At 36.3% G+C, this 57,671-nt stretch carries 50 protein-coding genes, 1 tRNA gene and 3 pseudogenes (2 of these 54 only partly in view); 28 read left to right on the forward strand and 26 right to left on the reverse strand.

Annotated elements, in window-relative coordinates:
- The 3 genes and pseudogenes from M2306_RS13600 to M2306_RS13610 form a co-directional block, all read right to left on the reverse strand.
- Window positions 1-374: the 5' end (the start) of an aspartate-semialdehyde dehydrogenase gene (locus tag M2306_RS13600; protein WP_115092235.1), read on the reverse strand. Its footprint begins 616 nt before the window's first position; the window shows 374 of its 990 coding nt (coding positions 1-374); it begins with the start codon at window positions 372-374; the stop codon falls past the left edge of the window.
- A 37-nt stretch (window positions 375-411) separates the two neighbouring features.
- Window positions 412-2,113 (reverse strand): annotated as a pseudogene (recJ, locus tag M2306_RS13605) (single-stranded-DNA-specific exonuclease RecJ).
- On the reverse strand, window positions 2,113-2,538 hold the full coding sequence (locus M2306_RS13610) for an OsmC family protein (protein ID WP_002989130.1): 426 nt from the start codon (window positions 2,536-2,538) through the stop codon (window positions 2,113-2,115). The pseudogene recJ and the gene M2306_RS13610 overlap by 1 nt, the downstream one beginning before the upstream one ends.
- A gap of 163 nt (window positions 2,539-2,701) precedes the next feature.
- On the opposite strand from M2306_RS13610, the gene M2306_RS13615 reads away from it, so the two are divergent.
- A complete protein-coding gene (locus tag M2306_RS13615) occupies window positions 2,702-2,917 on the forward strand; it encodes a hypothetical protein (RefSeq protein ID WP_259187580.1) in 216 nt (71 codons plus the stop codon).
- An 18-nt stretch (window positions 2,918-2,935) separates the two neighbouring features.
- Here M2306_RS13615 and rsmI read toward each other — a convergent pair whose 3' ends face one another.
- Window positions 2,936-3,607 carry a 16S rRNA (cytidine(1402)-2'-O)-methyltransferase gene (gene rsmI, locus M2306_RS13620; protein ID WP_115092233.1) on the reverse strand — a complete coding sequence of 224 codons (672 nt, stop codon included), beginning with the start codon at window positions 3,605-3,607 and terminating at the stop codon, window positions 2,936-2,938.
- 4 nt (window positions 3,608-3,611) lie between these two features.
- Window positions 3,612-4,892, reverse strand: a complete 1,281-nt coding sequence (locus M2306_RS13625; protein ID WP_498882887.1) for a DUF8457 domain-containing protein — start codon at window positions 4,890-4,892, stop codon at window positions 3,612-3,614.
- 85 nt (window positions 4,893-4,977) lie between these two features.
- Between M2306_RS13625 and M2306_RS13630 the strand changes: the two genes are divergently transcribed.
- The 3 genes from M2306_RS13630 to M2306_RS13640 all read left to right on the forward strand — a co-directional run bounded on the left by M2306_RS13630 (window position 4,978) and on the right by M2306_RS13640 (window position 7,123).
- Window positions 4,978-5,589: a thymidine kinase gene (locus M2306_RS13630; protein ID WP_002989122.1), complete on the forward strand. Its 612-nt coding sequence runs from the start codon at window positions 4,978-4,980 to the stop codon at window positions 5,587-5,589.
- 20 nt (window positions 5,590-5,609) lie between these two features.
- Entirely contained in the window at window positions 5,610-6,845 is a 1,236-nt protein-coding gene (locus tag M2306_RS13635) for an MFS transporter (RefSeq protein ID WP_115092231.1), read from the forward strand.
- A gap of 204 nt (window positions 6,846-7,049) precedes the next feature.
- Window positions 7,050-7,123, forward strand: a tRNA-Met gene (locus M2306_RS13640).
- Between the two features lie 193 nt (window positions 7,124-7,316).
- Here the strand turns inward: M2306_RS13640 and M2306_RS13645 are convergent.
- Entirely contained in the window at window positions 7,317-10,193 is a 2,877-nt protein-coding gene (locus M2306_RS13645) for a tetratricopeptide repeat protein (RefSeq protein ID WP_259187578.1), read from the reverse strand.
- Window positions 10,194-10,810: 617 nt separating this feature from the next.
- Here M2306_RS13645 and M2306_RS13650 point away from each other — a divergent pair.
- Window positions 10,811-11,218 carry a hypothetical protein gene (locus M2306_RS13650; RefSeq protein ID WP_259187577.1) on the forward strand — a complete coding sequence of 136 codons (408 nt, stop codon included), beginning with the start codon at window positions 10,811-10,813 and terminating at the stop codon, window positions 11,216-11,218.
- A gap of 129 nt (window positions 11,219-11,347) precedes the next feature.
- A complete protein-coding gene (locus M2306_RS13655; protein ID WP_115092229.1) occupies window positions 11,348-11,614 on the forward strand; it encodes a hypothetical protein in 267 nt (88 codons plus the stop codon).
- A 268-nt stretch (window positions 11,615-11,882) separates the two neighbouring features.
- On the opposite strand, the gene M2306_RS13660 is transcribed toward M2306_RS13655, so the two are convergent.
- From M2306_RS13660 to M2306_RS13670, 3 genes are read right to left on the reverse strand one after another with little or no spacing between them, the layout of a single operon-like run.
- Window positions 11,883-12,836 (reverse strand): tetratricopeptide repeat protein, encoded by a 954-nt coding sequence (locus tag M2306_RS13660; protein ID WP_259187576.1) that lies wholly within the window; start codon window positions 12,834-12,836, stop codon window positions 11,883-11,885.
- Window positions 12,837-12,859: 23 nt separating this feature from the next.
- Window positions 12,860-13,621 (reverse strand): hypothetical protein, encoded by a 762-nt coding sequence (locus M2306_RS13665; RefSeq protein WP_259187575.1) that lies wholly within the window; start codon window positions 13,619-13,621, stop codon window positions 12,860-12,862.
- Between the two features lie 25 nt (window positions 13,622-13,646).
- Complete coding sequence (locus M2306_RS13670; protein WP_259187574.1) at window positions 13,647-14,144, reverse strand: DUF6265 family protein; 498 nt, start codon at window positions 14,142-14,144, stop codon at window positions 13,647-13,649.
- 151 nt (window positions 14,145-14,295) lie between these two features.
- Here M2306_RS13670 and M2306_RS13675 point away from each other — a divergent pair, with 151 nt between their 5' ends.
- Window positions 14,296-14,712 (forward strand): hypothetical protein, encoded by a 417-nt coding sequence (locus M2306_RS13675; RefSeq protein ID WP_259187573.1) that lies wholly within the window; start codon window positions 14,296-14,298, stop codon window positions 14,710-14,712.
- 80 nt (window positions 14,713-14,792) lie between these two features.
- Here the strand turns inward: M2306_RS13675 and M2306_RS13680 are convergent, their stop codons facing one another.
- The 6 genes from M2306_RS13680 to M2306_RS13705 all read right to left on the reverse strand — a co-directional run bounded on the left by M2306_RS13680 (window position 14,793) and on the right by M2306_RS13705 (window position 28,745).
- Window positions 14,793-16,766, reverse strand: a complete 1,974-nt coding sequence (locus M2306_RS13680) for an OmpA family protein (protein ID WP_259187572.1) — start codon at window positions 16,764-16,766, stop codon at window positions 14,793-14,795.
- Between the two features lie 17 nt (window positions 16,767-16,783).
- A complete protein-coding gene (locus M2306_RS13685; RefSeq protein WP_259187571.1) occupies window positions 16,784-17,716 on the reverse strand; it encodes a PorP/SprF family type IX secretion system membrane protein in 933 nt (310 codons plus the stop codon).
- A gap of 8 nt (window positions 17,717-17,724) precedes the next feature.
- Window positions 17,725-19,014, reverse strand: a complete 1,290-nt coding sequence (locus M2306_RS13690; RefSeq protein ID WP_259187570.1) for a T9SS type B sorting domain-containing protein — start codon at window positions 19,012-19,014, stop codon at window positions 17,725-17,727.
- Between the two features lie 6 nt (window positions 19,015-19,020).
- Complete coding sequence (locus M2306_RS13695) at window positions 19,021-19,626, reverse strand: phage tail-like protein (RefSeq protein ID WP_002989082.1); 606 nt, start codon at window positions 19,624-19,626, stop codon at window positions 19,021-19,023.
- Between the two features lie 82 nt (window positions 19,627-19,708).
- A complete protein-coding gene (locus M2306_RS13700) occupies window positions 19,709-22,984 on the reverse strand; it encodes a phage tail-like protein (RefSeq protein ID WP_259187569.1) in 3,276 nt (1,091 codons plus the stop codon).
- A gap of 31 nt (window positions 22,985-23,015) precedes the next feature.
- Entirely contained in the window at window positions 23,016-28,745 is a 5,730-nt protein-coding gene (locus tag M2306_RS13705) for a DUF11 domain-containing protein (protein WP_259187568.1), read from the reverse strand.
- Window positions 28,746-29,912: 1,167 nt separating this feature from the next.
- Here M2306_RS13705 and M2306_RS13710 point away from each other — a divergent pair.
- The 4 genes and pseudogenes from M2306_RS13710 (at window position 29,913) to M2306_RS13725 (ending at window position 32,839) form a co-directional block, all read left to right on the forward strand.
- Window positions 29,913-30,675, forward strand: a pseudogene (locus M2306_RS13710) (enoyl-CoA hydratase/isomerase family protein).
- A gap of 69 nt (window positions 30,676-30,744) precedes the next feature.
- The gene (locus tag M2306_RS13715; protein WP_259187566.1) at window positions 30,745-31,527 is read left to right on the forward strand and encodes a hypothetical protein; all 783 of its coding nucleotides are present in this window, start codon (window positions 30,745-30,747) and stop codon (window positions 31,525-31,527) included.
- 82 nt (window positions 31,528-31,609) lie between these two features.
- A complete protein-coding gene (locus tag M2306_RS13720) occupies window positions 31,610-32,062 on the forward strand; it encodes a 6-pyruvoyl trahydropterin synthase family protein (RefSeq protein ID WP_002989073.1) in 453 nt (150 codons plus the stop codon).
- Between the two features lie 6 nt (window positions 32,063-32,068).
- Window positions 32,069-32,839, forward strand: a complete 771-nt coding sequence (locus tag M2306_RS13725; RefSeq protein ID WP_115092218.1) for a UDP-2,3-diacylglucosamine diphosphatase — start codon at window positions 32,069-32,071, stop codon at window positions 32,837-32,839.
- A 134-nt stretch (window positions 32,840-32,973) separates the two neighbouring features.
- Here M2306_RS13725 and M2306_RS13730 read toward each other — a convergent pair whose 3' ends face one another.
- Genes M2306_RS13730 through M2306_RS13740 form a run of 3 tightly spaced genes read right to left on the reverse strand, consistent with a single transcriptional unit; the run spans window position 32,974 to window position 35,210 of the window.
- The gene (locus tag M2306_RS13730; RefSeq protein WP_498882888.1) at window positions 32,974-33,762 is read right to left on the reverse strand and encodes an HTTM domain-containing protein; all 789 of its coding nucleotides are present in this window, start codon (window positions 33,760-33,762) and stop codon (window positions 32,974-32,976) included.
- Window positions 33,746-34,285, reverse strand: coding sequence for an HTTM domain-containing protein (locus tag M2306_RS13735; protein ID WP_498882890.1), 540 nt, complete (start codon window positions 34,283-34,285; stop codon window positions 33,746-33,748). The genes M2306_RS13730 and M2306_RS13735 overlap by 17 nt, the downstream gene beginning before the upstream one ends.
- Complete coding sequence (locus M2306_RS13740) at window positions 34,257-35,210, reverse strand: bifunctional riboflavin kinase/FAD synthetase (protein WP_259187564.1); 954 nt, start codon at window positions 35,208-35,210, stop codon at window positions 34,257-34,259. The genes M2306_RS13735 and M2306_RS13740 overlap by 29 nt, the downstream gene beginning before the upstream one ends.
- 142 nt (window positions 35,211-35,352) lie before the next feature.
- On the opposite strand from M2306_RS13740, the gene M2306_RS13745 reads away from it, so the two are divergent.
- Window positions 35,353-36,165 carry an endonuclease/exonuclease/phosphatase family protein gene (locus M2306_RS13745; RefSeq protein WP_115092215.1) on the forward strand — a complete coding sequence of 271 codons (813 nt, stop codon included), beginning with the start codon at window positions 35,353-35,355 and terminating at the stop codon, window positions 36,163-36,165.
- A gap of 61 nt (window positions 36,166-36,226) precedes the next feature.
- Here the strand turns inward: M2306_RS13745 and M2306_RS13750 are convergent, their stop codons facing one another.
- The 4 genes from M2306_RS13750 to rimP all read right to left on the reverse strand — a co-directional run bounded on the left by M2306_RS13750 (window position 36,227) and on the right by rimP (window position 41,788).
- Window positions 36,227-36,898 carry a zinc metallopeptidase gene (locus M2306_RS13750; RefSeq protein WP_181816770.1) on the reverse strand — a complete coding sequence of 224 codons (672 nt, stop codon included), beginning with the start codon at window positions 36,896-36,898 and terminating at the stop codon, window positions 36,227-36,229.
- Between the two features lie 130 nt (window positions 36,899-37,028).
- Complete coding sequence (infB, locus tag M2306_RS13755; protein WP_259187563.1) at window positions 37,029-40,019, reverse strand: translation initiation factor IF-2; 2,991 nt, start codon at window positions 40,017-40,019, stop codon at window positions 37,029-37,031.
- A gap of 51 nt (window positions 40,020-40,070) precedes the next feature.
- On the reverse strand, window positions 40,071-41,309 hold the full coding sequence (nusA, locus tag M2306_RS13760; protein ID WP_002989060.1) for a transcription termination factor NusA: 1,239 nt from the start codon (window positions 41,307-41,309) through the stop codon (window positions 40,071-40,073).
- Between the two features lie 11 nt (window positions 41,310-41,320).
- Window positions 41,321-41,788 carry a ribosome assembly cofactor RimP gene (gene rimP, locus M2306_RS13765; protein WP_002989059.1) on the reverse strand — a complete coding sequence of 156 codons (468 nt, stop codon included), beginning with the start codon at window positions 41,786-41,788 and terminating at the stop codon, window positions 41,321-41,323.
- 179 nt (window positions 41,789-41,967) lie between these two features.
- On the opposite strand from rimP, the gene M2306_RS13770 reads away from it, so the two are divergent.
- Window positions 41,968-42,795 carry a universal stress protein gene (locus tag M2306_RS13770; protein ID WP_115092212.1) on the forward strand — a complete coding sequence of 276 codons (828 nt, stop codon included), beginning with the start codon at window positions 41,968-41,970 and terminating at the stop codon, window positions 42,793-42,795.
- A 377-nt stretch (window positions 42,796-43,172) separates the two neighbouring features.
- Here the strand turns inward: M2306_RS13770 and M2306_RS13775 are convergent, their stop codons facing one another.
- The 4 genes from M2306_RS13775 to M2306_RS13790 form a co-directional block, all read right to left on the reverse strand.
- Window positions 43,173-44,000: a mechanosensitive ion channel family protein gene (locus M2306_RS13775; RefSeq protein ID WP_115092211.1), complete on the reverse strand. Its 828-nt coding sequence runs from the start codon at window positions 43,998-44,000 to the stop codon at window positions 43,173-43,175.
- Complete coding sequence (locus M2306_RS13780) at window positions 43,981-44,211, reverse strand: hypothetical protein (protein ID WP_115092210.1); 231 nt, start codon at window positions 44,209-44,211, stop codon at window positions 43,981-43,983. Before M2306_RS13780 ends, M2306_RS13775 begins: the two co-directional genes overlap by 20 nt.
- Window positions 44,211-44,795 carry an RNA polymerase sigma factor gene (locus tag M2306_RS13785; protein WP_259187562.1) on the reverse strand — a complete coding sequence of 195 codons (585 nt, stop codon included), beginning with the start codon at window positions 44,793-44,795 and terminating at the stop codon, window positions 44,211-44,213. The genes M2306_RS13780 and M2306_RS13785 overlap by 1 nt, the downstream gene beginning before the upstream one ends.
- Before the next feature lie 66 nt (window positions 44,796-44,861).
- Window positions 44,862-45,455, reverse strand: coding sequence for a riboflavin synthase (locus M2306_RS13790; RefSeq protein ID WP_259187561.1), 594 nt, complete (start codon window positions 45,453-45,455; stop codon window positions 44,862-44,864).
- Window positions 45,456-45,512: 57 nt separating this feature from the next.
- On the opposite strand from M2306_RS13790, the gene pdxA reads away from it, so the two are divergent.
- The 15 genes and pseudogenes from pdxA to nuoH all read left to right on the forward strand — a co-directional run.
- The gene (pdxA, locus tag M2306_RS13795) at window positions 45,513-46,583 is read left to right on the forward strand and encodes a 4-hydroxythreonine-4-phosphate dehydrogenase PdxA (RefSeq protein WP_115092207.1); all 1,071 of its coding nucleotides are present in this window, start codon (window positions 45,513-45,515) and stop codon (window positions 46,581-46,583) included.
- A 50-nt stretch (window positions 46,584-46,633) separates the two neighbouring features.
- Window positions 46,634-47,206, forward strand: coding sequence for a YceD family protein (locus tag M2306_RS13800; protein WP_181816747.1), 573 nt, complete (start codon window positions 46,634-46,636; stop codon window positions 47,204-47,206).
- A 9-nt stretch (window positions 47,207-47,215) separates the two neighbouring features.
- Complete coding sequence (rpmF, locus tag M2306_RS13805; RefSeq protein ID WP_002989043.1) at window positions 47,216-47,413, forward strand: 50S ribosomal protein L32; 198 nt, start codon at window positions 47,216-47,218, stop codon at window positions 47,411-47,413.
- Window positions 47,414-47,574: 161 nt separating this feature from the next.
- Complete coding sequence (locus M2306_RS13810; RefSeq protein WP_002989038.1) at window positions 47,575-48,570, forward strand: beta-ketoacyl-ACP synthase III; 996 nt, start codon at window positions 47,575-47,577, stop codon at window positions 48,568-48,570.
- A gap of 35 nt (window positions 48,571-48,605) precedes the next feature.
- A pseudogene (accB, locus tag M2306_RS13815) lies at window positions 48,606-49,090 on the forward strand (acetyl-CoA carboxylase biotin carboxyl carrier protein).
- A gap of 67 nt (window positions 49,091-49,157) precedes the next feature.
- Complete coding sequence (gene accC / locus M2306_RS13820) at window positions 49,158-50,510, forward strand: acetyl-CoA carboxylase biotin carboxylase subunit (protein ID WP_060875513.1); 1,353 nt, start codon at window positions 49,158-49,160, stop codon at window positions 50,508-50,510.
- 206 nt (window positions 50,511-50,716) lie between these two features.
- Window positions 50,717-50,917, forward strand: a complete 201-nt coding sequence (locus M2306_RS13825) for a cold-shock protein (protein ID WP_115092205.1) — start codon at window positions 50,717-50,719, stop codon at window positions 50,915-50,917.
- Window positions 50,918-51,126: 209 nt separating this feature from the next.
- Window positions 51,127-51,492, forward strand: a complete 366-nt coding sequence (locus tag M2306_RS13830) for an NADH-quinone oxidoreductase subunit A (protein WP_002989025.1) — start codon at window positions 51,127-51,129, stop codon at window positions 51,490-51,492.
- A 12-nt stretch (window positions 51,493-51,504) separates the two neighbouring features.
- Window positions 51,505-52,059, forward strand: a complete 555-nt coding sequence (locus tag M2306_RS13835) for an NADH-quinone oxidoreductase subunit B (protein WP_002989023.1) — start codon at window positions 51,505-51,507, stop codon at window positions 52,057-52,059.
- 2 nt (window positions 52,060-52,061) lie between these two features.
- On the forward strand, window positions 52,062-52,583 hold the full coding sequence (locus M2306_RS13840; RefSeq protein ID WP_115092204.1) for an NADH-quinone oxidoreductase subunit C: 522 nt from the start codon (window positions 52,062-52,064) through the stop codon (window positions 52,581-52,583).
- A 22-nt stretch (window positions 52,584-52,605) separates the two neighbouring features.
- A complete protein-coding gene (locus M2306_RS13845; protein ID WP_259187558.1) occupies window positions 52,606-53,841 on the forward strand; it encodes an NADH-quinone oxidoreductase subunit D in 1,236 nt (411 codons plus the stop codon).
- Window positions 53,842-53,844: 3 nt separating this feature from the next.
- Complete coding sequence (locus M2306_RS13850; protein WP_002989017.1) at window positions 53,845-54,375, forward strand: NADH-quinone oxidoreductase subunit NuoE family protein; 531 nt, start codon at window positions 53,845-53,847, stop codon at window positions 54,373-54,375.
- Window positions 54,376-54,379: 4 nt separating this feature from the next.
- Window positions 54,380-55,738: an NADH-quinone oxidoreductase subunit NuoF gene (gene nuoF / locus M2306_RS13855; protein WP_115092203.1), complete on the forward strand. Its 1,359-nt coding sequence runs from the start codon at window positions 54,380-54,382 to the stop codon at window positions 55,736-55,738.
- Between the two features lie 30 nt (window positions 55,739-55,768).
- Window positions 55,769-56,794: an NADH-quinone oxidoreductase subunit G gene (locus M2306_RS13860; RefSeq protein WP_002989013.1), complete on the forward strand. Its 1,026-nt coding sequence runs from the start codon at window positions 55,769-55,771 to the stop codon at window positions 56,792-56,794.
- A gap of 11 nt (window positions 56,795-56,805) precedes the next feature.
- Window positions 56,806-57,671: the 5' portion of an NADH-quinone oxidoreductase subunit NuoH gene (gene nuoH / locus M2306_RS13865; RefSeq protein ID WP_002989011.1), read on the forward strand. 166 nt of this gene lie beyond the right edge of the window; 866 of the gene's 1,032 nt are visible here — the first part of the coding sequence; the start codon lies at window positions 56,806-56,808; its stop codon lies beyond the right edge, outside the window.

The raw sequence follows: 57,671 nt of genomic DNA on the forward strand, positions 1-57,671 counted from the left end.
TTGGGATTAGCAATGATTTTATCTTCTTTTGTTAAGCTAGAAGCATTAATTTCAGGCACTACTAATTTCTTCGTAGGGTCCATTCTCCAAGCTGATGAATTATCAATCACTGTTGTTCCCACAGCTGCAAATTGAGGAGCCCATTCTAAAGAAATAGATCCACCAGCAGAGAACAACGCAATTTCTGGTTTCATCTTTACAGCTTCGGCCATTGATTGTATTGTATACTTCTTCCCCTTAAACTCTATTTCATTCCCTACTGACTTCTCAGAAGCCACAGGTATTAATTCTGTTACTGGAAAATTGCGTTCTGCTAACACTTTTAGCATAATCTCTCCTACCATTCCGGTAGCGCCTACTACTGCTACTTTCATTTTAAATAATAAAAATTATAGTTATTCTATTTTGTTTTTACACTAATTGCATATCCTTAATTTGCAACTGATTGCTAATCTCACCCTTCCATTCATTTTCTTCGATGGAATACACTAAATCGAAAAACGCGCGATTCTGAATCTCGTCTAAGTACTTCCCAAAAGAAAAACCTATAGCACTAAATCCTTTATCTAGATGTCCGCGCTGTCTAACGTACATCTTCAGGTGGTCTTGATTGGCTCCCAATCCTCTTGCATAGCCTGTATCATACACGTTTTTGGTCAGAAATACAGGACTCATATTCTCTGGTCCAAACGGTTCAAATTGCTTCAAGACACGACAGAACTTCGGTGTGATTTCAGCGAAATTCAATATTGCATCAATTTCAACTTCGGGTATTAGATCGCGTTCTTGAATTGTATCAGCCACTATGGCTTCAAATTTTGCTTTGAAGTTGAGGTAGTTTTCTTTCTTACACGTCATTCCTGCTGCATACATATGTCCTCCAAATTGAATCAATTCATCAGAACACGCTTCTAAAGCAGCGTATAAATCGAAATTCTTAACTGAACGTGCGGAAGCTGCTAATACATCACCGCTTGCTGTAAATACGACCGTTGGTCGGTAATACGTTTCAATTAAACGAGAAGCGACGATACCAATTACTCCTTTATGCCACGATTGATGGAAAACCACCGTTGATTTGTTGTTAATCTCGCGATTTTCTATAATCTGATCTTTGGCTTCTTCTGTTATATTTTGATCTAATACTTTTCTTTCCTCATTAAAGGCAATGATCATTTCAGCAGTTTCTTCTGCTTCTCTCATCGAGAAACGCGTCAGTAAATCTACTGCATAATTGCCGTGTTGTATTCTTTCCTGCTGCATTTATTTTCGGTGCAACTTTGAATACGATATCGCTTACCGTATAACTGCTTTGCTTGTATAGATTCAGCAATGCTTTTATTCCGGGTCTTGGGTTGCTATTTAAAACTTCTAATCCGAAGTAAGCTAGGATTCTATTTTCTCCTGTGATGGGTACAATATCCGCTCCAATTGCCGTAACGACAAGATCGAGATAAGGCATTAAATCTTCTATAGTTTGATTTCGATTTGCTGCTAAAGCTTGCACCAATTTAAAACCAACACCACAACCACATAATTCATCATAGGGATAAGAACAATCGCTTCGCTTAGGATCGAGTACCGCTACTGCATCGGGAATTTTATTTCCTGGCAAATGGTGATCCCCAATGACAAAATCCACTCCTTTTTGCTTGGCATATTCAACATGTTCAACGGATTTAATTCCACAGTCCAATGCAATGATTAATTTGATGTCATTATCGGCTGCATAATCAATCCCTTGATAGGATACCCCATATCCTTCTTTATAGCGGTCTGGAATATAGCGATCCACTTGTGGATAATACGATTGCAGATACGAATAGACCAAAGCTACCGCTGTGGTTCCATCTACATCATAATCGCCAAAAACCATTATATTTTCTTTTCTATCAATCGCTTCTTCAATTCGTTTAACTGCCTTATCCATATCTTTCATTAGATAAGGATCATGCAATTCATCCAAAGAAGGACGAAAGAAACTCTTTGCTTGTTCGTAGGTTGTGATTCCGCGGTCAACGAGTAGTTGCGCTAAAACGGGATCAATTCCCAATACTTGAACTAGATGATTAACACTTTCTTGATCTTTTACCTCTTTTAAAGTCCACCGCATTATTGTTGTTTATGGTAATGAATATTCGTTTCAACTTTCGCAAATTGCGTAAACATATGCATTACACCACAATATTTTTCTACAGATAAATCAACTGCTTTTTTCAATTTTGCTTCATCAAGATTATCTCCATAAAAGTGATAATCGACAATTACGGTATGGTAAACCGCTGGATCTTCATCGGTCAATAATCCTTCTGTTTCGATTTTAAAATCGGCAACATCCAATCTCATTTTTTTGATTAAAGAGGCAACGTCTAATCCTGAACATCCTGCCAAAGCAGATAACATCAAGGCTTTAGGTCTAAAACCTTTATTATCTCCTCCATTTTCTGGGCCAGCATCAATTCGCATGGTTCCTCCACTTGGATTCGTTGATTCAAATTGCATATTCTCTAACCAAGTAGTTGTAACTTTATGTGACATGATATATTCTCGTTTTTATCAAATGTATCAAAAAAAAACAAGGATTAATCCTTTTAAAACGTTAATAATTAACACATCTAAAATCGTTTTTTTTTTAAAATTTCCTTACTAAATGTACTTTTTGAAACTTTTTTATCAAAAACAAAGATTCATAGTATGCTATATGCAAATTCTCTTTAATTTAAAGGTTTTAAAAAAACAAGGACAAAAAGAAAAGATGATAAAACCTAAAATAGGAATAATTTTCGCCGGTGATCAAGAACTAGACGAACTTGACCTCCACTGTGATAAAGCTTCTCAACTTGCAGTTGATCTTACCTTATTATTACTTCAAGAAATTTCAAGACAATCCCAAAATATAAAAGGAGCTGTGTTTTGATACACAACTCCTTTTTTTTTATTTCTTTCCTGCTACTACCACAACAATTTCTCCTTTAGGCGGTTTCTCTTCGAAGTGTTTAAGCACTTCTACAACAGTTCCTCTCACGGTTTCTTCGTGTAATTTAGACAGTTCTCTCGAAACTGAAATCACGCGATCTTCACCAAAATAGGTTTGAAATTCTCCTAATGTTTTGACTAATTTATGTGGTGAAACGTAGATAATCATTGTTCTCGTTTCTTCGGCTAATTGTAGATAGCGGGTTTGACGTCCTTTTTTATCTGGCAAAAAACCTTCAAATACGAATTTATCATTCGGCAGACCACTATTCACCAAAGCAGGTACAAAGGCAGTTGCCCCTGGCAAACACTCGACTTCAATTTGATTTTCGATACAAGCTCTTGTCAATAAAAAACCTGGATCAGATATAGCAGGTGTTCCTGCATCAGAGATCAAGGCGAATGTTTCTCCTGTTTGCATGCGTCGCACTAAACTTTCTACGGTTTTGTGTTCGTTGTGCATGTGGTGACTCATCATCGGTGTATTTACCTCAAAATGTTTCAACAGCTTGCCGCTGTTTCTTGTATCTTCTGCTAAAATATAATCGACTTCTTTCAACACCTTAAGGGCGCGAAAAGTCATATCTTCTAAGTTGCCAATCGGTGTTGGTACAACATATAATTTTCCCATAATCTTATTCGAAACGCTTTTCAATTAACGTCATAAAACGCTCAGCATATTCTTCTTTACCTTCCCAATTATTGTATTCTGGTTTCACCAAGTGCTCCACAAAACTTCTTGCTTCATCGTATGTACTCACGGTATTCAACTGCGACAATACGCGATTGAAGTCTTCTGAACTATTAGCAAACAAGTGTTTCTCAAAAGCAATGCGATCATTTAATCCCACTACAATTGTACCGCGATAGATGTCATTGATTGATTTTTTTACAATACGAGGTTCTCTCACCGATACTTGATCTAAATTGAACAACATATTTTGTTGATTTTCAACCTTGTCTTCTTTCTCTTCTTCCTTTTCCTCTTGTTGTATTGTTTGCTCTTCTTTTTGTTGAGCGAAAAAGTTATCTGTCGATTGGTTTTCTTCAACTGAAGTTGTTTGTTCTCCTACTCGTTCAAACATACTGTCATCTACGAGAATCGTATCTTCCTTTGCTAAGTCTTCTACTCGAATAAACTCAATTTCTCCGAAATCAAATCCTTCAAACGGATTATCTTCTCTTTGATCTCCAGTTAAAGGTGCAAATACTTCTTCTTCCGTTTTTTCCTCTTGGAATTCAAACGTTTGTTCGTTTTCAGTTGTTTCAGCGACCACTTGATCTGCTAATTCCTCTTCCTCCAACACTTCAGTCGTATCCTCTTCCGTCCATTCTTCCTCTTCTTCTTCTAGCTCCTCGTCTTGTTCCTCCTCAGTTTCTTCCTCAATCTCTTCTTCTACAAGAGCAGCAAATTCGGCTGCTTCTGCCTCCTCGTCTTGCTCTTCTTCCATTTCGTTGGCTAATTCATCTTCCTCTTCTTGTTCAAATTCAAGGCTTTTTTCTTCTTCATCTTCATCTTCTTCGATTTCTTCTTCAACCAAAGTAGGTGCATCAAAATCTACCACAGTTTCTTTCTCTGCTTCTACAACGATTGGATAATCTTCCATGATGAGATCTGCAGGAATTTGAGATCGTGTATCCTCTTCTTCTGGAGCAGCTATCATCGCAATTTCTTGCTCGCTTGTTTCGGCTTGTTTCACCGCACTTAATTTTGCTACTAACTGATCTTCAGCTATGTCGTTTACAAGTCCTAATGCTAGGTTATCTTGGTAAAATTTTAAAATTTGAAGCTTCTCATACAGTTCTTTGGCTTCAACATATAACTTATCCACATCAGTATCCTTCATCTGTAAAACGCGATGAACGATGCTCAACAACTCTCCCTCTAAGACTTTCTTCATAACTTTTAATTTCATTAGTAAATTATACAAGCTTTTTTTGATAAATTTGTCCTTCACAAAGTAACAAAAAAACTACTGGTTTCGACCTGAAAATTACAAAATGTTTCTAGAAATTCCTGTTAATCACAAAGAACAGTTTGGTTGGATCGAAGTAATCTGTGGATCAATGTTTTCTGGAAAAACAGAAGAACTGATTCGTCGACTAAAAAGAGCCCAATTTGCCAAACAAAAAGTTGAAATTTTTAAACCTGCTGTAGATACGCGATATCACGATGAGTATGTCGTATCTCACGATTCTAATGAAATCCGTTCTACTCCAGTACCCACGGCAGATAGCATTCGACTTTTAGCTAGTGGTTGCGATGTAGTTGGTATTGATGAGGCGCAATTCTTTGATGATGAAATTGTCAATGTTTGCAATGAATTAGCCAATTCGGGTATTCGTGTTATCGTTGCTGGTTTAGATATGGACTTCAAAGGAAATCCTTTTGGTCCCATGCCTGCCCTGATGGCGACTGCCGAATATGTCACCAAAGTACACGCAGTATGTACACGCACGGGAAACTTGGCACATTATAGCTACAGAAAGGCTGCTAGTGATGCTATTGTTATGCTTGGCGAAACAGAAGAATATGAACCGCTGAGTAGAGCTGCGTATTATAACGCAATGCGAGAAGCTGAAAAACTCAAAAAAGAAAAACCCAAACCCTGATTATATAGATTAAACACGTCATGAAAAAAATATACCAAATTTATCTAGACTCTTATCGAGGATTATCCTCTGCATCTTGGATGTTAGCCATCGTTATGTTAATCAATAGAGCTGGATCGATGGTATTTCCTTTCTTAGGTGTTTACATGACCAAAGAGCTTCATTTTACAGATGAGCAAACGGGCTATGTTTTAGCTTGTTATGGACTTGGTTCAATGACTGGCTCGATGTTAGGTGGGTGGATTACGGACAAAATCGGTAACTACAAATTACAGTATTTGAGCTTACTTGGAAGTATTCCGATGTTTATTTTACTGCCTCACTTTACCTCTGTCATCAGTTTGGCTTTGATGATATTCTTTCAAAGTACTATCAGTGAAATGTTTCGTCCTGCCAACTCTGTTGCTATTACAAAATACGCTCGACCTGAAAATATTACGCGTGCTTTTTCCTTAAACCGCATGGCGGTGAATCTTGGATTTTCCATTGGTCCTGCTATGGGAGGAATGTTAGCCGCAATTTCTTACGCCTTATTGTTTTACATCAATGCAGGTGCAGCTTTCTTCGCGGCAGTTGTATTCATCTACTTCTTTAAAGGGCGTAAAGAAAACCCTAAACCGACAGTATCCGTTGAAGAGGATCAAGATATTACTTTAGGTGCTTCGGGTACCAAACGCAAATCTCCTTATAAAGATGGACTATTCTTGTTTTACAGTTTCTTCTGTACGTTATATTCCATTGCCTTTTTACAGCTTTTTAGCACCTTACCTATTTTCTATGAGAAAGTGGGAGGCTTGAATGAGTTTGAGATTGGAATTGTCTTAGGGTATAGTGGTTTGTTGATTTTCTTGACTGAGATGCTATTGGTACACATGGCAGAACGCCATTTAACCACGCAGAAAACGATTTTCTATGGGGCTTTAATTGCTCCTCTAGCTTTTGGTGTTTTCTTGTTGGATCACAGCTTGTTTACCATTTTCCTTTCTATTACGCTTTTAAGTGCTTCAGAAATGCTTATTTTCCCGTATACCTCAACTGTTACTGCAATGCGTGCGGATGATTCAAGTAAAGGGGCTTATATGGGAGTAAATGGACTAACATTTGCTGTTGGATTCATTATTGCTCCTATTTTAGGAACGAAGATTGCAGCTAATTTTGGTTACAATACCTTGTGGATTGTGATGGGATCGATCTTTTTACTTTCTGCTTTTGGATTAAATTATACAGTCGGAAAAATGGTGAAACCGAAAGTATAAGCGTTCCCTTGTTATTTCTTACTTTTTCACGGAAAGAAATAAAATATCGTTAGTTATTGATTACAAATGGGATAGCGAAAAAGGAATAAAAATTAAATGTTAAAATTTAAAACTCTAAATAAAATCGAGCTTTTACGCCTTGCATTATATATATTTTGTTCTATATTTGCACTCACATTTACAAAATAATGCAGTCCAATATATGGCGAGGTAGCTCAGTTGGTTAGAGCGCAGGATTCATAACCCTGAGGTCACGGGTTCAACTCCCGTCTTCGCTACAAGGTAAAAAAAGACTTAATCGAAAGATTAGGTCTTTTTTTTGTTTTATCGTGAACGGCTGGTTGATTTCAATCATTCCGAATCAGGTATAAAAAAGTTGAGAGCGAAACAAAAAAGTTAGCGCTCCCGTCTATTAAGTGTACTTGCGCGATTGATATTTTAAAATCTGACGCCTATAACAGGTACTACTCTTTATTTCTTTACCGAAGAAGGAGGAAAGCCAACGTGTTTTTTAAATACTTTACTAAAATAAACGGGATCTTCAAATCCTACTGCCCATGAAGTTTCTGCTACACTTGCCCCCTCTTTTAACAATTGAATCGCTTTTTCAAAACGAAGCGCGCGTATAAAATCAGCAGGTGTTTTTCCCGTTATGGTTTTCAATTTTCGAGTAAGTTGACTCACAGATAGAAATACTGTTTCTGCCAAGTTATTTACACCAAACTGCACATTCGAAACGTTTTGTTGAACGGCTAATTCTAAATCGTCAATAAATTTTCTTTCTTTCTTGTTTAATTCAGGGGTTGTCTCCTCCGACGGTAGACTATTCCCTTTAAATTTTTCGCGAAGTAATGCTTTAAACTTCAGCATATTTCTTACCCGAAGCTTTAATTCTGCCAAAGAAAAAGGCTTAGCAAGATAATCATCTGCTCCTGTTTCCAAGCCCAACAGTATATCTTTCTGCTCCGTTTTTGCAGTTAATAATATAATTGGAATATGGGAAGTTGCTATGTTATTTTTCAATATCTCGCATAATTGAAACCCATTCGTATCAGGCATCATTACATCGCTAATGATTAAATCAGGTACTAATTCCTCTGCCAATTTTAGTCCTTCACTTCCATTTGAGGCTTCTACATACTGGTATTCTTTCCCAAGATTTTGCGTTATAAAATGACGCAATTCAGGTTGATCTTCCACGACAAGTACTAGTGGAAGCGCTGTGTCTTGTTGTTCTTTATGCTCAATCGGGCTTTCCTCTTTCACGGGAAAAGCGATATTTTGTTCAGTAAACGCTAGGTTTGTATTATTTTCTGTTGTTGCGCTGTCAATCCAAAAAGTAAACGTACAGCCACCATCAGCTGGAGATTCTACCTTGATATCCCCTCCATGTAGTACAGCGAGCTCTTTTACTAAAGCTAATCCAATACCGAAACCAGCATAGGCCCTCTTTCCGGGATCATCCACTTGGTAAAATCGATCAAAAATTTTAGGTAGGTCTTCTGCCTCTATTCCTTTACCTGTATCAGTAACCGTGACCAACAGTTTAGCATCCTGATAATCTATTTTAACCGCTACACTTCCTCCAGAAGGAGTATATTTAATAGCATTAGACAGTAAGTTCGTAATAATCACAGTTAATGCTTCGGAAGAATAGATAAACGGATTTTCTGCCAATTCTACTTTTACGCGTTCGGTTTGGTTTAATTTTAATTCAATATCGTGTTGTTCTGCATAGGAATGAAAAGATTGCACCAGCATACTTGCTTCGTTCAATACATCTCCTCTTTTATAGTGAAGTTTATAGGCTCCACTTTCCATTTTAGATAAATCAAGCAATTGATTAATTAAAGTAAGCAGCCTTTTTCCGTTTTGTTCGATTTCTTCAAAATGAGAAAAATCTTCTTTTCGTCCGTTTTCTTTTAATACTTCAATATGCCCGTTGATTAAGGTAAGTGGAGTTCTGAACTCATGTGAAATATTAGCCAGAAATCGAGATTTAAACTGCTCCGTTTCTTTAATGGTCTCCACTTCTCTACGTTGCAATTCTAGATTTTGTTTTTCAAATTTCAATTTTTTATTTCTCAACCTAAAAAGATAAATGGCAAAAACGACAAACAGTCCCATCACACCTACACCTGCCAATGCAACATTTCGCTGTAATTTTTTAGTCTTAAGTTCCTCCTGGATTACAGCCTCTTTTTTATCATACTCATACTCCATGGCTATCGCCAAGCTTTGCCTTTCGCTGTCTTCATTCATCAGGCTATCGCGATAGACAATGTATTGTTTATAATTTTCTAATGCATCTTTATAATCCCCCAAAGCGCTATCATCCAACGTAGCGTTATGGTAGATATTCATGATAAGTTCTTTTCGCCCCATTGCTTTAGCAATAGATAAGGCTTTTCTATACTGTTCTTTAGCTGAGGCTGGTCGGTTTAATTTAGATTCTATAATTCCTAAATTCAGGTATGACATTGCAATACCACCCTTTTCATCAATTTCCTCGAATCCTTTTAAAGAGTTCGAAAAACTCTTCAGGGCCTCTGTGTATTTGCCTTGTCTCTGATAAACAGCACCAATATTGTTATAAACACCTGCCACTCCACGCTTATTCCCTAGTTCTTTTTTTAGTTCTAAAGCGGCAAAATAATTTTCCAATGCTTCCGGATACTTGCCTTGATACTCATAAATAAGTCCAATATTATTATAACACTCTGAGATGCCTAATACATCCCCAGTTTCTTTCCAAATTTTTAATGCGACTGCGTAATTTTGCAGGGCTTCTTCGTGCTTACCCGTATTTCCATTAATAATACCAATACCGCTGTTACACAATCCAATTCCCTTTTTATACCCTATTTTTTCAAATATTTTTAGCCCAGCGTATAAGTTTTTTAGTGCTTCTGGAAAGTCTCCTTGATAATCATAAAGCGTTCCAATGTAGTAATAAGAATAGGCAACCTCTCGTTCATCTCCAATTTCTTCATATATTTTTAAACCCGCAACAAAATTTTTCACTGCTTCAAGATCTTTTTCTTGTTTTTCGTAGAACTTCCCGAGAACATGATACGTATTTGCTTTTCCTCTTTTAAAATCAAGCTTTTCTGATAATTTTAATGCCTTTTGAGCATAACTAAAAGCACGATCAAATTGCTTCTCTTGAACCAAAAGGCGAGCAAGCGTATTCATTTGACTAACTGTCAAAGTATCCGTAACGGTTTTGGTAGTAAGAATATTCGTTAGGGAGTCTATCTTGTTTTCTAACACTTGTTTGTCTGATTGTGAAAAAAGCGTAGAATGAATAAAGAAAAAAAGAAGTAAGAAAGAAAAGCACTTGTTCATTAGGTGAATTTTGAAATGCGCGAAATTAACAAAACAAATTTTTAAAAAAAACTTATTAAATAGAATATACCCAATAAAACCCCCTTAGGAAAATACATCTATTAGAAAATTAAAAACAATTTGATTCTTGGTTCATTCTCCTTCTTTGGAATGCCGTGTACGTTTTAATACAATATGACATCCCCGTTTTATAGCAATAGCATCTCTCTATTTATTCCTCATAGAAGCTGTCCTTTAAAAGCAAACACGCTTTCTAGGAATACCTGGAAGAATGCATCAAAAAGAGAACAACGCACAACTTTATAGCTTCAGAAAACCAGCATCACTTCATACTAAAAAAAAGATAACAGCAACTAATATTTAGTGCATCTACTGATTTAAAAAAAAGAAAACGCTCTTTTACCCCAATTAAGCCAATAAACTAACATACAATCACTTAATCCATTTACGTGTTGTTTTTCAACTATTTTATGCGCAAAAAACGCCAAGTTTTCGCTTCATTTTTACCTAGCAGACTAATCAACACGACCCTACATTTGTACCGAATTTCCAAACAGAGAATGGATCTGATATCGACTTACTCAACTATTAATAAATAACTAAAAATTCAAAACAAAATGGTTAAAAAACCCTACTTATTTGGATCGTTACTTGTTTTATCACTTATGCTTAATTCTTGTGGAGGGACGCAACCTTATGCAACAGGAGTTAACTCACAAACACAACGTGTAGATTCAAAATTAAAAAGAAGTGATTATACGATGATGGATCAGCAATACCAAGGTGCTGTGGTTAATACGAAAAAACTCAAGAAATACAATGTAGATCAACTGAAAGAGTTGGCTTTTATGGAAGCAGAAAAAGCAGCGATAAAAGCGGGAGCAGACGGTGTGCTAAATCCTGTTTATATGGTAGATCAGAAAGGAAAAAAATTTTATGTTACAGCTCGTGTTAAGGCTTATAAGTTGAAAAGCGACAACGAATATCTTGACATGGAGAACAATTTAAAACACAATCCAAATTGATAATCCTAGTAAAAATCAATGCTGAAAAAGTAAAATCTTACCTATATATTATATCAAAAAAACGCCTCTGTAATTTAGGAGATGCAAATTACAATAGCACTAAATTTAATTAAAACACTTATATACCAAATGATGAAACAAATTCTAAAAATTTCGATTGTAGCTACTTTATTTATGTTTATGTCTTGTAGCAGTGATGATAGTGGAAGTGGAAGCTGCGATGAAGCTGCACTTACTAAAGCATACGAAACGGCTTATAACAACTACAATCAAGATAAATCTGACGCGAACTGTTTAGCTATTGTTAAAGTGATTAAGCAAGCATTAGACAACAAATGTATTGACCAAGAAGAAGCTGATACTTACGGACAAGGCTTACCTTGTTATAAAAACTAAGCGTGATTCAAAAAATCTTCTATTGCAACTAAATTAAACCATGAAGTACATGTAATACTAGTATTGCATTAGAAGAAGAATCTCATTTTACCTGAAGTAAAAAAGCCTTACTAACGCTTCACCTTACTTCGATATTTAAGTTATTTACCATAACGAATATCAAGAGAAACCGCCATGAATTGGCGGTTTCTTTATTTAAAAATGAATTTAACTACAACCTATTTTTTCTTCCAGATTCAAGTAAAAGATTATACCCTTTTATTCTTTTTTATTCTTTTTCATTCTTATCCAATAATTGAGTAAACAACGATTTTTCATAAATACGTTTAATTTCTTGTTCTCTCTCTTCTCCTTTCAGATATTCTAATTGCCATGAATTTAACTCGATATCTGTTCCTAGAAATGTAATGTAGTCTTGTTCATACTGGATTTTTTTCTCTTTGATAGTTTTAATCTGATGATTTTCAAAACTAGCAGCAAATAAGCTTTTCAACTCTTCTTGTTTATATTGCGCACTCAAAATATCATAAGTAAAATGCACTAGCTCCGAATTGTCGGCAAGTCCATTTTCAAGAAGATGGGGAACAAGAATTTGGATTGCCTTATCTATTTGATTCAATCCAACATAACATTTAGCGTAAAGCAAACGCATTGTAATTTTTTCTTCAGCATAAGCATTGCCACAAAAATGCTGATAAGCATATTGCTTAGTTAAAGCTAGATACTCTAATGCTTTATCGAAATTCTGTTCCTCTATATAGATTTTAGCTAATTCTTTAGCCGCTCTATTTTTATAGTTTGCATAGGGTTCTCCCATTATGCCAGAACCCGCTCCGCCTTTTTCTTTATCATTCGCATTACTTTTCAATACTTGTTCAAAGTACAATTTTGCTTTATCCTTATTTTGTAACGCTAATTCTGCAAATCCAATATTGTTTAAAGCTCTAAATGTCCATTTTGACTTTGGGTATTCCTTTATTAGTTCTTGATATAAATCAATAGCCTTTATTAGCATTTTATCTCTTATATCAACTGCAAGTTCTTTTGCATATTTGTCTACACTACTAGAATAAAGATAATAATCCAACGCTAGTTCTTCTTCTATAAAATTCTGAAATAAAACTGCTTGCTGAAATAAAACATCATCTGGACCAATTTTTTTTGCTTGTCCAATACCTTGATAGAAGGATAAGAATATAATAATTGCAAGGATCTGTTTCATTGTTTCTCTATTTAGCTTCGATTTTAAAAATAAATCCGAACGTTCATTTCTGTATTCACTTTTTGTCCCTTAATTATTCCTGGTTCCCAATAATTATATTCTTGTATCTCTTTCACACCAATAGCAAAGAGTTCGATTTCTAACTTTTGATTCGCTTCACTATTCACTTCCATAAAATTCGAGAGATGGTACCCAGAACTCTTTCCATCTTGATCAATATAAAAACCAATATCCATAAATGGACGGGATCCTTCTGCATTGGTTTCTATTTTTAGTTTCAATTCTTCAGGCAGATTGGCGTCCCAGCTTTTGTTTCTATAAAAATCCTCAAAAAAATAATAGGGAATAGTGTCTTGTTCCACAATGAGCAACTGGTCTGCTTCATCTAACAGGTTTTCTTTAAATTTAGATCCAAACTTTTTTGCAATAACTTGATCCATATAGGCGGCATAACATCCTTGTGTCTGACCTTCAAAAAACATATCACTAAAGCTTTCATACTCGAAAACAATTCCGTGTTGTTCACACAACTTCGCCAATTGCTTTTCTTGTCTAAGTCCTGAAGATAAAAAATAAAAAGGATACGTGAATACTATTTTTCCTTTTGATACATCTTGCTTAGCTCTTTCAAGATCACCCAAACAAAGTGTATCGCTTTTTAAGGGTTGTAGAATATATTGCTCAAGGTCATATTCAGACGAACCAAAAAGCTTCTCCAAGAATCGACCTTTATTGCAAGAGCTCATCATGCCCAACAATAATCCGAAAATAATAACTCTTTTCATATTCTACTTTTCTTCTTCAGTACTGCTACTCTTTCAAAAAATCAAAGTCAATCACCATATCTTTATTTGACACCTTCGCTTTTAGTTTATCTCCATCCAATTGATAGGCGATATGTGTTGGAAAATCGTGTGCTTCGTTAACACAAAGCAAGGTGTTTTCTTTTAATTCTGCGACTTTAAATTCGACTGTATCGGCTTCATCCGAGGTTCTGACAAACAAGCTCCATTGCCCGTTTACTTGTTCTACTTTCATATACTCTTTACTCAAGGTATCTCCTTGTGCAAGTGTATAACCAATTCCATCATATTGCGTAGCACTTGTCTTTTTCCACGTTTCAAAAGTTGAACGACCTACTTCGTCATTGGTTCTTTTCCAATTCCCCAAAAGCCAATCTAAATTTGCGGTTTGGGTTACTTCTGTTTGTGCTTGTGACGCTACAGGTTCTTGTTTCGGATGCTCTTTCCCGTCTTTGCATGAAGCAAATACAACGGCCATAATCGCTAGTACTATTCCTTTTTTCATCGTTTCAATTTTTAGTGTTCGTGTGAGTTATCTATTAAAGGTAGTTAATTCTATAACATCCTATAAAAAAGTGATTCTCTTTTTTTTCCTGCTAAACTTTACCTAAAAAAGGAAGGAAGATGACTAAAAACTAAATATATTTGTTTCATTCATGATGAAGTACAATCGACATATCGCCCAATTTTTGTGTCTCATATTTGTTTTGTTAGGGGTTGAAAAGATTAATTTTTTCGCCCAACAAGATTGTGAGGACAGGCAGTCTTTCTGCCCGATTGCGAATATGTATGTCTATCAGTTGGGAGCTACTCCTTCAGAAGATACTGGAAAATCGACCAAGAGCAAAAGCTGTAAGGCGACCAACATCAGCTGTGAAACGTTTTTTATTGCAGAAGTATTGGAACAACCGCAAACAAAAGATCGACTTCGCTTTACTGGCAAACTGTACTTCTACCAACCTGTCATCCATTCGAATCCATATATAACACTAGTAGATCCTCCTCCTAATGTTTCAGTACTATACAACAAGAGCTCCCAAAAGGAGCTCTTGTTTGTTTTTAGCCTTGTTTAGCATTTATAAACAACAAAGGGCCACTCTGATTGAGTGGCCCTTTTGGGAATTAAAATAATGTGTTTATAGCAGCACTAATTTTACATTTTTACAATGATAAACTCACTTCTTCTATTTTCTTGGTGTTGTTCTTTTGAACATGGAACACCATTTTTGCATTCGTTGATTAACTGACTTTCTCCATACCCTCTTCCTGAGATTTGCTCTGGATCAATGCCTTGTTTAATCATCCATTGCATCGTTGATTTTGCTCTACGGTCTGATAACTTCATATTATAAGCATCATTTCCACGGCTATCCGTATGCGAACGAACGTCAATCTTGATGTTTGGATACATTTTCAATACCTCAACAACTTGTGCTAATTCTGCTGCTGCATCAGGTCGAATGGTTGCTTTATCAAAATCGAAATAAATCGGTTGTAATTTCAGTTTCTTGAATAAGTCATCATCTTCCGTAATTGTTTCTTGAAGGGGCTCTAATCCAATTTCTACTTGCTCTACTGCATTTAATTCATACCCCATCGTTTGCGCAATTTCTTTGGTTTGGAATCCTTCTGCTTCTGCTTTTAAACGGTATTTTTTACCACAATCTAGGTCGGTTACATTAAACTTTCCTTGATCATCTGCGTGAATACTATCCAACACTGTGTAAGTAGCATCATATACCGTGATTTTAGCATGGGCTAAAGATTCTCTTGTAGAAGCATTAAACACCCAACCAGCAATACTTTGTTTGCAAATGATTTCTTTCTTCTCTTGTACGAAGTAGATATCATCTCCTCCTGTTCCACCAGCTCGATTGGAGCTAACGAATCCCTTTTTTGTTTTAGGATCAAAGTAGTAACCAAAATCATCGGCAGGACTATTCATTGGCTCTCCAATATTTGTAACGGTTCCAAAAGATCCATCTACATTCATTTTCGCCATGAAGATGTCTAATCCACCTAATCCAGGTCTACCATCGGTTGAGAAGTAGAGCATAAAATCACTTGAAATAAACGGAAAAGTTTCGCGCCCTTCTGTGTTAATTTGCTTTCCTACATTCTCTACTTTCGCAAAGCTTCCATCTTCTAATATTGCTACGCGAAATAAATCACTTTGTCCGATAGATCCACTGCGATCTGACACAAAATACAACCATTTATCATCTGGTGTTAACGCAGGGTGTGCGTTATTTGCTTTCGCATCATTAATCGTCAATGCCACAGGCTTGCTCCAAGTTCCGTCTTCTTGCAATGTAGATTTGAACAACTGCAATAAGGCATTTTTAAAGCGATTCTGTTGTATTTCATCTTTGGTAGCACTTGCATTTTGAGTAAAGTACATCGTTTTACCATCTTTGGTAAAAACAGCCGTTGATTGATTGATGTCCCTTCCATCTCCATTGAAGAAAGTATGGGGTTCTTCAAACGTTCCGTCCTGTTTAATTTTTGACGCATATAAACTTGTATAGGCTTCATTGGTCCATTTGTGTACTTTATTCCCCGAAACATCATTTGATGCTCTCGCAGAGGTATAGATCAATTGATCTTTAAAAATCGCGGCTCCATAGTCTGAATACTCACTGTTGATTTGCAGCGCTTCTACTTCATAGCGATTTGAACGCTTCTCAATATCCGTTCTGTAATTATTCTTGTTTGCTTCAAACAATTGAGCGCGAGAATCCGTTTGTTCCAAAGCTGTAAACTTTGTCATATAGGCATCTGCTTCTTCATATTGCTGCATCGCACGCAAGGTTTGTGCATAGCGATAGTAATATTCTGAACCGATAGATGCTTGATTCTCTTTCGCAAATTGAAATAGTTCTTCATACCATTTATTCGCCTCAGTCAGCTTGCCATTAAAATAATAAGCATCTCCTAGTTTTTGCAGCGTGTTTACGCTTTTAAATCCTTTTTCGACTGCTTTTTCATATATCTCAATCGCATTGATATACTCGTACTTTTCAAATTTTTGATCTGCTTTATTTTCACGTCTTTCTTGTGCCCATCCTATTGATGTTGTCAACGCGATTGAAGATAAAACTAGTAATTTAACTAATCTCTTTTGCATAATTTATCATCTTTAGGTTAGAAGAAACGCGGCGATGTTTTTCTTGTGTATCGATTAAAGATATCGGCACGTAAGAAAAACTCATGTGATCCACTGTTGTAATGTTTCAATTTGGATGTATCCGCATCATAAGAATATCCTACGAATAGGCTTTCACTGATTTGAAATCCGACCAATCCACTAACAGCGGCATCCCAACGATACGCAACTCCTGCAGTTAATTTCTCAAAAATCAAGAAATTTGCGGTTAAGTCAATCTGTAAGGGTGCTCCTTGTACCGTTTTCACTAAGAATGCAGGTTTGAATTTTAAATCTGGATTGATATCAAATACATATCCCCCGATTAAATACAACTGCATGCGTTGTTTCATTGTTGTAACATCGTTATCATCATAACGGTGTGTTTCTAAAAAGCTAGGCACGGATACCCCTAAATACGATCGATCAGAATAAAGGTATACCCCTGCACCAATATTGGGTGTAAACTTATTGGTGATATTTTCTTGGATATTGATATCTGAGGGATCAAAAGGATGTCCTTTTGTATAATCTACATTCAAGAGATCCGCAGAAGCTTTTAATCCAAAAGCCAACTGATAGTTATAGTTCAGTTTTATTTTGTACGAGAAATCAATAGCAATATTGTTCTCATCCATAATACCAATCTTATCATTGACAAAAGAAAGTCCCAATCCTACATTAGAATCATTAATAGGCGTATTCACGGAAAAACTAGCTGTTTTTGGAGCTCCATCTAATCCTACCCATTGTGTTCTATAATTTCCAAATACACTTAATACTTCTCTTGTACCAGCATACGCAGGGTTATAAACAGAAGTGTTATACATGTATTGTGCAAACTGAGGTTCTTGCTGTGCAAAACCTTGTTGAGCAGCACTTATCAATACTAAGGCTGTTCCAACTTTTTTGAGTTTGTTTAAAAAATTCATCCTTACTATTAATTCGTTTCTAAATGTAAATACCCTGCTTTCTTAATCGTTCTCGATGCGCCGTCTTTCTCTACTTCATAAACAATAACATAGTAATATGTTCCTGAAGGTAGTTTCTCACTATCATTTAAGGTCATTTTCCCTTTAGAATAGCCTGTAAAAACATTGCCATTTGAATCGTAGTTTTTCGTTTCAAACACTTTAGCTCCCCATCTGTTGAAAATTTGAACGCTATTGTTTGGAAATCTTTGGATGTTATCAATAAAGAAATAATCATTCACTCCATCACCATCAGCGGTAACAATGTTATAGATTACGACATCTCCTTCTAATAACCAATCTGTTTTGACAGTTGCTAATGTAAAGTATCCCAATCCTTTTATTGTTGCTGGTGTGATGATACGATTGGTACTCATATCGACAATTCCACCTTCATCTACCCATATTTTCTTTTCCTCATCCCAACGAACAATATGTAAATCTTTTTCAGGGTTTTCAAGTACAGTAGGAGAAGTTGTGCGATCATCCCAACTTAACTCGAGGATGACGTTTTTTTCTTCTTTGTTTGCCTTTCCTTTTTTGTTTCCTGTCTCGTCATTGGTTTCTTTATCTATATACCAATACTCCGTTGTATTCAAAGTTTTGATTACACCTGAAGCATTTGATTTATCATGAAAAAAAGCATCGTCTTTGTACTTATATCCTCCTACATAAACTGTGCTGTTTTCTGGCGCAGTAATATGAGCAGGGCGATAGTACCCATGATTTCCTATGGGAAAAGTAAAAGCATCCTTCCCTACTTTATCTACCGTTCCATTCACATGGCTTTGGTCTGATGGGTTATTCGCTTTGGCTCCTTCCATAAAAGCAAAAGAACCTTTACTTTCTTCCATCGTTACAATTCCATCTACAAACTCAACTTCTCCTTTTGTTGAAATATCATTGCTTAGGTAAAAAGCACTTTCAGCAGTTGAATTATTCAGTTCGAGGTTATTGAAACGGATCCCTTGACTTCCACCGATGAGTTGTTGTTGATTAGCAGTAAAGATTGTTTTACCTGAATTTTTCAGTTTTCCATCTTCTCTAAAATCAAAAATTCCATCATTGGACAAGTTATGGTATACATACAACGTCCCGTTGTTGAATACCGAAGCTTTCTCTTTGTTTTCCATCGGGAAGAGCGTTGCCATTTCTGTATTTGGCATAATGTACAAACCACCGTAATTAACGGTTTGTCCAAACGCTAAACCTCCTGTCAAAGCAAAAAAACCAAGCAAGATTTTGTGGTTTATTCTCATCTCTTCTTATTCTTTAACAACGAAAACAATATTCATCACAGAGTATGGATTACCTGAACCAGTTACGGTATAGGTCATTTTTCCATCTGCTGTAATAGAAATACCAGAAAAAACAGCCGTATCATAATCTGTTACATAGTAATATAAATCAGTTGCCTCAGGGAAATGCGGAATTACTGCGGGTGCTCCAACGCTACTAGCTGTATTACCAACTAACGTAAATTGATTTACATATTCTTGGTATAAATCTTTATTTCCGGCACCAGGTGTACCCGTATTAAAAACAATAGAAGGCATATAGAAGAACTTCACTGCTTTATTGTCTGAAGTTACCATTTGTTGCCATTTTGTTCCATCATTATAATAGAACCCAGGGACTACATCATTTTGTCTTTTGGTATTGTAAACGGTCATACCTGCTACATGCGCTTCTAATGGAGCAAAATCTGTTGTACTAACCAATTCTAATCTTGGCAATAATAGACCTTTATCAGAAGCTTCAATTTCAAGCATCGCGTTCGCATTGATTGTTGGTGTACCCCCTACTTTAGTTTGAGCGAAACCTACTGTGCTCAATACTGAAAATACGAATCCTAAATATATCTTTTTCATCTTATTGTTTTGTTTAAGTTTAAAATGATGGGGTTTATCTGTTACAATAAAGCCCCATCATTTCGCTATTGATTAATTTAAATTAGGGTTGAACTTGCTCGTTTGAAGCATATTCAACTACAACTTCATAAGCACCTGCTGGCAACATCATATATTGATTACCTACACCAATATTAAATTTCACTGTTGTTCCAGTCTCTACAGCAACATCCGTTGTGCTCTCCGTTACAATGTGTCCTGCTGCATTGAGTAATTTGATTCCCAATACCTGTCTAATTTGTTTATCACCTGCTAAACTAGCAAACGACACAGGCGTAGCAACTGCAGAATACACTTGGATGGTTGTAGCTCCTTTTCCTAGATACACTTTATATCCATTGTAAACATTTCCAGTGAACACTGTATCTCCTTCATTAATAATTGTATCACCTAATGCTTGCTTCACAATATCTTTGTACTTGTTAATCAAGTTCACTAAGAAAGAAGCTGGTAATTCAATTTCTTTGTTCTCTTTAGTACCATCTAGCTTGGTAATTACTTGGTAGAATACAGCAGGAGTATTATCATCATTATCGTGATCTCCGAAGTACACGTTACCTCCTAAATTCAATACATTCGTGATTGCATTCTTAATCTCTTCGTTGTTGTTGATTGAGTTTAAGATATCTTCCGTCATATTGATGTAATCTACATTTCCTCCCTCAGCATTGTACTCATAGAAGATTTCCCCTTTTTTCACGTCTCCTGCTACTGGTGCTGTACGTACTTCTCCAAATGTTGGTAATGTACCATCTACTAAAACTTCAGTGCGTTTGATTTGTGTTTTCGTCTCTGTCTGCGCAACTAAATCTTTAATATCAATAGTCTTGTAGCTATTAGATGCTTCATCCCAATATTGGAAAACCCAAATTTTCTGACCCGCATTGGCTGGATCATCAATTTCTCTGTACACTACATTTCCATCTGAATATTGAGAAATGTACTGTAAGTATTCCTCTACTGTGGTAAACGTTTTATCACCTTCTGTTGTAGTAATTGTGATATTCGTTGGTGATTCTAAGATCTCTTGGATGTTGTTAATTACTCCACCTACTACATCTACGTGAATCGCACCTGCTGGAACAGCCGTCCAATTTGCTGGATCTGTTTCTCCTCCTGCTTTGATATACGCTTCTGATAAGTAGTATTGTTTGTTGTTATAAGTAACAATCGTAGTATTGGTCTCAGCTGCTTCTACTAAACCTTGAATGTCGATGGTTTTGTACGTATTTGTTGCTTCATCCCAATATTGGAATACCCAAATTTTCTGACCCGCATTGGCTGGATCATCGATTTCTCTGTACACTACATTTCCATCTGAATATTGAGAAATGTACTGTAAGTATTCTTCTACTGTGGTAAACGTTTTATCACCTTCCGTTGTAGTAATGGTGATATTCGTTGGTGATTCTAAAATCTCTTGGATGTTGTTGATTACTCCTCCTACTACATCTACATGAATCGCACCTGCTGGAACAGCCGTCCAATTTGCTGGATCTGTTTCTCCTCCTGCTTTGATATACGCTTCTGATAAGTAGTATTGTTTGTTGTTATAAGTAACAATCGTAGTATTGGTCTCAGCTGCTTCTACTAAACCTTGAATGTCGATGGTTTTGTACGTATTTGTTGCTTCATCCCAATATTGGAATACCCAAATTTTCTGACCCGCATTGGCTGGATCGTCGATTTCTCTGTACACTACATTTCCATCTGAATATTGAGAAATGTACTGTAAGTATTCTTCTACTGTGGTAAACGTTTTATCACCTTCTGTTGTAGTAATGGTGATATTCGTTGGTGATTCTAAAATCTCTTGGATGTTGTTAATCACTGCACCTACTACATCTAGGTGAATCGCACCTGCTGGAACAGCCGTCCAATTTGCTGGATCTGTTTCTCCTCCTGCTTTGATGTACGCTTCTGATAAGTAGTATTGTTTGTTGTTGTACACAACAATTGTTGTATTGGTCTCAGCTGCTTCAACTAAATCCTTGATGTTAATAGTTTTGTACGTATTTGTTGCTTCATCCCAATATTGGAATACCCAAATTTTCTGACCCGCATTGGCTGGATCGTCGATTTCTCTGTACACTACATTTCCATCTGAATATTGAGAAATATATTGTATGTATTCTTCTACTGTGGTAAAGGTTCTACTTCCTTCTATTGTGTTAATCGTAAGATTGGTTGGTGATTCTAAAATCTCTTGGATATTGTTGATTACGCCACCTACTACATCTACGTGAATCGCACCTGCTGGAACAGCTGTCCAATTTGCTGGATTTGTTTCTCCTCCTGCTTTGATATATGCCTCAGATAAGTAGTATTGTTTGTTGTTGTACGAAACAATCGTAGTATTCGTTTCAGCAGCTTCTACTAAACCTTGGATGTCGATGGTTTTGTACGTATTTGTTGCTTCATCCCAATATTGGAATACCCAAATCGTTTGACCTGCATTGGCTGGATCTGCAATTTCTGTATAGATTACGTTACCATTTGAAAATTGAGTAATGTATTGCAAATATTCCTCTACAGTTGTAAAGGTTCTATCCCCTTCTGTTGTAGTAATCGTGATATTTGTTGGTGATTCTAAAATTTCTTGGATATTATTTACCACAATATCCTTCACTTTGATTGGCATTGCTCCAGGTGCATTATTTGGAATATTCGCAATTGTATTTGCAGCATCTGCCGCTAACCAATCGATAATTGTTTGCTCTGAAAAGTAAATCATTCCGATTACTTTCCCCTCTGCATTCAATACCTCTTTCATGAATGTTTTCGTTTCAAAACCATTCACCATATCCTCAAAATTGATTTCTTGAGTTGTGTATGTTTGTGTTGTGGCATCATACGTTACCGTATAAAATTTACCATCTTTATATACTACTGTTGTATGTGTTTCTGGCGTAGTAGCATCATTAGAAGGATTAGAAGGTAAAATGTAATTAATTACTGTTTGTATGTTTTTTACATCTGCTTCTAAATTGGTAATATTATCGCCTAAATTTTCAATAACTTGATCCAGCTCTGCTTTTCCAACAATTCTATTCCATTTGGAATCAACCCAATAATAGAATCCGGTTGGAATATCAGTACCGTTACTATTATATACTAATAAACTCTCCGTTTGTGTTCCTACAATTGGCTTAAATTCATTTATCGCCGTTAATGGAACGCGAGGAATTAAAATACCCTTATCGTTAGCTGTCACGTCTAATTGTGTAGACGAAACAGGTGTTGGTATACCTATACCTACCTGAGCATTCGCAAAATATGAAGCTCCTAAAACTGCCGCTAATAATGTGATTTTTTTCATAGTGCTATATGTTTTAATTCTCTAGTATATCTTATTTAATTTTTTGTGTGACGTTCAGATTTGACTTTACTGAACAATTTTTCAATAGTAAGCGAATAGGTAATCTTCTACCTATGACACAGCCATTTCTGTACGTTTGTACATAAACAACACTGTATTTTGGTCCTAAACCTGTATCTCCAGGTAATTCATCCTGATATTCAGGTAAATAATAAGGTAATCTGAAGTTATTCAATCCTTCTGTTGGAACTGGTGTACCACCTGTTTCTTCGGTATAAACTTCATAAGTAGAACAGTTGTCTTCAGCATTAATAGTTAATATACCGCCTTGACATAGGTCTAAATATTCCTCGTCGATATCAATGCCAACATCAATTCGAGGAGCCACTGTTACTTCGTATATCCTAGTAAGGTCTCCAAGTACTCCAACCACGCTTCCATAAGAAATCTTAACGCGATCAAAAGGTTGATCGATGTCTTTGATGATCATTTTGTACTTATTGCGATACCCCAATCCTAATAATTTTAGATCTAGAATTTGAGCACCATTTGTTCCATCAATCTCTGCTCCTACTTTTTGATCTCCTAAATAGCGTTGGATTGTATAGCCTTTAATTAATTCTAAACTCAAAATAGGATTTCCTGGAACCTCCGTTACGATATGTAATTTATCTCCAGGCATCGCTTGTTGTTTAAAGACTACTGTTAAACTTGCAGCATTCAACACAGCAACACCTCTAGCTATCGTAGCATACGTTTCAAGATTGCCATCCACAGCATTCCATGGATTAGCAACAGAAGCGGTTGCACTTGCTACTCCTAAACCTAAATCTTGCACTCCATGTAATACATCTAGTACTGCTGGATGTACATTATCAGAAACAGGTTCACAGTATTCAGGTGAAAATGCACTTACATTTTTCGTATGATACGCATGGTACACTTTAGCTATTTGAGCAACACTCAATAAAGATCCTTGAGAAACACGAACCCCTTTATACTTTTTAGGTCCATTTTTATCAGAAGGAACAAATGTATATTCAATCACATTATCCGCTGCTAATAAATCTAATAAACCACCTTGAACTGATTTTAACGTTCCGATGGTATTACCATCAGCATCTAATCCTACAACTGAAATACCTCCAGCTAGCATCAATCCACTGTATTGTTTTCCAAGCTTAATGGTTACAGGAGTACCCGCAGTTGCTTCTTCTTCAAAATAGATATTTTGCCATACGGTACCGATACCTAAAAGTCCAATACCCGTTGTTAACGTAGAATAAGTTGTTGGATCTCCATCAATTGTATTACTTGTACCACTAACTCCTCCCGTAATGATAGATCCCCAGCTTGATGAACCTGTTGCGTACACTCTTTCTATCATAGGCGGACATAAGCTATCATCATAAACGGTAATCATTACATTTTCAACAGATTCACATTGATTAGTTCCCTGAGCCACTACAGTTAAGATGTAAACTCCAGGAGCATCAAATGTGATAGAAGATCCATCAAATTCTACAGCCTGATCATTATACCATTTTATAGTTCCATTTCCTCCTTCAACAGTAGCTGTTGGTAAGGTTACTGTTACTGTATTTTGATCTCTTGGTATCGTCACGTTAATACGTTGACTCGATGAAAATTGAATAACTGGCGTAGGACTTTGAGTCACGACAAAAGGATCTGATTCAACTGAAACTTCTGCTCCTTTGGTATACACAACCGTATAACTACCTGGATAATTAGTTGTTAGTGTCTTTTCCTTTCCGTAATTTGGATTCGTTGACCCAGCCATTGTCGCATCAATCGCTTCATCACCAAAATACCATTGGTACGTATCTGCCTCAGCAGGACCTTTATTTGAATCTAAAGTAAACTCCGTATCTGAACATACAGCATTCCCGTGATCTGAGGTGATAATCGCCTTAGGCAATGCCGTACTATGTACTACTTGGATAATCGTTCCAGGGTTCTTTGTTAGATCTGGTTCTGTAGGGTTGGTATTATCTACTGGTGGATAAGAAGGATATGAAATAATGTCTCCCGCTTCTTTCGTAAAAGCAGTGTTTTTTATTTGTAAGATACCCTCTAACGTAGGATTTACAGCTACTGTAAATACAAATCTTTGCTCATTCCCTGGTGTCATTGTACCTGAGAAATTGTAAGTTATTAGATCTCTATTAACAGACAAAGTTCCATTGGAAAAATCAGTACCAAAAGATGTACCTGTAGGGATTCGATCAGACACTGAAAATTGATTAACTACTGTTGAACCAACGTTTTTCACGTGAATTGTATATTCAATTGTTTCTCCTCCTGTTACGAAATCAGTAGCAGCATCATCATTTACTTTGTATGACTTCCATGATACTAAGTTTTGATCGGGTCCATAGGGACTACAAAGTCTTTCTACCTTATAGATTTCTACTGGAGGAAATACTCCAACACCGACTACACTTTTAATACTAATCGCAATTCGATCATATATGCCATTGGGTTTAAATGGAATATCAACAACATTAGCAGAATTTAGCAAGCCTAAAAGATCTACTCCTTCCAACAACTCGTTATTCCAATCCAAACGATCTACAAGGGCATCCCCTCTATAAGATGCTATTTCTAGATTTGCCAATAGGTCAACACTTACGCCTCCTGCACCAACTTTCAATCGGATATTAGTAATATCATCTGCTTCAGATAGTGAATTAAAATAAATCCATTGTTTCACACCACCTGCAACACTAATTGTACCTAAACTCATTTGTGAGCCATGGGTAGAATTATCATCAATAGCACGTTCAGGGTATGTAACTCCTGCTCCGCCTAAAGCATTCACAGATAAATTAACTCCTTCATATTCATACGAAGTTGCAAAAGGAGCTACACAAGTTGCTGGAGCAGTTTCATAACACATCCCATAAACATTCATGCTGTTGGGTTGTGCCAAAAGGCCTAAGGCACTATTTGTTTTATCAATAATACGAACGGATTTATAAGCACTAGTTGGCGTAATAGCTAAATAGGTTCGTCCTAGTTTATCAACCACAACTCTAATGGTTCCTTCACTTGAAGAAGCATTAGTCGTTTGTGTTCCTCTATTTAAAATAACATTTCCCTGTTCATTTTTTACTTGAACTTCAAAATCGTGATTTCCAAATACTAATCCATTTAATATTCCGGTGACTAGGTTCCCTAAACTTCCGCTTATTAACTTTTCTAAAGCCGTATTTTCAAAATCTATACGAACATAAGACGTGGTGTTGGCAGGTACCGAAGTGGCATATCCCATTTCAACATAACCTTCATATTTATTGCCTAATCCCAATAAAAACCCTGCTCCTGATTGCAACGTTGCATAGGAATCAAAGTTACCATCAAATAGGTTATTGATATCATTGACGTTACTTGCGTCCAATAATTCAGTTGCACAAACTGGTGTCGTAAAAGGAGAAGCCCCACTTGATTCAGGACAAGTTGTACTCACGCGTTTCACATCATATAAGCGAATGGCTGGTATAACAGAGGCATTCACTAAAGACCCAACCTGTATTTCAACACGGTCGAATGTTTGGGTTGTATCAAAAGTCAACGTTTGAATTCCCCCTGATTTGAATAAGTTTAATAAATTTAGATTATTAATCAAACCTTGTTGTAACGTGAATACTTCTTTCTGTTGATCACCTAAGAAAGTGACCACACTATACTTACCTGCTAAATCCAAAGCTAAAAGTCCTGTAGGATTTAACTGTAAACGCATTTTTATTTGATCACCAACTTGAGAAGGTTTTCCGAAGTAAATTGCTTGTCTTACTTTTGCCGCAACAGCAACTGTTCCAGTACTAATCTCTGCATAATCAGAAGAATTACCACTAATTGCATAATATGGATTAGTTACTCCAGCCCCATTCAACGAACCTAGACTCAGACTGAGTCCAGTTTGATCGTAAGATGTAAACTGTGGTGCAAAACACGGATTTGTTCCGATTTCGCGACACATATTATATACTTTCAACGCGCGAACTGCACCATTTGCAAGACCTGACACGCTATTGGTAATTTTAATACTTGTATACGGTTGATTAGGAGTAACAGCAAGATAGAATCTTCCGATTTTATCTTGAACAACGGTCATTTTTCCTCCTGTAGTGTTGGCAAAACCATTTTGACTTGTTGTATGGGAAACTGAGTTAGATCCATTGTAAGCATCTACCTCAAAATAGTGATTCCCAATTAAGGTTCCCACTACTCCACCGAGTAAATTACCTAGTGTTCCACCTAACAACTTATGGATAATTTCATCTTCCATATCGATGCGGATATACGAAGTTGTATAGGCTGGTACTGTATTTGGATAAGCCATGTGAATCATACCTGAGGAATATTCTCCGGCTAATAACGTTCCCGCTTTTGCATATAAAGTTGCATAGGTTTCGTTATTATTATCCAATACATTCGTAGCGAAGTCAACATTTTGGAAATCCACTAAAGAAGTAACACAACTAGCGGTTTCAAAAGGAACTTGCGTAGGAGTTGGAATAGTAAAATTTGGATTAATACAAGTAGTTCCATCATAGCGTTGAACATCATAAATGCGCAATCCACCACTGGCTAGACCAACATTCACTGCAGTATTCAAGCGAATCTCTACTTTATCAAAAGACCTACCTGGTGCAAAAGTTAAAGTAGCAGGAGAACTTCCTCCTAATAAGCCTAATACTTCAACTCCATTTAACAAACCTCCTCTTAATGCACGAACATAAACTTCTTTATTTCCTTCATACGCTCTAATTTCTAAACCAGAAATCAAAGCTAAATCCAGTAATCCGGTATTAGCGCCTAATTTAATTGTAAATGTTGCATCCGTTTTTGATTTATTTGGGAAATAAAAATATTGTGAGAAATAACTTCCTACATTAACATTTAAAATATTTCCAATTTTCAATATGGCATAAGTATCTGCATCATCATCTATGGATTTTCCATATTGATTTGTACCTACAGTAGTAAACAATCCACCAAGTAGATTAACATTTAATCCTACTGCTTCAACGCCCGTCACTAAAGGCTTACCACAAGAAGTATCACCTACATAATGAAAAGCTCCATATACATTCATTTCCAACCCTGCCCCTAGTTGAATACCTAGAGCAGCCGTTGCACTTCTCAATCGAATTGTAACCGAATTGTATATTTCTTGAGAAGATATTGCAACATAAAGCGTTCCATCTTTATTTTCTACTAAAGAGGTCTTTACTTTACTACTTTCAATTTTACTTCCATTTAAAGAAGCTTCGACAATGATCATATTTTTCTCAAAAAGTCCAGTCAAACCTCCTATTAAATCAATTAAATTGACAGATAATCCTGTATTAATAGGTTTGTCAATTTTTATAAATGAAGTAGTATTTTGTGTCAAATTAGCGGGAAACTTCATCGTAACCCAAGCTTCTCCTGTTGCTCCTATTCCTAAAAGAGTTGCACTTTTGGAGGTTAGGGTAGCATAAGTAGTATCATTTCCATCTACAAGTCTAGATACATTGTCTACCTTCGCTATTGTACTTGTCGATTTATCTTGATATTCAGACATACCAACTAAAAGTTGCCCTGCTTCTCGAAGCCCATTAGTTTGTGAAGTCGCAAAAACCTTCGTTTGTCCATATCCTTGGACCAATGGTACTAAGAGTACCAGAAAAATTAACACCCTCGTCCAGAGGGAAAAAGTAATTTTCTCTTCCATGTGTTGTCTATTAAACATATTATTATAGTTTTTAATGTGTAAGGTGTATATGTATAGCACAACAACAATATGCATGATACGCATATGTGTCATAAATAGAAGATCTACTAAAAAATATAAAGAAGTGGTTCCAATACAACAGTGTATGGAACAGAAAAATACACGGCAATGCTACACTGTGTAAGTACAGCGTAGACATTCCTATTGCTACTAATACATTTAAATTTACTCAGCCCAAGTCAACTTAAATCTATTTTTTATATTTATTTTTTTTCGATCAATCCTGCGTAGTTTTTAAGCATCCCACTTAAAATATCTACAGAAATATACTTTCGTTTCTTCTTATAGTTCTTTCTCTTTTTTTGCTTTTTTTTCTGGATTTTCCTTTTTTTCGCTCAGCCCAAGTAAATTATTAGAAAACCACTGAAATGTCCTTTATGCTTATAAATACTTATATTTTTTACTCCTTTTCTTAGGTTTTCCTTCGTTTTAGTAGTAAAAGGTATAAATATATCTTCATGATTATTATGCGTTATTGTATAAAATCAACACAAAAATAAACAATTATGTGCAAATAATAAACTATTTATAGAATATTATTCACAATACATCAGCTTAAAAAATTATCATATTCACATTTATTTTTTGAAATAAAAAGGATAATAACCTTTAAAAAAGTTAATATTAAAACAAAAAACAACCTTAAAAGTTAATTAACAACTATTAAATGATTTTAAGTTAATTATTTTGAGAAGAGTCAAAAAATCGCATTTTTCGAAGTGGTTCTAAAAAGACATCTTGAAGTATAAAAAGTGCTTTTTGTCCTCTAAATAAGGATAGAAATAAGCGATAAAAAGTTACCCAATATACTGCATTTTTAGTTTTAAAAAAATGCGTTCAGCATGTATTTTTACAAGTGATACTCCTTGTTTATTAAAAATCATCAACCTAGTAAAGAAAAGTATTTTTTTCTCTAATACCTGCAATCTAATTACATCCCTTATTTTTAACCTAAAATTAAACGTTAAATACGTTAAATTCAGGTTCCTTTTATAAAATCTCATTATGTGAATTTTTTCTTAATCCAACACAATTATTTTACGCTAAGAACCAAAACTGGGTTGAGCCTTATAAACATTTTATTGCGTTCGTAAGATTTCTTACATTTGGCAAAAGACTATTATTATGCAACAAAACGCCAATATAAAAACCGCCATAGCGGATAAAATTGCAACTATTACGTTTTATAGCCCTGCAAGCAACTCATTTCCAAGCTTTTTATTAGAAGAGTTAACCACTGCAATTACCCAATTAAACAGCAACACAGCGGTTACCACTGTTATTCTACAAAGCGAAGGAACAGGTGCTTTTTGCGCAGGTGCTTCTTTTGATGAATTATTGGCTATCCAAGACAAAGCCACAGGAAAGAAATTCTTTTCTGGTTTTGCACATGTTATCAATGCCATTCGCAAAAGTCCAAAAATATTTATCGGCCGTATTCACGGAAAAACGGTAGGCGGAGGAGTTTGGATTAGCAGCTTCTTGTGATTATTGTTTCGCTACAACACAGGCGTCTATCAAATTATCTGAGTTAGCCATTGGTATTGGTCCATTTGTTATCGAACCTGCTGTATCGAGAAAAATAGGAAAAACCGCTTTTACTTCCATGTCTTTAGCTGCACACGAATGGAAAACAGCTACTTGGGCACAACAACATGGTTTATATGATGAAGTGTATGAAACGACAGAGCGATTAGATCTTGAACTCAACACTTTTGCACAGCGCGTAAGCACCTATAACCCAGAGGCCTTAACCGAAATGAAACAAATCTTTTGGGAAGGAACTTCAAATTGGGATGAATTACTAACAGAAAGAGCAGAGATTTCTGGTCGTTTAGTATTATCAGATTTCACAATTAACGCGTTAAACGCTTTTAAAAATAAATAATAGCATCCGCTGAATAAACACGATTTCACTTGAAATCGTGTTTTTATTTTACCTACCTTTAAAAGAAAAATGAAAATCAAACGATTATCATTCCTTCTCCTGTCTTCCCTGTTGCTAGGCCCTTGTATCCTTTTAGCACAGCATAGCACCCCATCACAGGATGTTGAAGCATTTAAACAGCTTACGATTGCCACAGGACTGACAACTTTAGGTTTCAATTTAGAAATAGCAACTCCACTGTCTCCTCATTTTCTACTAAAAGGAGGCTTCAATACCTACAGTTATAGCACCCAATCGCATCGTTTTAATTTAGACGATCCATATGGTGCATTACGTCAAGCTTTCGGGCAAAACGTAGCCTATGACATGAAAGCTAAAATGAATAATGTACACGGTAATCTCGTTGTGGACTACTATCCATTCAAAGGGGGGATACTCTATCTTAGTGGAGGATTTTACTTTGGAAAAACAAAGCTTTCTGCAAATGGAATCATCGTCAATCGCGATGGAAGTCCAGCGCAATTACAACCACCCTACGATTGGCCTGAACTTGACTTCAATGGTCAGAAATTGGATATTACTAACGGAAAATTAGATGCGGAGTTAACACTCGGCAATACCACCAAGCCTTATATCGGTATAGGACTAGGTCGGGCCGTACCTAAAAGGCGTTTTGGCGTTAAATTTGAACTCGGACTTTTATATGCTGGCGATTATGAATTAAAACAAAATGGAGTTGAGATTAGTCCAACACTAGCAAGAGGCAATAACTTTGGAGAAGTAGACACCTACATCAATTGGTTTAAATATTATCCAATGGCAAAGCTTCAACTCCAGTATCGTATATTTTAAAATCAACGGCTCAAACCAAAACCTAACCAAAGAAGGGACAACCCAACTAGATTTTTCACTACCTTTGTCAAAATTTTTGGTTATGTCTAAAATTAGAATTACAAAACAATTTACGTTCGAAACAGGTCATGCATTATATGGATATGACGGTAAATGTCGCAATGTACACGGACACAGCTATAAACTAGCTGTTACAGTAATTGGTACACCTATCACCGATTCCTCTAATGTAAAATTCGGGATGGTAATTGATTTCAGTGATCTAAAGAAAATAGTAAAAGAAGAAATTGTAGATATTTTTGATCATGCTACAGTCTTCAATAAAAATACACCTCACGTTGAGTTAGCACAAGAGCTGAAAGACCGTGGACACCACGTAATTTTAGTTGATTACCAACCAACAAGTGAAAATATGGTGATTGATTTTGCCAATAAAATCAAGAATCGTTTACCGGAGAATCTTGCTTTGTTTTCGTTGCGTTTGCAAGAAACAGATTCGTCTTATGCAGAATGGTATCAATCTGATAATCTATAGACTCCTGTGAATTTTACTATTGATACAACAAAAGGGGTTTACTTTGCTTCTGATCAACATTTCGGAGCGCCTACGCGTGAAAAAAGCATACCGCGAGAACAGCTTTTTTTAGCATGGCTAAACGAAAAGGAAGAAGACATGGGAGCGCTATTCATCTTGGGCGATCTATTCGACTTCTGGTTTGAATATAAAACGGTTGTACCCAAAGGATTTGTTCGTATACTTGGCAAATTAGCAATGCTAAGAGACAAGGGAATTCCCATCTACTTCTTTGTTGGCAATCACGATTTATGGATGAATGACTACTTCCAAAAGGAGTTAGGTATACCTGTTTTTCATGAACCCCAAGTTTTCACCATCAATGGCAAGCGTTTTTTCATTGGACATGGCGATGGCTTAGGTCCTGGAGATTTAGGGTACAAACGAATGAAAAAAGTATTTACCAATCGATTTTCTAAATGGTTGTTCAATTGGTTACACCCAGATATTGGTGTACGTTTAGCGCAATACTTATCTGTAAAGAACAAATTAATCTCAGGAGCTGAAGATGTGCGTTTCTTAGGAGAAGACAATGAATGGCTAGTCCTCTATGCAAAGCGAAAATTAGAACAACAACACTATGACTACTTTGTATTTGGACACCGTCACCTACCGATGGTGATTGATTTAAACCAACAATCAAAATACATCAACCTAGGAGATTGGATTAATTACTTTACCTATGGTCACTTTGACGGTGAATTTCACCTAGAAAAATATAAAAAGCCTTCTGAATAGAAGGCTTTTTTTGTTATTGTGAAGTTGCTATTTGTAAAGTTGTAAAGTCGTGAAATGTATCAATCAAAGGAAAACTTTCATTATTTAGAAAATTTACCCTAAACTCATAACCTTTAACTCATAACCTTTCAACATTAAAAAGGTTTATCCAAAATCCATTCACTATGCCCAAAGTAATTCCAAGGCACGCTTGCTAAATCAACATTCTCATCGATATAACGGCTATACTCACGTCCGTTAACGGAAACCCAACTATCAGCATAAACGGCAACATCTACGCCTTTAGCGGCATATTCTTTCTTGATATACTGTGCCATTTGCCAAATCATATCAGAGGTATTCAAACGAGTTTCTTGTTTTCTACTTAATACGTCTTCTGCATTATAGAAACTGCGTTCTTTTGTGTTTTTATCTTCTACAATAAAGTTGGTATATCCCCCTCTTGAACGCAACATCATGCGCCAACTTAAACGATGAGCCTCATCTGTCCATAAGATATCACCTTCTATAAAATGTTGTCTTAAAGGCAAAGCAAATTGAATAAACATAAACACAGCTAAAAATCCTAAAACCGGTTTGCTTAACTGAGGAGTTGTGAAATTTTCTTTTTGTTCCAAAACGGGTTTCTTTTTCAAAAAGATACGTCGAATCTGATCGGAAGGATAGAAGAACAACGCAAACGTAAGAGCAAAATAAGGAAAAATTCCAATATGTAAGGTGACAGAATTAAACAAGTGAAAAATGCAAGAAGCGACTAAAGCTAAAGTACGCGTGCGTTTCCACAACAAAGCTGGAACAATCAATCCATCGAATATAATTCCTAGGTAAGCAATAATCAAATAGAATTCTTTCTGAGTAAATATTGTTTTGAAAAAATCGGGAATATTAGCCGATTGATACATGATTTCAGTAAATGGTACCATCCAACCAATCTGGATAAAACTTTGCAATCGTACCGTATACATACAATACGCTCACTTGAAAGATAAAAATCCAATTAAAATAAAGCGGCATAGCCAATTCTTCTTTGACGCGATTGGCTTTTACATCTAACGATTTATACGATGCGGCAGGTAAAAAACACATATAAACACAAATAATCATCAAGAGATAATAGTGATTATTATACGATGTTTTCTGTAAAAAGTAGGTTCCTGCCCAAAGTAAAGTCAGCAAAGGCATAGACCATTTATAGCGATACCCTAGCATTACAGCTAAGGACGTAAGTCCCATTACAAAAAAGTAAACATACATTTGCGGTCCGACTAAGACTTGCAAAAAATCCATATAAATATGGGAGAAGGTAAACTTGACGTCTACCATATTCAATCTTACCCATCCCGTAGCAATAGCGCCAAAAGATTCACAGGCAAATAAAAATCCGAAAAAAATTCTAAATATAATTAAAGGGGCATTATCAACGGGTTGTAGTGCTTTTTTCCACATGGCGGTCAAAATAAGCTCTCGTCGCTAGTTCATCTTGTTTTAGACAAGCGATAAGCTCTTCGAGCGAGTTAAATTTTTGTTCATCTCTAATGCGATCCAAGATACGAACTTTTAACGTTTTATTATATAAATCTCCTGACCAATCTAGAAAATTTACTTCTATTGTATGCGGATGATTCACAAAGGTAGGATTAATACCAATGCTCATCATTCCTTTTACTTGTTCCCCTTCTATTTCCGACTCCACCACATAAATTCCATTTTGTGGAATCATTTTATACGATTCAGAAATTTCAAAATTAGCAGTTGGAAAACCTAATGTACGGCCCAGTTTTTTACCGTGAATTACTTTACCTGAAAAATGATAGGCATGACCTAAGAACTCATTTGCTAAAGCTATATTCCCTTCCTCTAATGCTGTTCGAATCTTTGTTGAACTAATCGAAACATGATCGATTTCCTGTGCAGAAATCTCCTCCACTTCAAATCCGTAAAATGCACCAAAGCGCTTTAAATCGTGAATATCTGCTGTCCTGTTTTTTCCAAAACGGTGATCATATCCAATTATAATCTTGGAGATATTAAAAGTATCAACTAATACTTGTTTGACAAATTCTTCTGCGGTTAGATTTGCAAAGTCCAAGTCGAATTTTTGTACCACAAGATTGTCTAAGCCCAAGTGCGCTAATAGTTCTTGCTTTTCTTCCAAAGTATTAAGCAAACGAATACCGTGATCCTGCTTCAATACCATTCGCGGATGTGGAAAGAAGGTTAATACCAAACTTTCAGCATCCAATTCTTTGGCAGCATCCACTAATTTCTTGATAATCATTTGATGTCCAATATGTACACCATCGAAGGTTCCTAGTGTTGCAACAACTTTTTTATCTGTTTTAAATTCGCCAATGGAAGAAAATATTTTCACGATGATAACTTTAGTCTTTTAAGGGGATTTTACTTAGTTTTGCCCCGTTTTCTAAATAAAAATTCAAGCTGTAAAAATACTTCATTTTTTACAAATCACATGAATTATTACACAATAATACGCCTAATCTAAAGTAATTAACATGCCTCGTTTATTTAAAACCGCCTTGGTTTTCCTTTTGGTACTTGCCCCTCTTCTATTATTCTCCCAAGTTAAAATCATGACTTGGAACCTAAAAAATGTCGGAAGTAGTAAAACAGAAGAAAATATCAGCTACATTGCTCAAATCATGAAACAAGCTGATGTAGTTGCTATCCAAGAAATCGTAACGAATCCAAGTGGCGCACAAACTATTCTAGCCCTACATGAAGAGCTCAATAGAAAAAGTGGTGCTAAATGGGATTATGTACTCAGTGACCCCACCGTAAGTTCTCCTTATCGATCAGAACGCTATGCCTATTTGTGGAAAACAAAACAGCTCAAGCTACAAAAAAAGGCCTTTTTAGAACCAACCTATCAAATGGAAATTGAACGCGAACCCTACATGGCTACCTTTCAATATAAAGATTTCCAATTTACCTTGGTCAGCCTACATGCGCTGCCAAAAAAACATCAACCCGAACAAGAGATCAAGTATTTGAAATTCTTACCTGCACTTTATGAGAATAAAAATCTTATTTTCTTAGGGGATTTCAATACACCCGAGTCGAACTCTGTTTTCAACCCACTAAAAAAGCAAGGATACACCCCTGTCTTTACCAATCAGAAAACATCTTTGCGCCAAAAATGCATCAAGGGAGACTGCTTGGCTAGTGAATATGACAATATCTTTTTGCAACAAGAACTTTTTACTGTCAAAACCGCCAAAGCTATTTTATTTTTTGAAGATTTTGAAACAATCAAAGAAGCAAATAAAGTTTCCGACCATATCCCTTTATTGATTGAGATAGAATAAAAAAAGGATTTCAATAATTGAAATCCTTTTCTAAACAATTAAAATATAATAAAAACATTTATTACCTTCTATTCATGTAAATCATTACATAGTATAGCAATGTCCCTAAAGAAGAAAGCGCCGCTACTACATACGTTCTTGCAGCCCATTTCAAGGCATCTTTAGAGCCTACTAATTCTTGAGGAGTTACGATATGTTTCGCCTCCAACCATTTCAACGCACGATTACTCGCATCGTATTCAACTGGTAGTGTTACAAAAGAGAATATCGTAGTCAACGCGAAAAGGACAATTCCCAATAACAATAATTGAGGAAACGTTTTCAGCATTAATACACCTCCAATTAAAACAAACGGCATAAAGCGAGATGACACTTCTAAAATGGGAACCATTCTTGAGCGCATCGTTAACCAAGAGTAAGCCTGTGCATGTTGCACAGCGTGTCCTACTTCGTGAGCTGCTACAGCAGCCGCAGCCGCATTGCGTTGATTGTATACGGCTTCACTTAAGTTTACCGTCTTATCCATCGGATTATAGTGATCAGTTAATCTACCTGGTGTAGAAATCACGCGTACATCGCGAATACCGTGGTCTAAAAGCATTTTTTGTGCAATTTCAGCACCACTCATCCCATTCTGTAAATGAACCTCAGAATACTTCTTAAATTTAGCTTGTAAACGATTACCCACCCACCAACTGGCAAGCATCATGGCAATCATAAAAACCCATATCATCATAGATATAACAATTAATGTTCCTTACTAATATAGCAAATGACGCGCCAAATAAAAAAAGCAGTCATTTTGTCATAAAAAAAGAGAGACTCTTGCGAATCTCTCTCTTATATTTTGATTAGAAATCAGCTTATTTAAGCTTTTTCTTAACTTCCACTTCTTGGAATGCTTCAATCGTATCGTATTCTTTGATATCGTTGTAGTTTTTAATTTGAATACCACAATCATACCCTTTAGATACCTCTTTCACGTCATCTTTGAAACGTTTAAGCGCAGTAAGTTCTCCTGTATAGATAACTACACCTTCGCGGATTAAGCGGATCTTAGAGTTACGGAAGATCTTACCATCAAGAACCATACATCCTGCAATTGTACCCACTTTAGAAATTTTGAATAACTCTCTAATTTCAGCAGTACCTGTTACTTCTTCTTTCAACTCTGGAGATAACATACCTTCCATTGCGTCTTTCAAGTCGTCGATTGCATCATAGATAATTGAGTAGTTTCTGATATCGATTTCCTCTTTATCTGCTAATACTTTAGCCGAAGCCATTGGACGAACGTTGAATCCGATGATAATTGCATCTGATGCAGAAGCTAACAATACGTCAGATTCTGTAATGGCACCCACTCCTTTGTGAATGATATTGATTTGAATTTCTTCTGTTGACAATTTCGAGAATGAATCCGAAAGTGCTTCAACAGATCCATCCACGTCTCCTTTTAAGATGATGTTCAATTCTTTGAAATCTCCTAAAGCAATACGACGTCCAATCTCAGCAAGTGTGATATGTCTTTGTGCACGAACTGATTGCTCACGTAATAATTGAGTACGTTTTGCAGCAATTTGTTTTGCTTCTTTTTCTTCTTCGAATACGTTGAATTTATCTCCGGCTCCTGGTGCACCGTCTAATCCCAATACAGAGATTGGTCTTGATGGCCCAGCTTCTTGTACCGCATTTCCACGCTCATCGTGCATTGCACGAACTTTACCGTGGTTACATCCTGCTAATAGGTAATCTCCTACTCTCAATGTACCAGCTTGTACTAATACCGTAGATACATATCCACGTCCTTTATCTAAGTATGCTTCTACAACAGTACCTGATGCTAATTTATCTGGATTTGCTTTTAATTCAAGCATTTCTGCCTCAAGTAAAACTTTCTCCAACAATTCTTTCATTCCGATACCTTGTTTCGCAGAAATATCTTGTGATTGGTATGTACCTCCCCATTCTTCAACCAATAAATTCATCGAAGCTAATCTCTCTTTAATCTTCTCTGGGTTAGCCGTTGGCTTATCCACTTTATTGATTGCAAAAATAATTGGTACTCCAGCAGCTTGTGCGTGACTAATCGCCTCTTTTGTTTGTGGCATGATATCATCATCCGCTGCAATTACAATAATTACAATATCGGTAACTTGAGCTCCACGTGCACGCATTGCGGTAAACGCCTCGTGACCTGGTGTATCTAAGAAGGTAATTTGTTGACCACTCTCTAACGTTACTCCGTACGCTCCGATGTGTTGCGTAATACCTCCAGACTCTCCTGCAATTACGTTCGCTTTACGCACGTAATCCAGTAAAGATGTTTTACCGTGATCCACGTGTCCCATTACAGTCACAATTGGTGCACGAGGTTTTAAATCTTCTGGTCTATCTGGAGTCTCTTCAATTGCTTCTTCTAAGTCAGCAGTTGTAAAGTCAACTTCATAACCGAACTCATCAGCAACAATTGTCAATGTTTCAGCATCCAAACGTTGGTTCATGGTAACCATGATTCCCAAAGACATACATGTTCCGATTACCTTCGTAATAGGCACATCCATCATAGTAGCAACTTCACCTACAGTAACGAATTCTGTTACTTTCAGTACTTTGTTTCCAGCTTCTAATGCTCTTTGTTCCTCATCTGATTTTTTACGGTGAACATCACGTTTATCACGACGGTATTTCGCTGCTTTCGATCTGTTTCCTTTACCTTGTAAACGCTCAAGCGTTTCTTTAATTTGGTTTTTAACTTCTTCTTCCGTTGGCTCAGCTTTTACAACTGGAGCATTTCTACGGTTGTTGTTATTTTTATTGAACTTACCATTGTTTCCACCTGGTTTATTCGCATTATTTCCACCTGGGCGGTTGTTATTTCCACCTGGTCTATTTGCGTTTCCACCTGGTTTATTAGCAGTTCCACCTGCGTTATTTTGGTTTGCACCAGCGCCTTCTGCATTGGCAGGTTTTGCAATACGTTTTCTTTTATTACGCCCAGCAGCATTGCCTTTTTTGTCGTCTTTCTTCTCCTCCTTCTTCTTCTTAGGCTTGTCAAACTGAGACAAATCGATCGTTTGCCCTGTAAAAGTAGTCCCTGAAAGTTTTTGATAATTCGTTTTGATGATTTCATCACCTAACTTCGCATCAACTTTATCGTCTTCAACTACTTTAGTTTCTTCGTTTGCTATTTTAGCAGACTCCTTATGTTGCTTTTCTTCCACAGGTTTGTCTTTTACTTTTGATTCTTTATTCGCTACTTTCTTCGCTTCAACTTTTTTTGTCGTATTTTTTGCTGAATCAGTTTTTGAATCGACATCAACCTTAGCAACAGGAGCAGCCTCAACTTTCTCCTCTACTTTTTCTTGTGCAACGCTTTCTTTCGCAACTGGTTCTTCACTCTTTACAGGCTCAGCTTTCTTTTCTTCTTTCTCAACCACTTTTTCAGATACAGCTGAAGAAGATTCTAAAGTTTTTTTAGGTTCAAGATCAATTTGACCCACAGTTTTGATAGCAACTTGCTCCTCTGCTTTGGCTCTAATGATTTCTTGTTCTTTCTTGATACGAGCTTGTTCTTCTTGTTTTCTCTTTTCTTCTAATTCGCGTTCACGCTCAACTTTAAGCGCTTCCTTTTCTTTTCTTTTCTCTTCACTCACTTCAATAGAAGCTTCCTTTTTCCCTCTATCAGCAGAAAACTGTTTATTCAGAACGTTAAATTCTTCTTGGGAGATCTTTGCATTTGGTGTTGCATCAATTTCATACCCTTTGCCTTTCAAAAAGTCCACGGCTCTATCTAGAGAAATATTTAATTCCCTTAAAACTTTATTTATTCTTATTGCTCTTTCTTCAGACATATTATCTTTTTAGTGTATTATTTGTGTTGTGTTGTTAATAGAAGTGCTGGTTTAATCCTCAAACTCTTCCTTAAGAATACGAAGAACCTCTTGAATCGTTTCTTCTTCTAAGTCTGTACGTTTGATTAGTTCCTCTACACTTAAATTCAACACGCTTTTTGCTGTATCTAATCCAATCTTCGCAAACTCCTCAATTACCCACACGTCGATTTCATCGCTGAATTCTCTTAATTCAACATCATCGTCTTCTGGGTTCAATTCGCGCATTACATCGATATCAAATCCTGTTAACATTCCTGCTAACTTAATGTTTTGCCCTCCTTTTCCAATTGCTCTAGAAACTTCTTCCGTATCTAAATATACGTTTGCTTTTTTGGTTTCTTCATCAAATACAACCTTATTTACTTTTGCAGGCGCTAATGCACGTTTAATAAACAAGTCTGTATTGGTTGTATAATGAATAACGTCGATATTTTCGTTTCCAAGTTCTCTAACGATCCCATGGATACGCGACCCTTTCATTCCAACACAAGCTCCTACAGGATCAATTCTATCATCAGATCCTTCAACTGCAATCTTTGCTTTTTCACCTGGAATTCGAACTACCTTTTTAACTTGGATTTTGTCTTCTCCAATTTCAGGAATTTCTTGTTCTAACAAACGCTCTAGGAATCGGTTCGATGTTCTAGACATGATAATTTGAGGTTTTGCTCCTTTCAATTCAACAGCCTCAATAATTCCTTTTACTGTATCTCCTTTTCTGAAAAAGTCAGAAGGAATTTGCTTTTCTTTTGGCAAAACAATTTCGTTTCCTTCATCATCCATCAAAATTACAACTTTTGGTCGAATATGATGTACTTCTGCAGCGTAAATCTCTCCGATTACCTCTTTAAACTGCTTATATAGCGTAGCATTGTCATGCTCTGTTACTTTTGAGTTCAAATATTGACGTAAAGCTAAAACAGCTCTTCTTCCAATATCCTCTAACTTCACTTCTTCCGAAACTTCTTCTCCTACTTCAAAATCCGACTCAATCTTTCTAGCTTCACTTAATGAAATCTCATATTTATCATCCTCAACCTCACCATCGTTTACAACGACTCTACTTCTAAAAACCTGGAAATCTCCTTTATCAGGGTTAATAATGATATCAAAGTTATCGTCATCACCATATTTCTTTTTCAATGCATTTCTGAATACATCTTCTAAGATGGCCATTAACGTAACTCTATCAATGTATTTTAACTCTTGAAATTCTGAGAACGATTCTACTAAACCACTATTCTCCATCTGATATTTTTTTAAAATGAAATTATTATACTAGCTTCTTTTATATTTTCGAATGGTATAACAGCTTCTTTTTCAACTGTAACCTTTCCTTTTCCAACAGCTTTTGCTTCACGCGCTTTCCACTGTAATACGATCGATGCTTCTCCGACTGATGCGATTGTTGCTTCGTATTTCTCTTGATTTAAAGTAACTAACTTCACTTTTCTACCAATATTCTTCTTATACTGACGCAACAATTTCAACGGTGATGTCGCACCCGCAGAGGCAACTTCTAGAGCGAAATCATGTTCTTCTCTATCTAAGTTGTGCTCTATGGCTCTACTTACATCAATACAGTCTTGCAAATTAACCCCGTTATCTCCGTCTAAGGTCACTAAGATCTTATTATCTGGAGAAATTGTCATTTCAATCAAAAACAACTCTTGCTTCTCAGCTAAAGCTGCATCCAACAACTCTTGTACTTTGTTTTTAAATGTCATATGCTATAAAAAGAGGGGACTATTATGTCCCCTCATTATTTAACTTCTTTAATAAATAACGGTGCAAATATACTATTTTTTTTGTACTAATAAAAACTTTTGTGTATTGATAATTATATGCTTAAATTTAGAACACTAAAAAAACATGTTAAACACTTAATCCACTTTTACACTTAATTATGAAAAAAATACTAATACCAACGGATTTTTCACAACAGGCACATAGCGCAATTAAAGCAGGTGTAAATTTTGCAAAAAAACACAACGCTGAAATCATTTTACTACACATCCTTGATTTACCACAAGAAGCAAGTGATGGTATTAGTAAAGGAACACCAGCTCCAGAAGTGATGTTTTTCAAAAACGCTGCTGAACAAAAATTACAACAAATTGCACTAGATTCTTTATTTGATGGATTAACGGTTTCTACAAGCTTAATTTTAGACCGTACTTCTCAAGGTGTGACCAAATCAGCCATTCACAATGAAGTGGACCTAATCGTTATGGGATCGCACGGAGCAAGTGGAATGAAAGAATATTTTGTTGGATCGAACACACAAAAAGTAGTGCGTACCTCTCCAGTTCCCGTATTTGTAGTAAAAGGGGAATTTGAAGATAACTGTATTAAGGACATCGTTTTTGCTTCTGATTTCACAAGCGAAATGAAAGATTCTTTCAAAAGCACATTAGCCTTAAACAAAGTAGTGGGCGCTGACTTGCATTTATTAATGGTTAACACACCAAACAGCTTCAAACCAACACATGTAGCAGAAGAAACCCTTGAAACATTCTTAGAAGATATTACAGACAAAGAATTTGATTTAAGCATCTACAACGATATCAACGTAGAAAAAGGGATTTTAAATTACTGTCAAAAAATTGATGCTGATTTAATCGCGATTGCTACGCACGGTCGTACTGGATTAGCACACTTCTTTAACGGAAGTATCAGCGAGGATTTAGTAAACCACTCTCCTATTTCGGTATTGACATTTAAAATTGACTAAATTTTTGGTTGGAGATGGGGTTATGGGTAAATTTCTTTAGATTGATAAATCACACATCTTTACGACTTTACAAATAACAATTTCACTGAATAAAAATGTATAAATTAAAAAAGGTTCGATTTAAAAAATCGAACCTTTTTTATTGGCAGCCAGTAGGAGTTATATTTTGTGAAGTCGTAGGTTGCTTTTTTGTGAGGTTTGGTTTGTATAAAATCATGAAGTTATTATTCACTCCTATCATTCATTAAAATTGAACTGTACACCTAAACAAATAACAGCAGACATAACCCTTCAAAAAAGCGAAAAAAAAATCACAAAAAGCAAGTATCCTTTTCCCTTCGCTCAACTCCAAAAAAAAATGCCCGAAGGCATTTTTATTATTTTAATATTTCAATATGACTTTCCGAAACAGTCTTAATTGGGATGTAATTCTTTTTACCATCCACTAGTAAACATAGGTATATATTATCAATAGAAATCACATAACCTTTCAATCCATTGATTCCAATATATTGTCCTACTTCTAAATTTTTTCTCGCATAAAAAGAGTACAGCAATTTCGTAACCACATCTTTTGCACCCAATCCTAACGATAACGCTACCGTCAATAAGATAGCTCCTATAATAATAGAGATATTACTTGTAATTATAGACGTATCAATTCCCATTTGATTCAACGTTGTAATCACAACGAAAATCAAAATCAAATAGAACAGAATATTTCCAATCATTCGCGCACCAACGAAATCTACCGCTTTCAGCACCTCTACAATCACCTTCTTGATCCAAGAAGCGAAGTACAGTCCACCAATAAAAATCAGCAAAGCCACAAATAACTTCGGCACGAACATCATCAGATTACCTATTTCGCGCGAAACAATTTCCAACCCGAAAAGCTCTGCGCCAATAAGCACCATTAAAAACACAAGAAAAACCTTGACAAAGAAGAGCAGAATAGCATCAACTTTTACTCTAATCTTGATTTTGCTCAAAAACTCATTATCATCTAATCCCTCTTGAATCTTGTCTAAACGAACCAGTTTAAACATCTTCTTAAGGACATAGGAAAAAAGCTTAAGCATGAGCCAGCAAAGCAATACATAACCTGCAATAAGCAGAAAACCAAAAACGCCTTTAACTAGTGAATTCATCACATCGTTAATCATCTCACTTGGATATTCAAAATTATATAATTTCTCCATCATGATCTTCTTTTTTAATTTTTTCTATTATTTTCTTTTCTTTCTCTTTATCAACATCTCCTAAAAACGATTCAACCACTTTGGGCACTTGAACCGTATAAAGTTCAGATACGTCTAAGGAAAGTTTAATAAAATTCAAATTGTCAATCACCCGATCTTTCAGATAGTCCGGCAATTTCTCGTCTTGCAGTATTTTCTTAAAAGGATTCTCCATTATGACAACGAATTATATAATTCTACAATCTTCTTTTTAGCCCTGTGTAATCGCATTTTTACGGCACTTTCTCCCAATTCAAGTAGTTGTGCTATTTCGCGTATCGATTTATCATCTTGATACTTCATTAATAAAACGATTTTATCCTCAGGATCAATTAAGCCTAGTGCTTCTTGAAGTTTTTCAACTGTTAATGAAAAAATTTCTTCGTCCGTCACTTCCTCGTCTGCAGTAGAAACATACATTGCTTCTTCCCGTAATTCCACATTATCTCTTTGCCGCTTTAAAATAGACTTCGAATAATTAACGCAATGATTATACGTAAATGAATAAAGCCAAGTCGAAAATTTCGCCTCCCCCCTGAATGACTTTAAATTAAGGTATAATTTCACGAAAACATCTTGCGTCAAATCTTCTGCAGCATCTCGGGACTCAGCGAACCCCAAACATTTTTGATAGACTTTCTGCCCATACCGGTCATAAAGAATACCAAATAAACTTGTATTTCCATTGTGAATGATGAATTGTACCAACTCCTCATCCGTCATCGAAACAAAGTTTTGACTTTGCACATCCATTTCCATATTACTGTTTTACAATTCAAATGTAATAGATAGGAACAAATACATCGAATTTTTAACAAAAAGTTCTTAAATACTCCTAATGCGCAGTAATTTCTCCACATACTTTCCGATCACATCAAACTCCAAGTTTACGACCTGTCCTACTTCATAATGTTTGAAAATAGTATGCTCTTTTGTATACGGAATAATCGCAACGCTAAACGTATTAATTCCAGAATCCACAACAGTTAAGCTCGTTCCATCAATCGTAATTGACCCTTTAGAAATCGTCGTATGTTTTACGTTTTTATCAAATTCAAATCCGTAATACGTACTTCCATCCGCATCTTCAATAGACACACAACGACCAACTGTATCTACGTGTCCTTGTACAATATGTCCATCCAAACGCGCATTCGCTAACATCCCGCGTTCTAAATTAATTTCTTGTCCGATTTTCCACTGTCCGATTGTCGTAACATCAATCGTTTCTTTGATAGCCGTCACAGTAAAGGTTTCGTTTTCAATCGCCACGACTGTTAAACATATTCCATTGTGTAAAACACTCTGATCAATCTTCAGTTCATTAACGAATGAACACGATACAGTTAGGTGGATATTTTCTTTTTCTCGTGCAATATTTTTAACGATTGCAATTTCTTCAACAATTCCTGTAAACATTACTCCATTTATTTTATTAAATTTGTTTTCAAAATTACTAATAATTTATACGAAACTATGAGCCATAAAGAAGAAAATGTTAGGGTAGGTATATCAATAGGCGATTTAAACGGTATTGGACCCGAAGTTATCCTTAAATGTTTCGAAGACAACAGAATGCTTGAGCTCTGTACGCCCGTTATTTTCGGTAGTTCAAAGCCCTTATCTTATATTAAAAAGAACATCAATAGCAATGTGAATTTTCAAGGCATTGATAGTTTAGATCAAATTGTCACAGGTAAGCTTAACGTATTAAACCTTTGGAAAGAGAACGTCAACATCAACTTTGGCGAGAACGATCCGGTTGTAGGCGGTTATGCAATCAAATCATTTGTTGCAGCAACAGAAGCATTAAAAAATGACGAAATTGATATTTTAATCACTGCTCCGATTAATAAATACAACACCCAATCGGAAGAGTTCAAACACCCTGGGCATACAAATTACCTAAACGAACAGTTAGAAGGTAATGCTTTGATGCTTTTGGTTAGCGACGATTTAAAAGTGGGATTATTAACGGATCACCTTCCTTTAAAAGACGTTGCACAAGCAATTACTCCACAGCGCATCGAAGAAAAAGTAAAGACTATTCGCGAAGCATTGATGAACGATTTCAACATCTTCAATCCGCGTATTGCTGTTTTAGGACTTAATCCACATGCAGGAGATGAAGGCGTTATTGGAACGGAAGAGCAAGAAATCATCAAACCAACGATAACTAAACTAGCAGAAGAAGGCATACTCGTATCCGGTCCATTTCCAGCTGATGGCTTTTTTGGATCACAACTTTACAACAGCTTTGACGCAGTCATTGCGTGTTATCACGACCAGGGCTTAGCACCTTTCAAAGCGCTTTCTTTCAGTAAAGGTGTAAATTACACCGCAGGTCTAAACAAAATTAGAACTTCACCTGATCACGGAACAGCTTATGATATAGCAGGTAAAAACCTAGCTGACCCTACTTCTTTTCGCGAGGCCTTGTACTTAGCCCTTGATGTTTTCAGAAACCGAAACCGAAACATTGAAGCCAAGAGCAACCCACTTGTGCCCCAAGAAAAAGAAAATAATACAAAAAAATTTGATAATTAGCTTGTAATAATAATAATTTTTTATCTTTGCACGCTCAAATCATGTATTTGATGAATACCGAAAAAACATATTCGATATCCTTCATAGGATTGAAAAATGGAGAACATACTTTTGAATATCAAATAGGTAGTGATTTTTTTAAAAATTACGACTACGATGATTTCAACCGTATAGAAGCAAATATTAGCGTTCTTTTAAATAAAAAAGCTACCCTTTTAGAGGTAAACTTTAAGGCAAAAGGAGTTGTAAACGTTCCTTGTGATGTCACAAATGAAGACTTTGATCTTCCTATTGAGAATGAATTCAATCTAGTTGTAAAATTTGGAGAAGAATTCAATGACGATCACGATGAAATACTCATCCTCCCGATGAATGAATACGAGATTAACCTCTCGCAATACATCTATGAATTACTTGTATTGTCCATTCCTGTCAAACGAGTGAGCCCTGAAGCAGCAGAAGACGAAGACTTCGATGAAGAAGAATTTGATTTTTTATTTAGAGACGAAGACGAAGACAATGAAATGGAAGAATCACAAGAAGAAGAAACGACAAGTGATTCAGACCAGGCAGATATAGACCCTAGATGGGAAAAATTAAAAAAACTATTAACGGATAAATAATATAGTAAAATGGCACATCCTAAGAGAAAGACCTCGAAAACAAGAAGAGATAAAAGAAGAACGCACTACAAAGCTGTAGCTCCAACTATCGCTACTTGTCCTGTTACTGGTGAAGCTCACTTATTCCACAGAGCTTACTGGCACGAAGGAAAACTTTACTACAGAGGACAAGTTGTAATAGACAAAACAACAGCAGTAGAAGCATAAGCTTTTCAAAAACACAATAAACTCTCACAATGTGTGAGAGTTTTTTTTTGCCGAAATTTACCAAGAGAGCGAGTTTTAAGACTTAAAAAGGCTCCAGTTCGTTTTTTTTTCGTAATTTTCGCTTCTTTTTGGAATGTTTTTATAAAGTAAAGCAACACCATATGACAAAAATACATGCAGCCATTACTGCTGTTGGTTGTTATTTGCCCGAGACAAAGTTAACCAACGCGGATTTAGAAAAAATGGTTGAAACTAACGACGAGTGGATAACCTCTCGAACAGGAATTAAAGAACGTCGCATTCTTAGAGAACCTGGACAAGGCTCTTCGTATATGGCTATCAAAGCTGCGGAGAATCTAATTAAAAAATCAGGAGTAGATCCAAAAGAAATAGACTTAGTCCTATTATCAACTGCTACCCCAGACATGCCTGTAGCAATTACAGGAGTATACGTAGCTTCTCAAATTGGTGCTACAAATGCTTTTGCTTTTGACTTACAAGCTGCTTGTTCAAGCTTCTTATATGGAATGTCTGTTGCTTCTGCTTATATCGAATCTGGTAAGTACAAAAAAGTACTACTAATCGGATCGGATAAAATGTCTTCTATTATCGATTATACGGATCGTGCAACTTGCATTATTTTTGGAGATGCTGCCGGAGCAGTTTTATTTGAACCCAACACGGATGGTTACGGAATTATAGATGAATATCTAAGAAGTGACGGAATCGGAAGAGAATACTTAAAAATTGACGCTGGTGGTTCTATTTTACCAGCAAGCGCTGAAACAGTTGCCAATAAGCAACACTATGTTTTCCAAGATGGAAAAACTGTTTTCAAATACGCCGTATCAAACATGGCTGATGTCAGTGAGAAAATCATGCAACGCAACAATTTAACACACAGTGATGTAAATTGGTTGGCTGCACATCAAGCAAACAAACGCATTATCGATGCTACTGCTCACCGCATGGGAGTGGATGATTCTAAAGTTCTAATGAACATCGAGCGATACGGAAATACAACCTCTGCTACTTTACCCTTATTATTATGTGACTATGAAAACCAATTGAAGAAAGGTGATAATATTATCTTTGCTACCTTTGGTGGAGGTTTCACATGGGGATCTATATATTTAAAGTGGGCTTACAATAGTTAATTAATTTAGGAAAAACAACTAACCAATACATTAGTATGGACATTAAAGAAATTCAAAACCTAATCAAATTCGTAGCGAAATCAGGAGCTACAGAAGTAAAATTAGAAATGGATGATTTTAAAATCACCATCAAAACGACAGAAACAGGAAGCACTGAAACAACGTATATCCAACAAGTTCCAGTGTTGCACCATCAATGCCACAAGCTCCTGTAGCTGCAGCACCAGTTGCAACTAGTGAAGCTCCAGCAGCTGCACCACAAGCAGGAGAAGATGCAAAATACATCACTGTAAAATCTCCAATCATCGGAACATTCTACAGAAAACCAGCACCAGACAAAGCTCCTTTCGCAGAAGTAGGAACAGTAATCAAACCTGGAGATGTAGTTTGTGTTATTGAAGCAATGAAATTATTCAACGAAATCGAATCTGAAGTATCAGGTAAAATCGTGAAAATCTTAGTTGACGATTCGTCACCTGTTGAGTTTGATCAACCTTTATTCTTAGTTGACCCATCTTAAGAAATTAAACAACCCTTTTTTGCTTGCGAAGAAGAAAAGTACAATTTAGAATTTAAAATTTCAGAAGATGTTTAAAAAAATATTAGTAGCTAATAGAGGTGAAATTGCTTTACGCATCATTAGAACGTGTAAAGAAATGGGAATAAAAACTGTAGCTGTTTATTCAACTGCAGATGCAGATAGCCTTCACGTACGTTTCGCTGACGAAGCAGTATGTATCGGACCTGCACCCTCAAACCTATCGTATTTAAAAATTTCCAACATTATCGCTGCAGCTGAAATCACAAATGCTGATGCGATTCACCCTGGATATGGTTTCTTAGCTGAAAATGCAAAGTTTTCTAAGATCTGTCAAGAGCACGGAGTAAAATTTATCGGTGCTTCTCCTGAGATGATCGAAAAAATGGGAGACAAAGCAACAGCTAAAGAAACAATGAAGTTAGCTGGAGTACCAACGGTTCCAGGTTCAGATGGCTTATTAGAGTCATTAGAACACGCAAAGAAAACAGCCAAAGAAATTGGTTACCCTGTCATGATGAAAGCAACTGCTGGAGGTGGCGGTAAAGGGATGCGTGAGATCTTCAAAGAAGAAGAAATCGAGAGAGCGTGGGAAAGTGCTCGTCAAGAAGCTGCTGCTGCTTTTGGAAATGATGGAATGTACATGGAAAAACTAATCGTTGATCCACGTCACATCGAAATCCAAGTAGTAGGAGATTCGTATGGTAAAGCATGTCACTTATCTGAAAGAGACTGTTCAATCCAAAGACGTCACCAAAAACTTACTGAAGAAACTCCTTCTCCATTCATGACCGATGAATTGAGAGACAAGATGGGATTAGCTGCTGTAAAAGCCGCAGAATTCATCAAATACGAAGGAGCAGGAACGATTGAGTTCTTAGTGGACAAAGATCGCAACTTCTACTTCATGGAAATGAATACACGTATCCAAGTGGAGCACCCAATTACAGAACAAGTGATTGATTACGATTTAATTCGCGAACAAATCCTAGTTGCTGCAGGTGTGCCAATCTCTGGTAAAAACTATACACCTAAATTACACTCTATCGAATGTCGTATCAACGCTGAAGATCCATTCAATGACTTCAGACCTTCTCCAGGAAGAATTACTACGTTGCATGCGCCAGGAGGTCATGGAGTGCGTTTAGATACACACGTGTATTCTGGATACTCTATCCCGCCAAACTACGATTCAATGATTGCAAAGTTGATCACAACCGCTCAAACAAGAGAAGAAGCAATCAACAAAATGAAACGTGCATTAGACGAGTTTGTAATCGAAGGAATTAAAACAACAATTCCTTTCCACAGACAGTTGATGGATGATCCAAATTACAGAGCAGGTAACTATACAACTGCTTTCATGGAATCATTCCACATGAAACCATTAGAAGAAGAATAAACATATTCTACCTATACAAATAGAGGGAACTAAATTTAGTTCCCTCTATTTTTTTTCTAAAAATCCATCTTTTAAAGCGTCAAAAACGCGATAAAAATTAGAAAAAACACAAGCTAGAATATTTTTTAGTAAAAAATTCAAATTCAATTCTTTTAGACTCCAAAAAAACTATATATTTGGTGTTCTAATATTTTTATTTTTTTAAAATGCACACAGGCGTAATTAAATTCTTCAACGAAGACAAAGGATTCGGTTTCATTACTAATGAAGCTACTAAACAAGACATCTTTGTTCACATCACAGGTTTAAGAACAAAGAATGTTGAACAAGGTAACCGCGTTTCTTACGAAGAGGAACAAGGTAAAAAAGGGCTTATTGCCACTAATGTACAAGTGATAGAAGATTAAGAAAATATATATAATTTTCCGTTACAGTAAAGCTATCTAACTTAGGTTAGGTAGCTTTTTTTTATTCCCTAAATCACTATTTATAATTAATCTAAATACATATTGGGCTATATTAAAGAATTAGCACAAGACCAAGAGTTCCAAAACTTTGTAAAGACGATCTAGGGCTCTATATTTGTATGTTGTATTCTAACATAAAACTTGTACTTATGCAATCAAGTCAACTCGATTTTATACCAATTTTAATGCAAATTGCACTAGCTGCGGGATTTGTATCTATGACGATATGGGTTTCTGGGAAACTAGGACCTAGAAAAAAATCAAAAATCAAGGATAGTACTTGGGAATGTGGACTAGAATCATTGGGAAACGCACGTATTCCTTTTAACGTAAAGTATTTCTTAGTTGCTATTCTCTTTGTTCTATTTGATGTTGAAGTAGTATTCCTTTATCCTTGGGCGATGAACTTTCAAGAATTGGGATGGGAAGGATTGGCCAAAATGGGAATTTTCTTATTCCTTTTGGTAGTTGGACTATTATATGAATTTAAAAAGAAGGGTCTCGAATGGGATTAAAAAACTAGGAAGATGAGCGATAAAAAATATAAAACAGTAGAAGCTCCTGATGGATATGTAGGAGAAGGTTTTTTTGCCACTAAATTAAGTGAAGTAGTTGGTTTGGCACGTTCTAACTCAATGTGGCCTTTACCTTTTGCCACTTCATGTTGTGGTATTGAATTTATGGCAACCATGGCTGCAACGTATGATATTGCCCGTTTCGGATCAGAACGTATGAGTTTCTCTCCTAGACAAGCAGATATGTTGATGGTAATGGGAACTATTTCGAAAAAAATGGCCCCAATCTTACGCCAAGTATATGAACAAATGGCTGAACCTAAATGGGTAATCGCTGTTGGTGCTTGTGCTTCATCAGGTGGTATTTTTGATACTTATTCTGTATTACAAGGAATTGATAAAGTGATTCCAGTAGACGTATATGTACCAGGATGCCCTCCTCGACCAGAACAGATTCTTGATGGCGTTATGAGATTGCATGAAATCGTTAAAGCAGAATCAGTTTATAGACGTGGTACAAAAGAATACGATGAGTTATTAAAATCTTATAACATAGAAAGTAAATAGATATGGCATTAGATAATCAAACCATTCAAAAAACTTTAATCGACCAATTTGGTTTGTCGGTTAAGGAATTTCACGAACAACACGACATGCTTATTTTTGAAGTCGCGCCTGATACTCTTCACGCAGTTGTTCAGTTTTTGAAAGAAAATGACCAGATGAATTTCAACTTTCTAACGGATGTTTGTGGGGTTCACTACCCAGATTCAGAAGAAGATCGTCAATTTGCCGTAGTATACCACATGCACAATTGGATGGACAACGTGAGAATTCGCTTCAAGACCTTTTTGAACAGCAAAAATCCAACGGTTGATTCTGTTGTAGATTTATTCAAATCTGCGAATTGGCAAGAAAGAGAAACCTATGATTTCTACGGCATTAAGTTCAAAAATCATCCACAATTGAAACGTATTTTAAATATGGATGAAATGGAATCTTTCCCACTGCGCAAAGAATTTCCATTAGAAGATGAAGGAAGAACAGACAAAGACGATCGATTCTTTGGTAGAACGATTCACAATTGTTAATAACTGATTAAGATTCAAGATTATGTCAGATTTATTATTACCACCGGAAGAGAGATACGCGAAGCTGATTGAGGAAAAGTTTCAAGAAGATGGAACAGAGTTACAGATCTTAAACTTAGGTCCTACACACCCAGCAACGCATGGTATCTTTCAAAATATTATCTTACTAGATGGGGAAAAGGTACTAGATGGAGAAGGAACTATCGGTTATATTCACCGTGCCTTTGAAAAAATCGCAGAAAACCGCCCATTCTACCAAATCAACGTATTAACGGATCGTTTGAACTATTGTTCATCACCAATCAATAATACAGCTTGGTGGATGACAGTAGAAAAAGCTTTGGGTATTGATATTCCGAAACGCGTGCAATATATGCGCGTGATTGTGATGGAATTAGCACGTATCGCAGACCACATTATTTGTAGTTCTGTTATGGGTGTAGATACAGGAGCCTTAACTGGATTCTTATACGTATTTCAATACAGAGAAAAAATATACGAAATCTACGAAGAAATCTCAGGGGCTCGTTTAACGACAAACATGGGACGTATTGGTGGATTCGAAAGAGAATGGAGCCCTACGGTATTCAAAAAAATTGAAGAATTTTTAGCTGAATTCCCTGCTATTTGGAGCGAATTTGAAGGTTTATTAACTAGAAATAGAATCTTCATGGATCGTACAGTAGGTGTAGGTGGAATCTCCGCAGAAGAGGCTATCAACTTCGGATTTACAGGACCAAACTTACGTGCGGCTGGTGTAGATTACGACGTTCGTATCGCTACTCCTTATTGTTCTTATGAAGATTTTGAATTTGAGGTTCCTGTAGGAACAGCTGGTGATTGTTACGATCGTTTCTGTGTGCGTAACGCAGAAGTTTGGGAAAGTATGAAAATCATCCGTCAAGCATTAGATAAAATGCCGGAAGGACCTTTCCACGCAGATGTTCCGGAATACTACCTTCCTCCAAAAGAAGATGTATACACCAATATGGAGGCTTTAATTTATCACTTCAAAATTGTGATGGGTGAAGTACCCGTTCCTGTAACTGAATTGTATCACGCCGTTGAAGGAGGTAATGGTGAACTAGGATTCTACTTGATCACAGATGGTAGTAGAACACCGTATCGCTTGCATTTCAGAAGACCTTGCTTTATCATTTACCAAGCGTACAATGACATCGTAAGAGGAGGTATGCTATCAGATGCGATTATTACCCTATCAAGTTTAAACATCATTGCAGGAGAATTAGACGCTTAAATCATGGAAACGAAGAAATACAAACAAAATATAAATATCACGCCTGAACTTCAACAACGCATTGACGAATTGTTGAGCCACTACCCTGCTGATAAAAAGAAATCAGCGCTTTTACCCGTTTTACACGCAGCACAAGATGCACATGACAATTGGTTGAGCGTAGAATTAATGGATAAAGTAGCGGAGATATTAGGCATTTCATCTATCGAAGTATACGAGGTAGTTACGTTCTACACGATGTACAACCAAAAACCCATGGGTACGTATATGTTTGAGTTCTGCTTAACTTCATGCTGTGGCATTCGTGGAGCAGACGATATGATGGAATACGCTTGTGAAAAATTAGGTATTAAACCAGGAGAAACAACACCTGATGGGTTATTTTCTGTGGTGGGTGTTCAGTGCTTAGGCGCTTGTGGATATGCACCAATGATGCAGTTAGGCGACTTCTACAAAGAGCACTTGACGCGAGAAAAAATCGACCAAATCATTGATGATTGTAAAGCAGGAAAAGTAATTCTTCACGACAAATAGTAATATGGCGACAAAAATATTATTAGACAAAATCAATATCCCTGGGATAAAATCATACGAAGTATATCGTCAAAATGGCGGATATGCATCGGTTGAAAAGGCATTGAAAACAATGGCTCCAGACGATATTACAGAACAGGTAAAAGCATCAGGACTAAGAGGTCGTGGAGGTGCAGGTTTCCCTGTTGGTTTAAAATGGAGTTTCATCGACAAAAAATCAGGTAAACCAAGACACTTGGTATGCAACGCCGATGAGTCTGAACCAGGAACATTTAAAGACAGATACTTAATGGAATATATCCCTCACTTATTAATTGAGGGAATGATTACGGCAAGTTATGCTTTAGGAGCAAACTTATCGTACATCTATATCCGTGGTGAATATATGTGGGTATTCAAAACCTTAGAAAGAGCCATCAAAGAAGCGTATGCTGCAGGATGGTTAGGGAAGAATATCCTAGGGACTGATTACTCTCTTGATTTACACGTGCACTGTGGTGCTGGAGCGTATATCTGTGGAGAAGAAACAGCCTTAATTGAATCCTTAGAAGGAAAAAGAGGAAATCCTCGAATCAAACCACCTTTCCCTGCGGTAAGTGGTTTATGGGGAAATCCAACGGTAGTTAACAACGTAGAATCAATTGCTAATATTCCGTGGATTGTCAACAATTCTGGTGATGATTATGCTAAAATTGGTTTGGGTCGTTCTACAGGAACAAAATTAATTTCTGCTTCAGGACACATCAGAAAACCTGGCGTTTATGAAATTGAAATGGGTATTACTGTAGAGGAATTTATCAATTCGGATGAATATTGTGGTGGAATGATGGATGATCGTCCAATCAAGGCTTTAATCCCTGGTGGATCATCAGTGCCAATCTTACCTGCTCACTTAATATACAAAACAGCCAATGGTGAAGATCGTCTCATGACGTATGAATCTTTATCTGATGGTGGTTTTGAAAGTGGATCCATGTTGGGATCAGGTGGTTTTATTGTTTACAATGATACCGCTTGTATCGTAAGAAATACATGGAACTTCGCTCGTTTCTATGCACATGAAAGCTGTGGACAATGTTCACCTTGTCGCGAAGGAACAGGATGGATGGAAAAAGTATTGCACCGCATTGAAACTGGACATGGAACAATGGATGATATTGACCTATTATGGAATATCCAAAGCAATATTGAAGGTAACACAATTTGTCCTTTAGGAGATGCTGCTGCTTGGCCAGTTGCTGCTGCTATTAGACATTTTAGAGAAGAGTTTGAATATCACGTTTTATTCCCTGAAAAAGTAAAAGACAGAAATCACTATGTCAATGAACCTTTTGAGAGCGTAAAACACCTGATTAATAAATAATGCTAATTTTTTAGCTAAAAAGCACAATTTATGAAAGTTACTATAGACGGACATGAAATAGAAGTAGAACCAGGAACATCCATTCTACAAGCAGCAAGAATGATTGGTGGGGAATCAGTTCCACCAGCGATGTGCTATTACTCAAAACTAGAAGGAACGGGAGGAAAATGTAGAGCTTGTTTGGTTGAAGTTTCGAAAGGTAGTGAAGCAGATCCACGTCCGATGCCTAAACTAATGGCTTCTTGTAAAACAGGAGTTATGGATGGTATGGAAGTAAAAAGCATCTCTTCACCACGAGTTTTAGAAGCGAGAAAATCAGTAACCGAATTTCTTCTTATTAATCACCCTTTAGACTGTCCTGTTTGTGATCAAGCGGGAGAATGTGATTTACAAAACTTAGCGTTTCAACACGGAAAAGAACAAAAAAGATACCAGGAAGAAAAAAGAACATTTGAACCTGAAAACATAGGAGATAACATCCAATTACACATGAATCGTTGTATTCTGTGCTACCGTTGTGTAAAAACAGCAGAGCAATTAACAGATGAACGCGTACATGGTGTTTGTGGTAGAGGGGAACACGCTCAAATCTCAACTTATATTTCAGCGGCAATTGAAAATGAATTCTCTGGAAACATGATTGACGTATGTCCAGTAGGTGCATTAACAGATAAAACCTTCCGTTTTAAATCTCGTGTTTGGTTTAATAAACCGTACAATGCACACCGCAACTGCCCTACTTGTTCTGGAAAAACGACAGTATGGATGTTTGGAGATGAAATTCAACGTGTAACGGCTCGTAAAGACGAATTCCACGAAGTAGAAGAATTTATCTGTAACTCATGTCGCTTTGACCACAAAGAAACAAGTGATTGGGTAATTGAAGGACCGCGTAAATTCGAAAAATTCTCTGTAATCAATCAAAATAACTACACGAAGAAATTAGATCACGTAGTGATTAAAACAGAAGAACACATTTTAGAAGGACGTGAGCAGGATCGTAAAAAGATCAGTATGAAAGCTATCCCTTTTACTAACGAAGAATCTAAAGAATAAAACGGTATAAAATGGATAAAGCTATTATTATTGATAAAGCAGTTATTATTGTAGTTGTATTCGCAATTACAATGCTTATGGCGATGTATGCTACGTTAGCTGAACGAAAAATTGCAGCGTGGATACAAGATCGTTTAGGTCCAAACCGTGCAGGTAAAGGAGGGGTTTTACAACCTTTGGCCGATGGTTTAAAACTATTTGCTAAAGAAGAATATGAACCAACAACACCTAACCGATTCTTATTCAAATTTGGTCCTTTCTTGGCTATGACCTTGGCACTTATGACAAGTGCTGTATTGCCTTGGGGTGACAAATTTGTTCTTTTCGGAAGAGAAATTATCTTACAAGCCGCAGATCTTAACGTAGGAATCTTATACGTTCTTGCCGTACTTTCTGTTGGAGTTTACGGTATTATGATTGGTGCTTGGGCATCTAATAATAAATATTCTTTGATGAGTGGTATTCGTGCTGCTTCTCAAATGATTTCATACGAAATTGCAATGGGACTTTCACTTATCTCTTTGTTGTTATTGACACAAAGTATGAGTATGAGAGAAATCGCGTTGCAACAAAGTGGAATGAACTGGAACGTATTTTATCAACCCCTAGGGTTTTTAATCTTCTTAATTTGTTCATTCGCTGAAACAAATAGAGCCCCTTTCGACTTAGCTGAATGTGAGCAAGAGTTAATCGGTGGATTCCACACGGAATACTCTTCGATGAAAATGGGATTCTTCTTATTCGCAGAATATGCAAACTTGTTTATTTCTTCTGCTATCATCGCGGTGTTATACTTTGGAGCTTATAACTATCCAGGTATGTCATGGGCTGTTGAAAATTGGGGAGTAAACATTGCAAATGTTTTGGGAATTGTAGC

Origin of the sequence: Myroides gitamensis, from assembly GCF_029894455.1 — a bacterium.
In the GTDB taxonomy this organism is placed as follows: Bacteria; Bacteroidota; Bacteroidia; order Flavobacteriales; family Flavobacteriaceae; genus Flavobacterium; species Flavobacterium odoratum.

Bases quoted from the DNA above. Each gene is read 5' to 3' on its own strand.
- M2306_RS13610 (WP_002989130.1), bottom strand. From the start codon at position 2,538: ATGTCACATAAAGTTACAACTACTTGGTTAGAGAATATGCAATTTGAA.
- M2306_RS13615 (WP_259187580.1), top strand. From the start codon at position 2,702: ATGCAAATTCTCTTTAATTTAAAGGTTTTAAAAAAACAAGGACAAAAA.
- rsmI (WP_115092233.1), bottom strand. From the start codon at position 3,607: ATGGGAAAATTATATGTTGTACCAACACCGATTGGCAACTTAGAAGAT.
- M2306_RS13625 (WP_498882887.1), bottom strand. From the start codon at position 4,892: ATGAAATTAAAAGTTATGAAGAAAGTCTTAGAGGGAGAGTTGTTGAGC.
- M2306_RS13630 (WP_002989122.1), top strand. From the start codon at position 4,978: ATGTTTCTAGAAATTCCTGTTAATCACAAAGAACAGTTTGGTTGGATC.
- M2306_RS13635 (WP_115092231.1), top strand. From the start codon at position 5,610: ATGAAAAAAATATACCAAATTTATCTAGACTCTTATCGAGGATTATCC.
- M2306_RS13645 (WP_259187578.1), bottom strand. From the start codon at position 10,193: ATGAACAAGTGCTTTTCTTTCTTACTTCTTTTTTTCTTTATTCATTCT.
- M2306_RS13650 (WP_259187577.1), top strand. From the start codon at position 10,811: ATGGTTAAAAAACCCTACTTATTTGGATCGTTACTTGTTTTATCACTT.
- M2306_RS13655 (WP_115092229.1), top strand. From the start codon at position 11,348: ATGATGAAACAAATTCTAAAAATTTCGATTGTAGCTACTTTATTTATG.
- M2306_RS13660 (WP_259187576.1), bottom strand. From the start codon at position 12,836: ATGAAACAGATCCTTGCAATTATTATATTCTTATCCTTCTATCAAGGT.
- M2306_RS13665 (WP_259187575.1), bottom strand. From the start codon at position 13,621: ATGAAAAGAGTTATTATTTTCGGATTATTGTTGGGCATGATGAGCTCT.
- M2306_RS13670 (WP_259187574.1), bottom strand. From the start codon at position 14,144: ATGAAAAAAGGAATAGTACTAGCGATTATGGCCGTTGTATTTGCTTCA.
- M2306_RS13675 (WP_259187573.1), top strand. From the start codon at position 14,296: ATGATGAAGTACAATCGACATATCGCCCAATTTTTGTGTCTCATATTT.
- M2306_RS13680 (WP_259187572.1), bottom strand. From the start codon at position 16,766: ATGCAAAAGAGATTAGTTAAATTACTAGTTTTATCTTCAATCGCGTTG.
- M2306_RS13685 (WP_259187571.1), bottom strand. From the start codon at position 17,716: ATGAATTTTTTAAACAAACTCAAAAAAGTTGGAACAGCCTTAGTATTG.
- M2306_RS13690 (WP_259187570.1), bottom strand. From the start codon at position 19,014: ATGAGAATAAACCACAAAATCTTGCTTGGTTTTTTTGCTTTGACAGGA.
- M2306_RS13695 (WP_002989082.1), bottom strand. From the start codon at position 19,626: ATGAAAAAGATATATTTAGGATTCGTATTTTCAGTATTGAGCACAGTA.
- M2306_RS13700 (WP_259187569.1), bottom strand. From the start codon at position 22,984: ATGAAAAAAATCACATTATTAGCGGCAGTTTTAGGAGCTTCATATTTT.
- M2306_RS13705 (WP_259187568.1), bottom strand. From the start codon at position 28,745: ATGTTTAATAGACAACACATGGAAGAGAAAATTACTTTTTCCCTCTGG.
- M2306_RS13715 (WP_259187566.1), top strand. From the start codon at position 30,745: ATGAAAATCAAACGATTATCATTCCTTCTCCTGTCTTCCCTGTTGCTA.
- M2306_RS13720 (WP_002989073.1), top strand. From the start codon at position 31,610: ATGTCTAAAATTAGAATTACAAAACAATTTACGTTCGAAACAGGTCAT.
- M2306_RS13730 (WP_498882888.1), bottom strand. From the start codon at position 33,762: ATGGTACCATTTACTGAAATCATGTATCAATCGGCTAATATTCCCGAT.
- M2306_RS13735 (WP_498882890.1), bottom strand. From the start codon at position 34,285: ATGTGGAAAAAAGCACTACAACCCGTTGATAATGCCCCTTTAATTATA.
- M2306_RS13745 (WP_115092215.1), top strand. From the start codon at position 35,353: ATGCCTCGTTTATTTAAAACCGCCTTGGTTTTCCTTTTGGTACTTGCC.
- M2306_RS13750 (WP_181816770.1), bottom strand. From the start codon at position 36,898: ATGATATGGGTTTTTATGATTGCCATGATGCTTGCCAGTTGGTGGGTG.
- infB (WP_259187563.1), bottom strand. From the start codon at position 40,019: ATGTCTGAAGAAAGAGCAATAAGAATAAATAAAGTTTTAAGGGAATTA.
- nusA (WP_002989060.1), bottom strand. From the start codon at position 41,309: ATGGAGAATAGTGGTTTAGTAGAATCGTTCTCAGAATTTCAAGAGTTA.
- rimP (WP_002989059.1), bottom strand. From the start codon at position 41,788: ATGACATTTAAAAACAAAGTACAAGAGTTGTTGGATGCAGCTTTAGCT.
- M2306_RS13770 (WP_115092212.1), top strand. From the start codon at position 41,968: ATGAAAAAAATACTAATACCAACGGATTTTTCACAACAGGCACATAGC.
- M2306_RS13775 (WP_115092211.1), bottom strand. From the start codon at position 44,000: ATGATGGAGAAATTATATAATTTTGAATATCCAAGTGAGATGATTAAC.
- M2306_RS13780 (WP_115092210.1), bottom strand. From the start codon at position 44,211: ATGGAGAATCCTTTTAAGAAAATACTGCAAGACGAGAAATTGCCGGAC.
- M2306_RS13785 (WP_259187562.1), bottom strand. From the start codon at position 44,795: ATGGAAATGGATGTGCAAAGTCAAAACTTTGTTTCGATGACGGATGAG.
- M2306_RS13790 (WP_259187561.1), bottom strand. From the start codon at position 45,455: ATGTTTACAGGAATTGTTGAAGAAATTGCAATCGTTAAAAATATTGCA.
- pdxA (WP_115092207.1), top strand. From the start codon at position 45,513: ATGAGCCATAAAGAAGAAAATGTTAGGGTAGGTATATCAATAGGCGAT.
- M2306_RS13800 (WP_181816747.1), top strand. From the start codon at position 46,634: ATGAATACCGAAAAAACATATTCGATATCCTTCATAGGATTGAAAAAT.
- rpmF (WP_002989043.1), top strand. From the start codon at position 47,216: ATGGCACATCCTAAGAGAAAGACCTCGAAAACAAGAAGAGATAAAAGA.
- M2306_RS13810 (WP_002989038.1), top strand. From the start codon at position 47,575: ATGACAAAAATACATGCAGCCATTACTGCTGTTGGTTGTTATTTGCCC.
- accC (WP_060875513.1), top strand. From the start codon at position 49,158: ATGTTTAAAAAAATATTAGTAGCTAATAGAGGTGAAATTGCTTTACGC.
- M2306_RS13825 (WP_115092205.1), top strand. From the start codon at position 50,717: ATGCACACAGGCGTAATTAAATTCTTCAACGAAGACAAAGGATTCGGT.
- M2306_RS13830 (WP_002989025.1), top strand. From the start codon at position 51,127: ATGCAATCAAGTCAACTCGATTTTATACCAATTTTAATGCAAATTGCA.
- M2306_RS13835 (WP_002989023.1), top strand. From the start codon at position 51,505: ATGAGCGATAAAAAATATAAAACAGTAGAAGCTCCTGATGGATATGTA.
- M2306_RS13840 (WP_115092204.1), top strand. From the start codon at position 52,062: ATGGCATTAGATAATCAAACCATTCAAAAAACTTTAATCGACCAATTT.
- M2306_RS13845 (WP_259187558.1), top strand. From the start codon at position 52,606: ATGTCAGATTTATTATTACCACCGGAAGAGAGATACGCGAAGCTGATT.
- M2306_RS13850 (WP_002989017.1), top strand. From the start codon at position 53,845: ATGGAAACGAAGAAATACAAACAAAATATAAATATCACGCCTGAACTT.
- nuoF (WP_115092203.1), top strand. From the start codon at position 54,380: ATGGCGACAAAAATATTATTAGACAAAATCAATATCCCTGGGATAAAA.
- M2306_RS13860 (WP_002989013.1), top strand. From the start codon at position 55,769: ATGAAAGTTACTATAGACGGACATGAAATAGAAGTAGAACCAGGAACA.